This window comes from Peribacillus sp. FSL K6-1552 (assembly GCF_038005205.1).
Taxonomy (GTDB): Bacteria; Bacillota; Bacilli; order Bacillales; family DSM-1321; genus Peribacillus; species Peribacillus butanolivorans.
The window spans coordinates 3458730-3516400 of the sequence record NZ_JBBOST010000001.1 but is presented as its reverse complement, the minus strand read 5'-3'; the positions used below and the strand labels follow the sequence as shown (position 1 = coordinate 3516400).

The 57671-nt window shown below is 37.4% G+C and carries 52 protein-coding genes (2 of these 52 cut by a window edge); 37 read left to right on the top strand and 15 right to left on the bottom strand.

Annotated elements, in window-relative coordinates; genetic code table 11:
- From NST21_RS16795 to NST21_RS16755, 9 genes are all read left to right on the top strand, one after another.
- A protein-coding gene (locus tag NST21_RS16795; RefSeq protein WP_056520720.1) for a bifunctional homocysteine S-methyltransferase/methylenetetrahydrofolate reductase crosses the window boundary here: on the top strand, positions 1–905 show its final stretch. Its footprint begins 943 nt before the window's first position; the window shows 905 of its 1848 coding nt (coding positions 944–1848); its start codon lies beyond the left edge, outside the window; its stop codon occupies positions 903–905.
- Complete coding sequence (gene metH / locus NST21_RS16790; protein WP_340890341.1) at positions 898–4347, top strand: methionine synthase; 3450 nt, start codon at positions 898–900, stop codon at positions 4345–4347. The genes NST21_RS16795 and metH overlap by 8 nt, the downstream gene beginning before the upstream one ends.
- 102 nt (positions 4348–4449) lie before the next feature.
- Entirely contained in the window at positions 4450–5214 is a 765-nt protein-coding gene (locus tag NST21_RS16785) for a polysaccharide deacetylase family protein (protein WP_082527395.1), read from the top strand.
- A gap of 74 nt (positions 5215–5288) precedes the next feature.
- Positions 5289–6059, top strand: coding sequence for a dioxygenase family protein (locus NST21_RS16780; RefSeq protein WP_053346559.1), 771 nt, complete (start codon positions 5289–5291; stop codon positions 6057–6059).
- 362 nt (positions 6060–6421) lie between these two features.
- On the top strand, positions 6422–9274 hold the full coding sequence (gene sucA, locus NST21_RS16775; protein WP_340890337.1) for a 2-oxoglutarate dehydrogenase E1 component: 2853 nt from the start codon (positions 6422–6424) through the stop codon (positions 9272–9274).
- Position 9275: 1 nt separating this feature from the next.
- A complete protein-coding gene (gene odhB / locus NST21_RS16770) occupies positions 9276–10547 on the top strand; it encodes a 2-oxoglutarate dehydrogenase complex dihydrolipoyllysine-residue succinyltransferase (RefSeq protein WP_340890336.1) in 1272 nt (423 codons plus the stop codon).
- Positions 10548–10796: 249 nt separating this feature from the next.
- Positions 10797–11609, top strand: a complete 813-nt coding sequence (locus NST21_RS16765) for a DeoR/GlpR family DNA-binding transcription regulator (RefSeq protein ID WP_340890335.1) — start codon at positions 10797–10799, stop codon at positions 11607–11609.
- Positions 11609–12529, top strand: coding sequence for a 1-phosphofructokinase (gene pfkB / locus NST21_RS16760; RefSeq protein WP_056520708.1), 921 nt, complete (start codon positions 11609–11611; stop codon positions 12527–12529). The genes NST21_RS16765 and pfkB overlap by 1 nt, the downstream gene beginning before the upstream one ends.
- A 4-nt stretch (positions 12530–12533) precedes the next feature.
- A complete protein-coding gene (locus NST21_RS16755; RefSeq protein ID WP_201185345.1) occupies positions 12534–14432 on the top strand; it encodes a PTS fructose transporter subunit IIABC in 1899 nt (632 codons plus the stop codon).
- Positions 14433–14476: 44 nt separating this feature from the next.
- On the opposite strand, the gene NST21_RS16750 is transcribed toward NST21_RS16755, so the two are convergent.
- Positions 14477–14845: a VOC family protein gene (locus NST21_RS16750; protein WP_340890331.1), complete on the bottom strand. Its 369-nt coding sequence runs from the start codon at positions 14843–14845 to the stop codon at positions 14477–14479.
- A gap of 196 nt (positions 14846–15041) precedes the next feature.
- Between NST21_RS16750 and NST21_RS16745 the strand changes: the two genes are divergently transcribed.
- The 5 genes from NST21_RS16745 (at position 15042) to NST21_RS16725 (ending at position 18273) form a co-directional block, all read left to right on the top strand.
- Positions 15042–15440 (top strand): secondary thiamine-phosphate synthase enzyme YjbQ, encoded by a 399-nt coding sequence (locus NST21_RS16745; RefSeq protein WP_053346553.1) that lies wholly within the window; start codon positions 15042–15044, stop codon positions 15438–15440.
- Positions 15441–15482: 42 nt separating this feature from the next.
- Positions 15483–16058, top strand: a complete 576-nt coding sequence (locus tag NST21_RS16740; protein WP_340890329.1) for a GNAT family N-acetyltransferase — start codon at positions 15483–15485, stop codon at positions 16056–16058.
- Positions 16059–16191: 133 nt separating this feature from the next.
- Positions 16192–16791, top strand: coding sequence for a cell wall hydrolase (locus tag NST21_RS16735; RefSeq protein WP_340890328.1), 600 nt, complete (start codon positions 16192–16194; stop codon positions 16789–16791).
- A 237-nt stretch (positions 16792–17028) separates the two neighbouring features.
- The gene (gene trhA, locus NST21_RS16730) at positions 17029–17673 is read left to right on the top strand and encodes a PAQR family membrane homeostasis protein TrhA (protein ID WP_340890327.1); all 645 of its coding nucleotides are present in this window, start codon (positions 17029–17031) and stop codon (positions 17671–17673) included.
- Positions 17674–17787: 114 nt separating this feature from the next.
- Positions 17788–18273 (top strand): YusW family protein, encoded by a 486-nt coding sequence (locus NST21_RS16725; RefSeq protein ID WP_340890324.1) that lies wholly within the window; start codon positions 17788–17790, stop codon positions 18271–18273.
- Positions 18274–18703: 430 nt separating this feature from the next.
- Here NST21_RS16725 and NST21_RS16720 read toward each other — a convergent pair whose 3' ends face one another.
- A complete protein-coding gene (locus NST21_RS16720) occupies positions 18704–19273 on the bottom strand; it encodes a biotin transporter BioY (RefSeq protein WP_056520693.1) in 570 nt (189 codons plus the stop codon).
- A 360-nt stretch (positions 19274–19633) separates the two neighbouring features.
- Here NST21_RS16720 and NST21_RS16715 point away from each other — a divergent pair, with 360 nt between their 5' ends.
- A complete protein-coding gene (locus NST21_RS16715) occupies positions 19634–20152 on the top strand; it encodes an NfeD family protein (protein WP_053346546.1) in 519 nt (172 codons plus the stop codon).
- 21 nt (positions 20153–20173) lie between these two features.
- Positions 20174–21715, top strand: a complete 1542-nt coding sequence (locus tag NST21_RS16710; RefSeq protein ID WP_309557813.1) for a flotillin family protein — start codon at positions 20174–20176, stop codon at positions 21713–21715.
- Positions 21716–21889: 174 nt separating this feature from the next.
- On the opposite strand, the gene NST21_RS16705 is transcribed toward NST21_RS16710, so the two are convergent.
- On the bottom strand, positions 21890–22495 hold the full coding sequence (locus NST21_RS16705; protein WP_340890317.1) for a TetR/AcrR family transcriptional regulator: 606 nt from the start codon (positions 22493–22495) through the stop codon (positions 21890–21892).
- Between the two features lie 446 nt (positions 22496–22941).
- On the opposite strand from NST21_RS16705, the gene NST21_RS16700 reads away from it, so the two are divergent.
- The 3 genes from NST21_RS16700 to NST21_RS16690 all read left to right on the top strand — a co-directional run bounded on the left by NST21_RS16700 (position 22942) and on the right by NST21_RS16690 (position 26100).
- On the top strand, positions 22942–24516 hold the full coding sequence (locus tag NST21_RS16700) for an AMP-binding protein (protein ID WP_340890315.1): 1575 nt from the start codon (positions 22942–22944) through the stop codon (positions 24514–24516).
- Between the two features lie 109 nt (positions 24517–24625).
- Positions 24626–25933: an MFS transporter gene (locus tag NST21_RS16695; RefSeq protein WP_340890311.1), complete on the top strand. Its 1308-nt coding sequence runs from the start codon at positions 24626–24628 to the stop codon at positions 25931–25933.
- A gap of 29 nt (positions 25934–25962) precedes the next feature.
- Positions 25963–26100: a hypothetical protein gene (locus NST21_RS16690; protein ID WP_340890309.1), complete on the top strand. Its 138-nt coding sequence runs from the start codon at positions 25963–25965 to the stop codon at positions 26098–26100.
- A gap of 80 nt (positions 26101–26180) precedes the next feature.
- Here NST21_RS16690 and NST21_RS16685 read toward each other — a convergent pair whose 3' ends face one another.
- Positions 26181–26453: a hypothetical protein gene (locus tag NST21_RS16685; RefSeq protein ID WP_057219058.1), complete on the bottom strand. Its 273-nt coding sequence runs from the start codon at positions 26451–26453 to the stop codon at positions 26181–26183.
- 208 nt (positions 26454–26661) lie between these two features.
- Positions 26662–28281: an ABC-F family ATP-binding cassette domain-containing protein gene (locus NST21_RS16680; RefSeq protein WP_056520681.1), complete on the bottom strand. Its 1620-nt coding sequence runs from the start codon at positions 28279–28281 to the stop codon at positions 26662–26664.
- 1547 nt (positions 28282–29828) lie between these two features.
- Between NST21_RS16680 and NST21_RS16675 the strand changes: the two genes are divergently transcribed.
- On the top strand, positions 29829–32087 hold the full coding sequence (locus NST21_RS16675; protein ID WP_340890305.1) for a HelD family protein: 2259 nt from the start codon (positions 29829–29831) through the stop codon (positions 32085–32087).
- Positions 32088–32135: 48 nt separating this feature from the next.
- On the opposite strand, the gene NST21_RS16670 is transcribed toward NST21_RS16675, so the two are convergent.
- A complete protein-coding gene (locus NST21_RS16670; protein WP_057219055.1) occupies positions 32136–32657 on the bottom strand; it encodes a GNAT family N-acetyltransferase in 522 nt (173 codons plus the stop codon).
- Positions 32658–32798: 141 nt separating this feature from the next.
- Here NST21_RS16670 and NST21_RS16665 point away from each other — a divergent pair, with 141 nt between their 5' ends.
- Both NST21_RS16665 and NST21_RS16660 read left to right on the top strand, forming a co-directional pair.
- Positions 32799–32990 carry a hypothetical protein gene (locus NST21_RS16665; RefSeq protein ID WP_056520676.1) on the top strand — a complete coding sequence of 64 codons (192 nt, stop codon included), beginning with the start codon at positions 32799–32801 and terminating at the stop codon, positions 32988–32990.
- 77 nt (positions 32991–33067) lie between these two features.
- Positions 33068–33481 carry a hypothetical protein gene (locus tag NST21_RS16660; RefSeq protein WP_057219054.1) on the top strand — a complete coding sequence of 138 codons (414 nt, stop codon included), beginning with the start codon at positions 33068–33070 and terminating at the stop codon, positions 33479–33481.
- A 119-nt stretch (positions 33482–33600) separates the two neighbouring features.
- On the opposite strand, the gene NST21_RS16655 is transcribed toward NST21_RS16660, so the two are convergent.
- The gene (locus NST21_RS16655) at positions 33601–34794 is read right to left on the bottom strand and encodes an alanyl-tRNA editing protein (protein ID WP_340890300.1); all 1194 of its coding nucleotides are present in this window, start codon (positions 34792–34794) and stop codon (positions 33601–33603) included.
- Between the two features lie 402 nt (positions 34795–35196).
- Between NST21_RS16655 and NST21_RS16650 the strand changes: the two genes are divergently transcribed.
- Positions 35197–36069 carry a CvfB family protein gene (locus NST21_RS16650; protein ID WP_340890299.1) on the top strand — a complete coding sequence of 291 codons (873 nt, stop codon included), beginning with the start codon at positions 35197–35199 and terminating at the stop codon, positions 36067–36069.
- Positions 36070–36116: 47 nt separating this feature from the next.
- On the opposite strand, the gene NST21_RS16645 is transcribed toward NST21_RS16650, so the two are convergent.
- The 3 genes from NST21_RS16645 to NST21_RS16635 are packed head-to-tail and all read right to left on the bottom strand — an operon-like array spanning position 36117 to position 37199.
- The gene (locus tag NST21_RS16645; protein WP_053346486.1) at positions 36117–36686 is read right to left on the bottom strand and encodes a manganese catalase family protein; all 570 of its coding nucleotides are present in this window, start codon (positions 36684–36686) and stop codon (positions 36117–36119) included.
- 12 nt (positions 36687–36698) lie between these two features.
- Positions 36699–36965 carry a spore coat protein CotJB gene (locus NST21_RS16640; protein ID WP_053346485.1) on the bottom strand — a complete coding sequence of 89 codons (267 nt, stop codon included), beginning with the start codon at positions 36963–36965 and terminating at the stop codon, positions 36699–36701.
- Positions 36966–37199 (bottom strand): spore coat associated protein CotJA, encoded by a 234-nt coding sequence (locus tag NST21_RS16635; RefSeq protein WP_053346484.1) that lies wholly within the window; start codon positions 37197–37199, stop codon positions 36966–36968.
- 255 nt (positions 37200–37454) lie between these two features.
- On the opposite strand from NST21_RS16635, the gene NST21_RS16630 reads away from it, so the two are divergent.
- From NST21_RS16630 to NST21_RS16615, 4 genes are all read left to right on the top strand, one after another.
- The gene (locus NST21_RS16630) at positions 37455–38348 is read left to right on the top strand and encodes a 3D domain-containing protein (protein ID WP_057219049.1); all 894 of its coding nucleotides are present in this window, start codon (positions 37455–37457) and stop codon (positions 38346–38348) included.
- A 145-nt stretch (positions 38349–38493) separates the two neighbouring features.
- Positions 38494–40614 (top strand): DNA helicase RecQ, encoded by a 2121-nt coding sequence (gene recQ, locus NST21_RS16625; protein ID WP_340890293.1) that lies wholly within the window; start codon positions 38494–38496, stop codon positions 40612–40614.
- 134 nt (positions 40615–40748) lie between these two features.
- Complete coding sequence (locus NST21_RS16620; protein ID WP_053346482.1) at positions 40749–40955, top strand: cold-inducible protein YdjO-related protein; 207 nt, start codon at positions 40749–40751, stop codon at positions 40953–40955.
- Between the two features lie 888 nt (positions 40956–41843).
- Positions 41844–42038 carry a cold-shock protein gene (locus tag NST21_RS16615; protein ID WP_053346481.1) on the top strand — a complete coding sequence of 65 codons (195 nt, stop codon included), beginning with the start codon at positions 41844–41846 and terminating at the stop codon, positions 42036–42038.
- A 105-nt stretch (positions 42039–42143) separates the two neighbouring features.
- On the opposite strand, the gene NST21_RS16610 is transcribed toward NST21_RS16615, so the two are convergent.
- A complete protein-coding gene (locus tag NST21_RS16610) occupies positions 42144–43052 on the bottom strand; it encodes a YitT family protein (RefSeq protein WP_053346480.1) in 909 nt (302 codons plus the stop codon).
- A gap of 387 nt (positions 43053–43439) precedes the next feature.
- Between NST21_RS16610 and NST21_RS16605 the strand changes: the two genes are divergently transcribed.
- The 6 genes from NST21_RS16605 to NST21_RS16580 all read left to right on the top strand — a co-directional run bounded on the left by NST21_RS16605 (position 43440) and on the right by NST21_RS16580 (position 50826).
- Positions 43440–45623: a PAS domain S-box protein gene (locus NST21_RS16605; RefSeq protein ID WP_340890288.1), complete on the top strand. Its 2184-nt coding sequence runs from the start codon at positions 43440–43442 to the stop codon at positions 45621–45623.
- Positions 45624–45688: 65 nt separating this feature from the next.
- Complete coding sequence (locus NST21_RS16600; RefSeq protein ID WP_340890286.1) at positions 45689–46876, top strand: MFS transporter; 1188 nt, start codon at positions 45689–45691, stop codon at positions 46874–46876.
- A 515-nt stretch (positions 46877–47391) separates the two neighbouring features.
- Positions 47392–48180 carry a GDSL-type esterase/lipase family protein gene (locus tag NST21_RS16595; RefSeq protein WP_340890284.1) on the top strand — a complete coding sequence of 263 codons (789 nt, stop codon included), beginning with the start codon at positions 47392–47394 and terminating at the stop codon, positions 48178–48180.
- Complete coding sequence (locus NST21_RS16590; RefSeq protein ID WP_056520664.1) at positions 48180–49094, top strand: ABC transporter ATP-binding protein; 915 nt, start codon at positions 48180–48182, stop codon at positions 49092–49094. Before NST21_RS16595 ends, NST21_RS16590 begins: the two co-directional genes overlap by 1 nt.
- A complete protein-coding gene (locus NST21_RS16585; RefSeq protein WP_340890279.1) occupies positions 49087–50067 on the top strand; it encodes an ABC transporter permease in 981 nt (326 codons plus the stop codon). Before NST21_RS16590 ends, NST21_RS16585 begins: the two co-directional genes overlap by 8 nt.
- 327 nt (positions 50068–50394) lie before the next feature.
- Entirely contained in the window at positions 50395–50826 is a 432-nt protein-coding gene (locus NST21_RS16580; protein WP_056520661.1) for a CBS domain-containing protein, read from the top strand.
- A gap of 40 nt (positions 50827–50866) precedes the next feature.
- Here NST21_RS16580 and NST21_RS16575 read toward each other — a convergent pair whose 3' ends face one another.
- Together NST21_RS16575 and NST21_RS16570 are read right to left on the bottom strand one after the other, a co-directional pair.
- Positions 50867–52843 (bottom strand): S9 family peptidase, encoded by a 1977-nt coding sequence (locus tag NST21_RS16575; protein ID WP_340890275.1) that lies wholly within the window; start codon positions 52841–52843, stop codon positions 50867–50869.
- A gap of 191 nt (positions 52844–53034) precedes the next feature.
- Positions 53035–53364: a YckD family protein gene (locus tag NST21_RS16570; protein ID WP_053346473.1), complete on the bottom strand. Its 330-nt coding sequence runs from the start codon at positions 53362–53364 to the stop codon at positions 53035–53037.
- A 298-nt stretch (positions 53365–53662) separates the two neighbouring features.
- On the opposite strand from NST21_RS16570, the gene NST21_RS16565 reads away from it, so the two are divergent.
- Positions 53663–53809, top strand: a complete 147-nt coding sequence (locus tag NST21_RS16565) for a lmo0937 family membrane protein (RefSeq protein ID WP_116820598.1) — start codon at positions 53663–53665, stop codon at positions 53807–53809.
- 110 nt (positions 53810–53919) lie between these two features.
- Here NST21_RS16565 and NST21_RS16560 read toward each other — a convergent pair whose 3' ends face one another.
- Together NST21_RS16560 and NST21_RS16555 are read right to left on the bottom strand one after the other, a co-directional pair.
- Positions 53920–54840, bottom strand: coding sequence for an NAD(P)/FAD-dependent oxidoreductase (locus NST21_RS16560; protein ID WP_340890273.1), 921 nt, complete (start codon positions 54838–54840; stop codon positions 53920–53922).
- A gap of 145 nt (positions 54841–54985) precedes the next feature.
- Complete coding sequence (locus NST21_RS16555; protein ID WP_053346472.1) at positions 54986–55309, bottom strand: winged helix-turn-helix transcriptional regulator; 324 nt, start codon at positions 55307–55309, stop codon at positions 54986–54988.
- A 274-nt stretch (positions 55310–55583) separates the two neighbouring features.
- Between NST21_RS16555 and NST21_RS16550 the strand changes: the two genes are divergently transcribed.
- The 3 genes from NST21_RS16550 to NST21_RS16540 form a co-directional block, all read left to right on the top strand.
- Positions 55584–56663 carry a nitric oxide synthase oxygenase gene (locus NST21_RS16550; protein WP_340890270.1) on the top strand — a complete coding sequence of 360 codons (1080 nt, stop codon included), beginning with the start codon at positions 55584–55586 and terminating at the stop codon, positions 56661–56663.
- A 59-nt stretch (positions 56664–56722) separates the two neighbouring features.
- Positions 56723–56995 (top strand): hypothetical protein, encoded by a 273-nt coding sequence (locus NST21_RS16545; RefSeq protein ID WP_201185293.1) that lies wholly within the window; start codon positions 56723–56725, stop codon positions 56993–56995.
- 346 nt (positions 56996–57341) lie between these two features.
- On the top strand, positions 57342–57671 hold the 5' end (the start) of the coding sequence (locus tag NST21_RS16540; RefSeq protein WP_053346469.1) for a magnesium transporter CorA family protein. It continues 609 nt past the right edge of the window; 330 of the gene's 939 nt are visible here — the first part of the coding sequence; its start codon is at positions 57342–57344; the stop codon falls past the right edge of the window.

The window sequence follows — 57671 nt, the reverse complement described above, 5'->3', positions numbered from 1 at the left end:
CCAAAACTGAAAGAACGATTCTTGTTGAACTTGATCCGCCGAAAAAATTAGGAATTGAAGGTTTTATGGCTGGTGCGGAGGCATTAAAAAATGCGGGTGTTGATTCGATTACATTAGCTGATAATTCACTTGCTTCGCCGAGGATATCTAATGAGGCGCTGGCCAATTTGTTGAAAAACCAATTAGATGTAAATCCAATGGTGCATATTACGTGCCGTGATAGGAACTTAATTGGCCTTCAGTCACATTTAATGGGGCTTCAAACGGTGGGGTTGAACGAGATTCTGATTATCACTGGTGATCCTTCAAAAATAGGGGACTTCCCAGGTGCAACTTCAGTCTATGATTTATCGTCATTTGACTTAATTAGTATGGTAAAACAATTTAATGAAGGTCTTTCCTATTCCGGTCAAAGTCTTGGTCAACGGGCAAATTTTAAAATTGCGGCTGCCTTTAACCCAAATGTGAAATATTTGAATAAGGCCGTTCAGCGGATGGAAAAGAAGATTGCTTGCGGTGCTCAGTCCTTTTTGACCCAACCGATTTATTCAGTTGATCAGATTGAAGAGGTTTATGAGGCGACAAAACATTTAGATACTCCAATTTTCGTCGGAATCATGCCGTTAACGAGCACACGAAATGCGGAATTTATCCATAACGAAATACCGGGTATTAAATTACCTGATAATGTAAGGCGAGCTATGGCTTTAGCTGGGGATGACCCAATAAAGTCAAGAATGGAAGGTGTGAATATCGCCAGAGAACTGGTGGACGCCGCAAGAGAAAAATTCAAGGGGATTTATTTAATTACACCATTCCTTCGCTATGAAATGACTGCGGAACTTACAAAATATATTAGAGAAGTCGATAGTAAACATACATCAGAGGTGGCAGTACATGAATAAAAAAGCGATTCAAGAACAGTTACAGTCTAAGATTCTCCTTCTTGATGGAGCAATGGGAACCATGCTTCAAGCTGAGAATTTAACAGCAGAGGATTTTGGGGGAGAACAATTCGAGGGGTGTAATGAATATTTATCACTGACTCAACCTGAAATCATCCAAACCATCCATGAAAAATACTTAGCAGCAGGTGCCGATATTATTGAGACAAATACCTTCGGAGCCACGAGCATCGTTCTTGAGGAATACCAAATAAGTACGATTGCTTATAAGCTTAATAAAATTTCAGCTGAACTTGCCGTGAAAGCTTGTGAAAAATATTCAAATGATAAATGGCCAAGATATGTTGCTGGTTCAATGGGACCAACAACAAAAACACTTTCTGTTACAGGAGGAACCACATTTGATATTTTAACCGATTCTTATGAAGAACAGGCACTCGGTCTATTAGACGGTGGTGTGGACCTGTTGTTAGTAGAAACCTGTCAGGATATGCTTAATGTTAAGGCTGCCTTTTCTGGAATAAAAGCGGCCTTTGCTAAAACAGGGAAAGAAGTGCCTGTCATCATTTCAGGTACAATCGAACCGATGGGTACGACCCTAGCCGGTCAGTCCATTGAAGCGTTCTATTTATCAGTTGAACATATGAAGCCTGTGGCTGTTGGTTTGAACTGTGCGACAGGACCAGAGTTCATGATAGACCATATTCGGACACTTGCAGATATATCAAACAGCGCCATTAGCTGTTATCCGAATGCAGGCCTACCTGATGAAGAAGGTCATTATCATGAATCCCCGACTTCCCTTGCAGAGAAAATGAAGCAATTTGCAGAAAAAGGCTGGGTCAATATCATTGGGGGCTGCTGTGGAACAACACCAGAACATATTAAAGAGCTTTCTAAGGTTCTAGAAGGCGTACAGCCCCGTGAAATGAAGGAATCAGCACATGGCCATGCCGTATCAGGAATTGAGCCGCTTATTTATGATGATTCAATGCGTCCCTTGTTCGTCGGTGAGAGAACGAACGTCATCGGATCTCGTAAATTCAAGGAGTTAATTCGTGGGAAGCATTATGAGCCAGCTGCCGAAATTGCTCGTGCCCAGGTGAAGAAAGGCGCCCATGTCATTGATATTTGTCTTGCTGATCCTGATGGTGATGAGCTAGGTGATATGAAGGAATTCGTCGAAGAAGTTGTCAAAAAAGTGAAAGTACCATTAGTCATTGATACTACAGATGAAGCCGTTCTTGAACAGGCTTTAAAGCATTCTCAAGGAAAGTCAATTATTAATTCTATCAACCTTGAAGATGGTGAAGAGCGCTTTGAAAAAATTGTTCCACTCGTTCATCAATACGGTGCTGCCGTTGTGGTAGGAACAATTGACGAGATTGGAATGGCCGTTGATGCTGAACGGAAAATTGAAGTGGCTACCCGCTCTGTGGACTTGCTAGTAAATAAATATGGCCTAAACGAAAGCGACCTTATTTTTGATCCGCTTGTTTTCCCTGTAGGTACGGGAGATGAGCAATATATAGGCTCTGCTTTAGAAACGGTTAAAGGAATTAAGGCAATCAAAGAGAAATTTCCGGAATGCTTAACGATTCTTGGAATTTCAAATGTGTCGTTCGGCCTCCCATCACGCGGAAGGGAAATTCTAAATGCCGTTTTCTTATATCACTGTACAAAGGCGGGTCTTGACTACGCAATTGTGAATACGGAAAAACTTGAACGTTTTGCTTTGATACCGGAAGAGGAAGTGAAACTGGCCGAAGCACTCCTGTTTAATACCTCTACAGAAACATTAGCCATCTTCACTGAATTTTATCGTGGAAAAAAAGCGGAGAAGAAAGATAATGGTGTTATCCTTCCGTTAAATGAGCGTTTAGGTAACTATATTATTGAGGGAACGAAAGAAGGCTTAATTGAAGATTTAAATAAAGCAATCGAGCGTGGGGACGCTCCATTAGAAATCATCAATGGACCATTGATGGATGGGATGAGTGAAGTGGGTAGGTTATTTAATGATAATCAGCTCATTGTCGCGGAAGTACTTCAAAGTGCCGAGGCGATGAAGGCTGCTGTCTCACATCTTGAACCACTCATGGAAAATGCTGAAGATAGTGCTAAGAAAGGTAAGATCCTTTTAGCGACTGTCAAGGGTGACGTACATGATATTGGTAAAAACCTAGTGGATATCATTCTTTCCAATAATGGCTATGAAGTCATAGACCTTGGAATTAAAGTCGCACCACAACAAATTATTGAAGAGGTCCGAAAACATGAGCCTACTATCATAGGCCTGTCTGGATTACTTGTAAAATCAGCACAGCAAATGGTTTTAACTGCCCAGGATTTAAAACAGGCAGGGATTGATACTCCAATATTAGTGGGAGGAGCAGCATTATCCCGTAAATTCACTGATTTCAAAATTTCACCAGAATATGGCGGTCCTGTTTTATATTCCAAAGATGCTATGGATGGATTAGCTGTCACGAATATTTTACATGATTCCAACAAAAAGGTTGTCTACTTAGAGGAGTTAGTTGCAAAACGGGAAAAATCGAAAGCCAATGCGGCAATTGCAGCAACCATGGAAAAACCAGTTCGCAAGCAAACACCAGCAGCTCCTTTAAGCAATGTCCCGGTTCAAAAACCGCGTGACATCAAAAGACATGTTTTGAAAAATTATCCATTGGATGTCATCCAACCATATATTAATAGGCAAATGTTAATTGGTCATCATTTAGGATTAAAAGGTAAAGTTGCTGAGCTGATGAAGCAAGGGAATGAAAAAGCAATTCAACTGAATGATTTGGTTGATGAGCTGATTGAATTCTTAAAGTCAGAACCAGACTACGGGTTAAATGCTATTTATCAATTTTTCCCTGCTCAAAGTGATGGAGACCAGTTATTCATTTATAATCCGGATAATCATCAGGAAGTATTGGAAACTTTTGATTTTCCTAGACAAGATACAAGTCCACACCTTTGTTTGGCGGATTTTGCGAAGCCGGTTTCTTCCGGGGAAATGGATTATGTTGGTTTCTTCCTCGTTACAGCTGGTAGAGGTATCAGAAAATGGGCAGAACAACTAAAACTTGAAGGTGATTTCTTGAAAAACCATGCTCTTCAATCACTGGCTCTTGAAACTGCAGAAGGATTTGCAGAAAGAATCCACCAATTGATGCGAGATGACCTGGGTATAAGCGATCCTATAGAAATGTCAATGAAAGAGCGGTTTGCAGCCAAGTATACCGGTCAAAGGTTTTCATTTGGTTATCCAGCTTGTCCAAATCTGGAAGACCAAGAAAAGCTATTCCGTTTGTTACAACCGCAGGATATTGGAGTAGAATTGACTGAAGGATTTATGATGGAACCAGAGGCTTCTGTTTCAGCTATTGTATTTGCTCATCCTGAAGCGCGTTACTTTAATGTCGATAGATAAGCAATAATGATAAGACAGCGGTATTTTTTACCGCTGTCTTATTGCGCATGAAACCCCTGAATTAGTACACCTTAATGGTCAAAAGGAAGGGGATACAACTATATGAGGAGTCTATTCAGACTATATCTTTACATAATGGGTGCTTTCGTTATCTTGGTTATGACAGGTGAACCGCCAGTTCAAGCACACGCAACAATCCCGGAAGAAATAACACCGCTTGTAAAAAGTAAAGAAGATCAGAAAATTGCATATTTGACATTCGATGATGGACCGTCTACGAATACGATGGATATTTTAGATATATTAGATCGATATCATGTTAAAGCTACCTTTTTTGTAAAAGGCAATGAAGAACCTTACGCAAAACAATGCTATAAAGAAATGATTTCCCGGGGGCATGAAATTGCCCTCCATTCCTATACACATGATTATTCTATTGTTTATCGGTCAACGGAAAGTTTCTTTCAAGATCTGAATAGGCTTGAAACCATGCTTGAAAAAGAGTATGGGGTAAAGAGCCGTATTGTACGTATACCGGGTGGTTCAAATAATCATCTTAGACATCAGGTTAAAACTAAACCAATCATAAATGGAATCCTTCAACAATTATCAGAAAAAGGTTATATTTACTTTGATTGGAACATCGATTCAACAGATGGCATCAGTCCTTCGATAAGTGAGCAACAAATCATTACCTCTGTGAAAAGAGGATTGAAAGATCAAAAGCATGTTAATATCTTATTACATGATATCAATAGTATGAAAAATACAGTAAAAGCATTGCCGGATATTATAGAAAACCTAAAAAGAGAAGGGTATACCTTTGATACGATTGATGAGACAACTCCTAAAATACAATTTAAATGATGAACTCAGTGTTTATATATAGTAAATTAAGGTATAGGGATAAGAGATTACATGGGAAAGGATATATCGTTTCTATGATGCCATCATTGTTTTTATCACATGGAACACCTCTATTAGCATTGGAAAAGAACAGCTACACTTCTTTTTTAAAGGAATATATGAAAGTTATGAATAAACCAACTGCAATCGTTATCCTGTCAGCACATTGGGAAAGTAAGGAGCAGTTGATTTCAGCAGTCAGTAAACATGAAGTTATTTATGATTTTGCCGGTTTTCCTGAAGAAATATATCAGGTGACATATCCCGCTTCGGGATGTCTAGAGTTATCCGATAAAATATTAACCCTATTGTCAAAAATAGGTGTATTAGGGGAACTAGATGATAGGCGTCCGCTCGATCACGGGGCATGGGGACTTTTGCATATTATGTACCCTGAAGCCGATATCCCTATCGTATCATTGTCTATTAGTCCTGATCTTCCATTTGCGAAGCAATATGAGATCGGCAAAGTATTGGGGGATCTTAAGAAAAGTAATGTCCTTATTATTGGGAGCGGTGGAATTGTCCATAACTTTAACCATATTCAGGAAGATATGCATGTGGCAGAGGGATGGGCAATCAGTTTTGAGGAGTGGGTAGAAGAAAAGATCATGAATTGGGATATGGAGACTTTGGTTAACTATGAGCAAATGGCTCCTTATAGTAAAGATGCTGTACCTACAAAAGAGCATTTTATTCCATTAGTCATTGCCATGGGATCAGGAGATGACAACAAAAAGCCAAAGCTGTTACACCGGACTTTTCAATATGGGAATCTGAGTTTAACAGCTTGGCAGTTTGACTGATTTTAAAGGGTTTTTGGGATGGTAAAATATACCTGGTAATAATCAAAATGCAAAAATACAAAAATCTTTTTTTAGCGAAAAAGGACTTAAATGAGCAATAAAGTCTGTTAAAGGCGTAATATGACGAATTAAGCAGAAAAATAGTTTCGAAAAGGGTGAATAAAGTGTTTTAACCTTTGGATATTTCGACAAAAACATGTTAATATAACATCTGAAAACGTTTTATCCTTAAAAATTTTATTATTCAATAACCAAATTTATTTATTATATATCATATATTTGGGGAAAATTTAGAAGTGAGAATTTGGGGATGGATAAAACGAAATGAAAAAAATTATGAGAAAAATTTGGGGGTTTACAAAATGACCATCAAGGACGCTAAGGCATACGACCCATGGAAAACTTTTTCAGGTCCAAACCTTGGGTATGTCATGGAGCAATACGATCTATTTCAAGCCAATCCGGAAGAAGTAGATCCGGAACTGAGAAACTTTTTTGAAGTATCAGGTCCTCCTTCATTAGATGTATCGGCTGAAGTAACTATCGGAAATGCACCAACTGTACAAACTGGAGAAGTTCTTCCTATGAAGAAAATAATGTCTGCAGTAAAATTAGCGGAAAATATCCGTGCATATGGACATCTAGCTGCAAATATTTATCCTTTAAAAGAAGAAGCATTAGACACGGAACAAATTCACTTCGAAAAATATGGGTTGACTGCAGATGATTTAAGAAAAATCCCGGCTGACTTTATTTGTCCCGAATCACCTAATGATGTGAAGGACGGATACGAAGCCGTACAATACCTAAAACAACTTTATACAAAAACGATAGCCTTTGAATTTCACCATGTTAATGACCTGGACGAAAAGCAATGGCTTACTGATATGGTCGAATCCGGAAACATGTTCCCGGAAGTGGCTAAAGAGAATAAAGCATTATTACTTAAACGCTTGAATGAAGTTGAAGGGTTCGAAAAATTCCTTCATCGCACATATGTAGGGCAAAAACGTTTCTCTATTGAAGGACTAGATACTTTAGTACCGATTTTAGATGAAATGATTTCACAGACTGTTCAAAATGGAACTGGAAATGTAAATATTGCGATGGCTCACCGAGGACGTTTAAATGTACTTGCACATGTTCTAGGAAAACCATATGAGGTTATTTTTTCAGAATTCCAACATTCACCTAATAAAGATTTAGTTCCTTCCGAAGGTTCAACCGGCATTAATTACGGATGGACAGGTGATGTTAAATACCATTTAGGTCTGGATAAACAAATTACTAAAGCAAATATACAAAAAGCAAGAATTACTCTTGCCAATAACCCAAGTCACTTGGAAGTAGTTGGTCCAATCGTGGAAGGGTATTCTCGTGCGGCCCAAGAAGACCGTACAGAAAAAGGCTTCCCGGTTCAAGATATTTCAAAATCACTTGCAATCCTGATTCATGGTGATGCAGCATTCCCTGGTGAAGGAATTGTACCGGAAACGTTTAACTTAAGCCGTCTGCGCGGTTACCAAGTTGGCGGAGCTATTCATATCATCGCTAATAACATGATTGGTTTTACAACGGAAAGTGAAGATTCACGCTCAACTAAATATGCTAGTGATTTGGCTAAAGGCTTTGAAGTGCCTATCGTGCATGTGAATGCTGACGATCCAGAAGCATGTATGGCTGCAGTAAACCTTGCTAACCAATATCGCGAAAAATATAATAAAGATTTCTTGATCGATTTAATCGGTTACAGACGTTTCGGTCATAATGAAATGGATGAGCCATTGGTTACTCAACCTGAAATGTATGCATTGATTCATAAGCATCCAACAGTTAAAGAACTTTATGCTAAAAAACTCATTCAATCTGGCGAGTTCACAGAAGATGAAGTTAAAACAGTGGCAGAGCAAGTAGATACAAAACTGGCAGATGCTTATGCGAGAATTTCTGGAAATAAACCAGAAGCTACTAAAGAATGTAACCCGCCGGGCATTATTGAAAAAGGACTTCCTACTATTGAAACAGCTGTATCAAAAGGAGAACTTGTTTCAATTAATGAAGAACTTGTTAAATGGCCAGAAGGATTTACACCTAATAAAAAATTAGGGAAAATCTTATCACGTCGCTTAGATTCATTTGGAGATGACGGTAAAATTGACTGGGCGCATGCTGAAACACTTGCATTTGCATCCATTTTGAATGACGGTACTCCAATTCGTCTAACTGGACAAGATTCAGAGCGTGGAACATTCGCACAGCGTAACATTATGTTGCATGACAGTGTTAATGGAAAAACATATTCACCACTTCACACACTTGAAAATGCTAAAGCTTCTTTCGCTGTTCATAACAGCCCGCTTACTGAAACAGCAGTTCTAGCGTATGAATATGGTTATAATGTATTCGCACCTGAAACACTTGTACTTTGGGAAGGTCAATTCGGTGACTTTGCAAATACAGCACAAGTAATCTTTGACCAATTTATCGCGGCAGGCCGTGCAAAATGGGGTCAAAGATCAGGTCTTGTTATGTTGCTTCCACACGGATATGAAGGACAAGGACCAGAGCATTCAAGTGCCCGCTTGGAACGTTTCCTTCAATTAGCAGCTGAAAACAACTGGACAGTTGCTAACTTAAGTTCGGCAGCTCAATACTTCCATATCCTTAGAAGACAAGCTAAGATACTGGAACAAGAGCAAGTACGTCCACTTGTCATCATGACACCGAAGAGTATGCTTCGTAATCAGGTGATGGCTTCTACAGCTGAAGAATTCAGTGTAGGTAGTTTTGAATCATTCGTTGAAACAAAAGCATTGGGCAAAAAACCAAAAGCAGTAGAGCGCATTGTTTTTGCAACAGGTAAATTGGTTGTTGAACTTCGTGAAAAAGCAGCAGCTGAAAAAAATACGGATTGGTTGCAAATCATCAGTATCGAAGAGATTTATCCATTCCCGTTCACTGGCGTTCAAGAAGCATTGAAAAAATATACGAACCTAAAAGAAATCTTCTGGGCACAAGAAGAACCGAAAAACATGGGAGCTTGGACATTTGTTGAACCTCGCTTAAATGCAGCGGCACCAGGTAACCTTTCTGTAACATATATCGGCAGAAAACGCAGATCCAGTCCGGCTGAGGGAGATCCACTAGTCCATAAAAACGAACAACAACGGATTATGACTCAAGCAATAACACGCAATAATGAGGGGGAGAAATAAAATGGCTGAAGTAAAAGTACCTGAATTAGCAGAATCAATTTCTGAAGGATCTATTGCGCAATGGTTAAAACAACCCGGTGACCGTGTTGAAAAAGGTGAATATGTCCTTGAACTGGAAACTGATAAAGTAAACGTAGAAATCATTTCAGATTATACTGGTACGCTTACAGAACTTTTAGCAGAAGAAGGCGATACAGTCCAAGTTGGACAATCTATCGCTATCGTTGATGAAAATGGAACAGCAGCAGCAGCAGCGCCAAAGGCGGAAGCTCCTAAGACTGAAGAAGTGAAAGCAGAACCAGTTAAAGCGGAACAAGCGGCTCCTGCACAAGAAGCTCCTAAAGCAGAAACGAAAGAAGCATCTTCAACTCAGCAAGTTATTGCTTCACCAGCGGCAAGAAAATTGGCTCGTGAAAAAGGAATTGACTTAACTCAAGTGCCTGTTGTTGATCCACTAGGTCGTGTACGTGTACAAGACGTAGAAGCAGCAAGTAATGCCCCTGCACCTGTAGCAGCACCTAAGCAAGCAGCTCCTGCAGCTAAACAAGCAGCAGCTCCTGTTGAAGTGAACGATGACCGTATTGAAGTAGTGAAAATGACTCGCCGTCGTCAAACTATCGCTAAACGTTTAGTTCAAGTTCAATCTGAAGCTGCCATGCTTACAACTTTCAACGAAGTCGACCTTTCTGCTGTTATGGAATTACGTAGCCGTCATAAAGATTCTTTCGTTAAAGCTAATGATGTTAAACTTGGTTTTATGTCATTCTTTACTAAAGCTGTTATTGGAGCTTTGAAAAAGTATCCATTATTGAATGCTGAAATCAAAGGCGACCATATTCTTAAAAAGAACTTCTATGATATCGGTGTAGCAGTATCCACTGAGGAAGGACTAGTTGTTCCTGTAGTAAGAGACGCTGACCGTAAAAGCTTTGCTGAAATCGAACAAAACATTTCGGATTTAGCTGTTAAAGCGCGTAACAACAAATTAGGACTTTCAGATTTATCTGGTGGTACTTTTACTATCACAAACGGTGGAACTTTCGGTTCTCTTTTATCTACACCAATTTTGAATGCGCCACAAGTTGGTATCCTAGGGATGCATACAATTAAGACACGTCCGATCGCTGTTGGAGATCAAATCGAAAACAGACCAATGATGTATCTTGCATTATCATATGATCACCGTATCGTTGATGGAAAAGAAGCAGTTGGTTTCTTAGTAGCAATCAAGGATATGCTTGAAGATCCAGAACAACTTTTACTTCAAGGTTAATAAGTAAAATTATTAAAACCCTCTGTCATCATGACAGAGGGTTTTTTTGATACAGGAAAATAAATACATATTTTCATAGGGGAGAACCGTCTAATCAAGGTAATAGGAAATGAAATTCTTGAAAGGGTAAATGAAAAATCTATAAATGCTTAAATAGATAGTGATTTTGATTTTAATCTTAAAAAAATGAATGTTTTTGAATGAATTAGATGGTGAAAAGTGAATGAATTTGAATAAATTTAAACGTTTATGATTGATTATTCTATCTTTTTCAGATATGATGATGGTATTAAACTGGAGGTGGACGAATTGTTGACAACAGAAAGGCACCAGTTCATCATATCGCTTCTTAAGAAACAAGGAACGATTAAGTTGCAGGAGCTTGTAGATCTGTTACATGCATCAGAATCAACCATTCGAAGAGATTTAGTGCAGCTCGAAGAAATGAAGGCATTGAAGCGTGTGCATGGCGGAGCGGCATTGCTTCAAAGAAAAGGCCTTGAGCCTTCAACAATGGAAAAGCAAAATAAAGCAATAGTTGAAAAACAAAGTATAGCCAAGTTAGGCTCATCATTTGTTGAGAAGAATGATTGTATTTACCTTGATGCAGGTACGACCATCTCAGAAATGATTCCCTATTTAAAAGATAAAAATGTATCGGTCTTAACAAATGGCCTTATGCATATTCCAAAATTGATCGAGTTAGAAATCAAAACTGTTTTAGTAGGTGGAACGATTAAATTCTCCACTAATGCAGTTGTAGGCAGCACCGCTGTACAGTTTCTAAACGAATATCGATTCGATAAATGTTTCTTAGGTATGAATGGTATCCATCAAGAAATGGGTTTCACCACTCCAGACCCTGAGGAAGCTTTGTTGAAGAAAATAGCATTGCGACTCTCTAACGAAAGTTACGTGCTTGCTGACAGTTCTAAATTGAATGAAGCTACTTTCGCTAAGGTTGCGGATGTAAGCGATGCCATAATCCTAACTGATAGGAATAATGAAGATGCTATTGCTCAATTCAAAAAAAATCCCAAGATAAAGGTCGTGACTATTTAATGATTTATACAGTAACACTCAACCCATCCATTGATTATCTGGTTGAGGTGGAAAATTTTCAAATGGGCAAGGTGAATCGAACAAGCTATGAAGTTAAATTTCCTGGTGGGAAAGGAATTAATGTTTCCCGGGTGCTGAAAAGACTTGGAAATGATACAACAGCTTTTGGTTTCATTGGCGGACAAACTGGAGAGTTTGTAAAAAGGTATTTAAGACAAGAAGAGATTTTTACGGACTTTACAGAGATAGCAGGAGATACGAGAATCAACATTAAGTTGAAAACTGGAATGGAGACGGAAATTAATAGCCAAGGACCAGTTATTTCAAAGGCGAATTATCAACAGTTATTTAGTCAAATCGAACAGCTGAAAAACAACGATATTCTTGTTTTATCAGGGAGCATTCCATCAAGCGTTCCTTCTGATGTATACGAATCTATGGCTAAAACGTGTTCAGATAATGGCATTAAATTAGTAGTGGATACGAGCGGAAAAGAGTTGTTGAGCGTACTTCAACATCGACCCTTTCTTATTAAGCCTAATCATCATGAACTTGGTGAACTTTTCTCTACTAAAATTAAAAATGTTGAGGATGCAAGCAAATACGGATCTAAATTGGTTGAATCCGGTGCTCAGCACGTAATAGTTTCAATGGCAGGAAGCGGTGCTGTACTTTGCACGGATGGCGATTCATATACCGCTAATGTTCCAAAAGGAAAAGTTATAAACTCGGTGGGTGCCGGTGATTCCATGGTGGCTGGGTTTATTGGAACATATGAAAAAACAGAGGATATTTTCTCTTCTTTTTGTTTCAGTCTTGCATCAGGAAGTGCTACAGCCTTTTCATCCGATCTCTGTACATTGGATAAAATCGAAGAATTATTACCGCAAATTGAAATAAATAAGATAACTGGGGGCTAACTCTATGAAAATTACAGACTTGTTGAAATTAGATACAATTATTATCGATTTACAAAGTGATACAAAGCAAGCTGTTATTGATGAATTGTCTGGGAAGTTAGCCAAAGCCGACAAATTAAATGATGAAAATACTTTCAAAGCAGCCATTTTAAAACGTGAAGAACAAAGCACCACAGGGATTGGTGAGGGAATAGCTATTCCACACGCAAAAACAAGTGCTGTGAAAACACCGGCTATCTGTTTCGGTAAATCGGTATCAGGTATTGATTATGAGTCGCTTGACGGTCAGCCAGCACATCTATTTTTTATGATTGCAGCTAGCGAAGGGGCCAATACAGACCACTTAGAGACACTCTCCCGGCTTTCTTCATTACTAATGGATACAAACTTCAGGTCCCGTCTGATTTCTGCTACTTCCAAAGAGGAAGTGCTAGGCATAATCAATCAAAAAGAACAGGAAGCGGATGAAGAAGAAAGAGAAGAACAAGAAGAACAACGAACAAGTGCCACTGCTATAAGTACCAAAGGAAAAGTTCTTGCCGTTACAGCTTGTCCAACCGGGATTGCCCATACTTATATGGCGGCCGATGCATTAAAGGCGAAGGCGAAAGAAATGGGAATCGATTTCAAAGTAGAGACAAATGGTTCCACGGGAATCAAAAATGGGTTAACAGCTAGAGATATTGCAGATGCTGATGCGATTATTGTTGCTGCGGATAAGCAGGTCGAGATGGATCGTTTTAATGGAAAACATGTCATTATCGTCCCAGTTGCCCATGGTATTAGGAAGCCTGAAGAACTGCTAAATCGGGCCATAAATCAGGATACACCAGTTTATAAAGGAACCGGGAATGAAAGAAGTGAGGATGGTGATTCATCAAAAGGAGGGCTTGGGATTTACAAGCATTTAATGAACGGTGTAAGTAATATGCTTCCATTTGTTGTAGGAGGCGGAATCTTGGTTGCGCTTTCTTTCTTTTTCGGAATTGAAGCAGCAGATCCAACAAAGCCTGAATTTAATCCCATTGCCAAAGCATTAAGTGATATTGGCGGAGGGGCTAGCGGTGCCTTCTTCTTGCTTGTCCCGGTACTAGCCGGTTTCATTGCCTCAAGTATAGCTGATCGTCCAGGTTTTGCTCCTGGTATGGTTGGAGGGTTATTGGCAGCACAAGCTAATGCTGGTTTTCTAGGTGGTCTAATTGCTGGTTTTCTTGCCGGATATGTCGTTTTATTATTGAAAAAATTGTTTTCCAAGTTGCCACAGAACTTCGAAGGGATTAAGCCAGTTTTACTTTATCCTGTATTCGGCATGTTAATTACAGGCTTAATCATGATATTTGTAATAAATGAGCCAGTAACTGCAGTAAACATAGGCTTAACCAACTGGCTACAAGGTTTATCAGGTACGAATGCTATTTTGCTTGGATTGATTCTAGGAGGTATGATGGCTGTAGATATGGGTGGACCCCTGAATAAAGCCGCTTTCACTTTCGGACTTGCAGCTATTGAAGCACAAAGTTTCGGGCCTCATGCTGCCGTAATGGCAGGTGGAATGGTACCTCCTCTTGGAATTGCCTTTGCGACTACATTCTTTAAAAGTAAATTCAGTGAAATGGAAAGAAAATCTGGATTCACTAATTACTTTATGGGTGCATCATTCATTACAGAAGGAGCTATTCCTTTTGCGGCAGCTGACCCTTTTCGAGTTATCGTAAGCAGTGTAATCGGGGCTGCAACAGCTGGTGCACTGTCGATGGCTTTTAACGTCACTCTTCCGGCACCACATGGCGGTATATTTGTTATCCCGCTAGTCAATCATCCATTTCGCTATATGCTGGCAATATTAATAGGTTCTCTTATTACTGCGTTTATATTGGGAATCTGGAAAAAGAAACAGAAATAAATCACGAAAAAAGGCGGGTTCAATAATCATTGAACCCGCTTTTTTCATATCCACTCTAAAATTTCAATTCGATTACCAAAGGGGTCGGATACATAAATTCGATTTGCTCCTGGTAGCTTTTTATCTTCAATAAAAGGTATATGATTACTTATTAGATGTTGTTTAAGGTCTACTAGATTTTCAACTTCTAGAGCTGGGTGGGCTTTCCGTGCTGGTATAAAATGATCTTCGGTTCCAATATGTATTTGGATCGATCCAGATTTAAACCATACTCCTCCATTGGACTTTAATGTTTCAGGCTTATCAATTTCCTGAAACTTTAAAATATTAGTGAAAAACTTCCTTGCTATCTCTTCTGTATTTTTAGGAGATGCTAATTGGAAATGATCGATGGATTTAAAATTAAAGCTCATCTTAATACGCCTCCTCATTCCTTATATATCCAATTTTAATGCAATACTGCTAATAAGAACAGATTAATCTATTTATTAATGTTGATAAGTTATTCTTATTTTTACTATTTAATTCTACATAATTAAACGAGCAAAAGTATGTTTTCAAAAGTTTTTGGGTATGTGTATAAAAAGTTATTAAAGGAGTGGAAAGTTCATGCTGAAGAAAAATTCATTAAAAACTACTAAAAGGGATGATATGATTGATGTTACAACAGAAGTGCAGGCATTTATCACGGAAACTGGTATTCAAGAGGGCATAGCTCTTGTATATTGTTCACATACTACTGCTGGAATCACGATTAATGAAAATGCGGATCCAGACGTCAAAAAGGATATGCTAAGGAGGCTGGACGAGCAATATCCATGGAATCATACTCTAGATCTACATATGGAAGGGAATACTGCAGCCCATTTGAAATCAAGTACGGTCGGTTCGTCACAACAAGTGATTATTCATAAAGGAAGTTTGATTCTGGGTACATGGCAGGGTCTTTATTTTTGTGAATTCGATGGTCCTAGAGAGAGGCAGTACTTTATCAAATTGACTAGTTAAGGCTAGGAATAGTCAGGTAAGGGTAAAATAGGAGGAATCAGATTGGATGATGTTTGGATTAAAGGAAGAAATGTAGTATTGAGAAACGTAAAAAAAGATGATTTAAAACTTTTGTGGAGCTTAAAGTATGGGGAAGAGAATCCAGAGTGGAAAAAATGGGATGCACCATATTATCCTCACGAACTCATTGATTTTAATACGTATATCTATAAAGATGAGAAACATCGGAACTATGATGAGAAAATGGGAGTATACTCCGAGTTAATAATGGAAAAAGATCATCAAATAATCGGATCAATTGTATATTATTGGGAACATGAACCATCGCGTTGGCTTGAAATCGGTATTACTATTTTTGAGACCAATTATTGGAATGGCGGATATGGCACGGAAGCCATAAAGTTGTTTATCACCTATTTATTTGAAAACATTGAAATCGAACGGGTTGGATTGACGACCTGGTCAGGAAATGAGCGAATGATGGCTGTTGCATTAAAAGTAGGTATGCAGCTTGAAGGAAGAATGAGGAAATGCCGTTATTTTGATGGTTATTATTACGATTCCATAAGGATGGGAATTTTACGTGAAGAATGGAAATCCCTTCAAATAAATAATTAAGCGGACTTGAAAGAGTTAAATAAAAATTCAAAGTGTGTAATATTTTACCTGGATTCCCTTGGAAATAATTTAGCACTGTTTTCTCCAATTGGGTCTGTTATCCTAGGTAGATGCTTAACAAGGAGGTTACAGGATGAAATTATCAGCATTATTAACAGTGATAATAACTCTAAGCGTCATCGTACTTGGAATAGCATTCCCTTTTGGAACCATAAGTAAAGCTTCTAATGGCGCAAAAAAACATGTCATTAAGCAAGGTGAATCGATATGGGATATTGCGAAGCAATACGGAGTGCCAATTGGTACGTTAAAAGAAGTCAATCATAATGAAAATAATGTTGCCGAACCAGGTAAAACATTGATTATTCCTCATGTAATGAGTGAAAATGATAAAGATCTATTAGCTAGACTGGTGCATGCTGAAGCAAAAGGAGAGCCATACCGAGGAAAGGTCGAAGTTGCGGGAGTTGTTTTGAATCGCCTAGATAGCAAAGAATTTCCCGATACGATCCGTGAAGTGATTTATCAAAAAAATCAATTCTCCCCTGTTGGTGATGGTAGTATTAATAAAGCAGCGGGAGCTGATGCTAAGAGAGCTGTAAATGAAGCTATAGCGATCCATGGCTACACAAATGATGCATTGTATTTCTGGAACCCAAGTATATCGGACAGCGAATGGATGAAACAATTGGAGGTAATCAAAATTATTGGCGGCCACCATTTTGCCATTTAACTAAAATTTTCAAGGACCGGCTCACCATTAAATGGAGCCGGTCTTTTTTTATCTATACCGGCTACAGTTAGACGATAATTGGTGGTGGAACGACATGGTGGAAAATCTTTTTCTTGATAATTACATATATATATAAGTCAAAGATTAAATTACTTTTCTATATTGCTTTGAAGAACTAATGTATAATTGAGAAGAATTTCAAAACAATATTTTTTTCTAAGATTAAGGAGCTGTAACATGGCTAATACACATGTTTATACAAAAAAAGAAGAAGTGGTAAATGCAATTACTCATGGAGTAGGTGTCTTGTTAAGTATTGCCGCTCTTGTGTTTTTAATAATTTTCTCAGTTCAGAAAGGGTCGGCCTGGCATGTAGTGATTTCAGTCATTTATGGGGTTTCCATGCTACTCTTATATGTTTCTTCAACTTTAGTTCATAGCTTTCCAGCAGGGAAAACGAAGGACCTATTTGAAATCTTTGATCATTCAGCAATTTATCTCTTCATAGCAGGAACGTACACGCCTATCATGCTGCTTGTAATCCAAGGGACACTAGGATGGACACTGCTTGGAATTGTATGGGGAGTGGCAGTTATAGGCGTTGTATTCAAAGCTTTCTTTGTGAAGAAGTTTCTTTTCCTTTCTACTATTCTTTATATCGCGATGGGGTGGTTGATTGTTATTGCATGGGGTCCACTATCAGCAGCAATGCCTTCAGCAGGTATCCAGCTACTGGTTGCAGGGGGATTGCTTTATACGTTTGGGGCTGTCTTTTATGTTTGGCGCGGTTTCCCTTATCATCATGCTGTTTGGCATCTATTTGTGCTTGCAGGCTCTGTCGCGCACTTCTTTGCTGTATTGTTTTATATCATTCCCCTTTAATCCTAGAAGGACGTTATTCTTTAATCTGCTCTATCTTATGACACTTAGAAGAGGTTTTAATTGCATTCTTTTAGGAAATAAATAAGCTATACAGACTAAGGAAGGAAATGACTTATGAGAAAAACAATAAAAGTACTATCACTCCCATTTGCAGCCATGCTTGTTATGGCTGGGTGCGGGGAAGATAACGATGAAGTTAAGAATCCACCGGTTGAGGAAAATGAAAACCAAGCAGAAACCAATTCTGAAACAGGAACGGATAATATTAAAAAGCTGCCTTTTACTTTTAAGGATTTTCAATTAGAAGTTGACTATGCAGGTAATGACAACGAATATGAAGCAGAATATGATGCGATGGGAGTCCAAACAGAAGCCTCTATTGATGACCAACTAAATAAACACGAAGTCCACAGTGATGAAGCGATGGAAGAGTTAACGCCGATATTAGAAAAGTTGACATTCACCAAAGATTCTTCTGATGATGAGGTCATTCAAGATGTAACAAAGGCTTTTAATTTGAAAGATGATTATGAAGAATTCGACTTAGAAGTGACTTACGATGATGGTACGAAAAAAGAATATAAAGTGTATAATAAATAACTCAATATCAGCTACATAATCCTATATGAAATAGTATTTTTTTTGCCCAATATCGTAGCGAATTCATGTTTCTTCAATAGTTGTCAAAACGTTATTACTATAGTAAAATGATTACGGTTAGCAAAGGGGTTAACATACATTTGCTATTCATATTCGGACTTATGGGGATAGGACCGCAATAATTACTTGTAAAAAAAGATTCTTTTTCAGAAAGAGTCTTTTTTTTTCCTTCCGTTAACTTCAAAAAAACTTGACCAAGATGGATTATTTGCGACTTACTTGAAATAGTATTTATAGAGATATAACAGACAGGAACTTCAAGAATTCAGGGGTTTAAAAGATTGTGGAAATGATATTTTTCTTTTTTAAAAATATAAGAGAGGATACCACAATTGTGGTATCCTCTCTTATGATTACCTGGATAGAAATATTATGAGATTGTTGCATTTTTTTTAGGTAGCAGTTTAGCAGATGCTAACCTTGAACGAATCGTAATGCCAAGCCATGAGGCAAGGAAGGCTTTTAGGGTACCAACAATTACAAATGGAGCAAATCCACTAGCTATGGCTGCTGTCCATGTTAAGGAAGCCATATATTTTAGCCATACCGTCCCTATGATTAAGGTAATAATCATCCCGATGATATTTGCAAGGAAAGCTATTGCAACTGTAAATCGGGTCTTTTCTAAAATCAGACCGGTAATATAGACTGTTGGTATATAGGATAATAAATAACCGCCAGTCGGACCGAATATTTTTGCAAGTCCTCCAGACATTTCAGCAAATACCGGTACACCTGCAGCCCCAATAAACAAGTACAATAAAACTGAAGAGGTTCCATAACGTGAACCAAGTATAGTAGCCGCCAGTCCAATGGCCAGAGTCTGACCTGTAATCGGAACCAAAGGCAGTGGGATAGTAATTTGGGCGAATATTCCTATTAGTGCTGCAAATAAGGCTGTAACCATCATCATTCTTAATTTTTCATGACTTTCCTTCATAATGTTGCCTCCTATTGTAAACCCATCTGTTAATTAAGTTAACATATAAGAATTTTAATATGATAAGTAAACGCTGTCAATAATATTTTGAATTTTTCTTTTTATAAAGCTGTTTTTAAAAGATCAAGTATTAAAATGTACTGAGAAGGTGTGTCCGGATTTAAAAGAGAATGATAAAAAAATGAAACCTTTAAAGCTTTAATTCGTATAATTTGGTAGGGAAAGTATTTAAAGGGGGAATATAACAATACTTTTTTTGCATATATAGGTTAGAACAATACATAAACTAATCAGTTAGAAGTTTACTTCAAGCTGTTTAGGTATTGGGGCATAAAAAATCCAATTTAAAGGATGAAAGAGATGGAGTTATTTGGGGTTCCATTAGAAACAATTTATTTATATGGATTAATTATTTCCGGTGTACTAACTTTTTTATTTATTTTGTTTAATGATATATTTTCCGGATTAGAATTACCGGACCAATTTAATCCAACTCTCATTTTTAGTTTTTTAACTGTATTTTTTGCAAGTGGTTTTTTGTTTGAATCGGTTACAGGTCTTAATAGTGGAGTGATTGCGGCGATTTCCTTGCTTATATCATTGTCCACTGTCACCTTATTGAATGTATTTGTTTTGATTCCCATCTCATCAGCAGAGGAAAGTTTAGCATTTCATGATAATGACCTGAGAGGAAGGGTTGGAAGGGTGCTGACATCCATCCCAGTTGACGGGTTTGGCGAAGTCTTAATTGAGAGTATTAGTGGTAGCATTGCGAAGACCGCTGCCAGTTTTAAAAATGAAGGAATTGCATCAGATACTAAAGTCTTAATCATTGAAGTCAAAAATGGGGTTGTCTATGTGATGCCTCATCAAAATTAATAAACGGTTCGGAGGTAGTTTATGTTTAGTTTAATTTGGGTTGTTGTTGCTATTGTTGCTTTTTTACTTATTGCACTTATTGCTGTCTTTGTTACGAAATACCGTACGGCTGGTCCTGATGAAGCATTGATCGTAACTGGAAGCTACTTAGGTAGCAAAAATGTTCATATCGATGAATCAGGGAATAAAATTAAGATTGTCCGTGGTGGAGGGGCATTCGTTTTACCAGTGTTCCAGCAAGCAGAGCCATTGAGCTTACTGTCAAGCAAACTTGAAGTCTCTACTCCCGAAGTGTACACAGAGCAGGGTGTTCCGGTCATGGCTGATGGTGTATCAATTATAAAAATTGGTGGTTCAATCACTGATATTGCCACTGCGGCAGAGCAATTTCTTGGAAAATCCAAGGATGATCGTGAACAGGAAGCACGTGAGGTACTTGAGGGACATCTTCGTTCCATTCTTGGCTCGATGACAGTCGAGGAGATTTATAAAAATCGCGAAAAGTTTTCCCAGGAAGTACAGAGGGTGGCTTCACAAGATTTGGCGAAAATGGGACTCATCATCGTATCGTTCACAATTAAAGATGTCCGAGATAAAAATGGATATCTTGAATCCCTTGGTAAACCAAGAATTGCACAAGTAAAGAGAGATGCAGATATTGCAACAGCGGAGGCAGAGAAAGAAACGCGAATCAAGCGTGCAGAAGCTTCAAAGGAAGCCCAGCGTGCTGAAGTCGAACGGGCTACAGAAATAGCGGAAGCCGAAAAAATCAACAAGCTAAAGGTCGCCGAGTTCCGACGCGAGCAAGATATTGCCAAAGCCCGAGCTGACCAAGCTTATGACCTAGAAACTGCAAGGTCAAAACAGGAAGTTACGGAACAGGAAATGCAAATCAGAATCATCGAGCGGCAAAAGCAAATCGAGCTTGAAGAAAAAGAAATTCTCCGCCGTGAAAAGCAATATGATTCTGAGGTGAAGAAAAAGGCGGATGCTGACCGCTATGCGGTAGAGCAGGCAGCCTCTGCTAATAAGATGAAACAGATTACAGAAGCGGATGCCGATAAATATAAAATTGAAGCTATGGCGAAAGCAGAAGCAGAACGTGTCAGAATGGATGGACTTGCAAAAGCGGATGCACAAAGGGCCCAAGGTACGTCGGAAGCAGAAATTATCCGGTTAAAAGGGGTGGCAGAAGCGGAAGCTAAGCAGAAGATAGCTGAAGCCTTTGAACAGTTTGGGCAAGCGGCAGTGATGGATATGATTTTGAAAATGCTACCGGAATATGCTAAACAAGTAGCAGGTCCACTTAGTAATATCGACAAAATTACCGTAGTGGATACGGGTGGAAGTGGTGCGAATGGCGGTGCGAATAAAGTGACTGGGTATGCAACAAATTTAATGGCAACATTGCAGGAGTCATTAAAGGCTTCTTCAGGCATTGATGTCAAAGACTTACTTGAGAATTTCTCAGGTAAGCGTAATTTGTTCCCGACTACAATCAATCAAGAGAATGCTGAAACTAATATGAATATGGCGGCAGCGAAAGAAGAAGTAGCAAAGTGAAGTTGAAAAAGGTAAGAGCATAATTATGCTCTTACCTTTTTTTGTGGAGTGGTGTTAGGATGTCTATGCGCACTTTCTATATGTCTAAAAGGTTTTATAGGTTTCTGTGGTTTCATTTAGCTTTTAATAGGCTAGTAAAAATATGACATGTTAACAATAAGTGTGAAAATTCTATTACTTTGTCGATATGTTTTCAACTAAAATGGTACGAATAAATTTTTGAATTTCCTCTACAAGATCAAAATCCCCTCCAAATATAAGCCAATCATAAAGTGTTCCTCGCATACAACGTGTGATCAGCATAGTAATTTCTTCAGATGGAATCTCTTTTCTAAATTCTCCTGCATCTTGTCCTTCTTGAACAAATGAATGAACGATTCTGTATAGGGTTCTATCTGTGTCTGAAAGAGATTTAGGTTGATTTGGAATTAATGCACTAACGTAAACTGTTCTCATCAAATCCTTTCCTAAGTCATCTCTCAAAAAAACCATTTGAGATTTGGTTAAGAGAAGAATTTTCTCACCACAGCTAAGGTCTTTAGGTATTGATTTAGTGAAAGAGGCATAAAAATCATCAATCTCTTTAAACTTTTCAATGAAGATTTCATACTTAGATTTAAAATGCACGTAGAACGCACCTTTTGATGTATTGCTTACACTTACAATTTCATCAACTGAAACCTGATTGAATCCTTTTTTGCTAAAAAGATCCAGAGCAACTTCTAAAATTTTCTTTTTAGTTTGTTGGGATTTAATTTGTCTTGGGGTAGAACGTGCCATTTATATCTCTCCTTTTTAAAAGGTGGTTTAAAAATTGTCATTCGAAGAACTTCTCATAACTATAAACCTCATTTTATTTTGGCGATTATAATGAATAACAACTTTGTTAATTTATATCTATCAGCCGCTATTCATTAGGAATAGGGCCTCACTTGAGTCAGTTGGTAGTTTTTTAATAAGGTTAATTATACAGGATTTGAGGAGATGTTCTTTATTTATTTCTTAAATACCTTGATACAATAGAGCTTGGGAATACCAAATTATCATAATTATAATATTATTGTGAATATTCTGGAAATTAATTGACTGTGATGCGATGTATATTTATAATGAAATCGAAGACTGTAGTTTGTGAATGTAGTCTCTAATTTGTATTCTTTGGTGAGAAATGTAAGCGTTTTATTTGGGTATGTCAAACATGCTGGGATTTAAAGGGGGAAAATGGTATGGATATTATCGGAAATAGAACATTGAAAGAGTTATTAAACGAGCAAGCAGCTAGGCACCAAGATAAAACGTTTCTACTTTTTGAAGATATAGAACAGCAGAGATTTGAATTAACTTATGGTGAATTTGCTGATACAGTAAATCGTTTAAGTAACGTATTTATTGATTTAGGTGTAACGAAAGGTAAACATGTAACATTGCATCTCCCAAATTGTCTAGAGTTTATGACTTCGTGGTTTGCATTGGCTAATATCGGAGCTATTATGGTCCCAACCAACATTTTATCTACTAAAGATGAAATGGAATATCTACTGAATCATTCGGAGTCAATACTTCTCATTACGGAAGAGAAATATTTAGACAAATTTACAAACACACGTGAAAGTCTACCGTATTTACAGGAAATATTGCTAGTTCGTTGTGAAAGTGAGAAATATGTGGATAAAGACTTAAAGCACTTAATAGCAAAAGCTAAATCTGATTTACCGGATATTTATGTAGATTCCGAGGATGTGGCTGCATTACTTTATACATCAGGTACGACATCAAAACCAAAGGGGGTTCAGATTACACACGCGAACTATCTATTCACAGGGGAAGTTATGTCAAAATCAATTCGCTTAGCTCCGAATGATAGGCAATTAATCGTTCTTCCATTGTTTCATGGAAATGCACAGTATTATTCTACAATGTCTGCTCTAGTAGTAGGGGGCAGTATTGCAATAACCGAACGATTTAGTGCTTCGCGTTATTTCAAACAAGCCCAAAGCTTAGGTGCAACGGTAGGTTCCTTATTCGCTGCACCTATAAGAATGATTCTTGCACAGAAATTCGACCAAACTGATATTAATCATTCTTTAAGAGTTATCTGGTTTGCTCAGTCGGTTGCGGAAGAACAATTAAAGGATTTTGAAGGGAAGTATAATGTCTCTTTACTACAGATGTATGGGATGACTGAAACTGTGGGAGTACCACTAATGAATCCATTAGATGGGATTCGTAATAATAAAAGTATTGGAAAGCCTACCATTGGTTATGAAGTAAAAATAGTCGATGAAATAGGAAATGAAGTACAAAATGGACAATCAGGTCAAATCGTAGTTAAAGGGATTCCGGGTCGTTCATTAATGAAGGGGTATTATAAAAATTTAGAGGCAACGAAAGAAACATTAAGAGATGGTTGGTTGTACACAGGCGATAATGGCAGAATCGGGGATGATGGTTACTTTTATTTTGTTGATCGAATTAAAGATATGATTAAACGGGCAGGCGAAAATGTTGCGGCAAACGAGGTTGAAAGTGCCCTGGCAGATTATGAAGGGGTTTATGAGGCTGCTGTAATCAGCATTCCTGATGAGATGCGCGACGAAGCTATTAAGGCATATGTTATTTTACATAAAAATTCCAATATCACAGAAGATGAACTTATTCTTTACTGTCGCAAACGCTTAGCCAAATTTAAAGTCCCTGATACAATAGAATTTGTTGATGAATTTCCTAGAACTGCAGTGGGAAAAGTGCAGAAACACATCTTAAGACAAATGCATAATCAAAGATTCAAAACTCATTCCTAAAGATTTGTTAATGATAACGAAACTTAAATACCAACAGTTTTAATAAATTAATAGAATTGGGTCAATGTTATTTGAAAAAGACAGAGGTCGTCAAAAGGGGATGTTCTATATGAATAAGAATCGAGTTCTATTGGCAAGTCTTTCCGGTTCAGTTATTGAATGGTATGACTTTTACTTGTACGGTACCGCTACGGGCTTAGTATTTTCAACTCTCTTTTTTTCAGGTCAAGATCCATCAATTGCCCTTCTTCTTGCATTCGCCACCTTTGGGATAGGTTATGCTGCGAGACCAATAGGAAGTATTATTTTTGGACACTTTGGAGATAGAATAGGACGAAAAGCTACACTAATGTGGACTCTTATCGGTATGGGAGGTAGTTCATTTCTTATTGGTTTACTCCCTACGTATAATCAAGTTGGCCTGCTAGCGCCTATATTATTGGTTGTCCTAAGGCTTATTCAGGGAATCTCCTTAGGAGGAGAATGGGGAGGAGCAGTCCTCCTGGCGACCGAATCCGCACCTAAGGGTCGTCGCGGACTTTACGGTTCTGTTCCACAATTAGGGGTTCCATTAGGTTTGGTAGCGGGTTCTTTCAGTCTTACGCTTATAGCCTACTTGACTACCGATGCCCAGTTTTTAGCCTGGGGTTGGCGGATTCCTTTCCTTTTTAGTGCTGTTCTAATCGTTTTGGCTCTTTGGATCAGAGGGGGGATAGAGGAAACTTCGGCTTTCCAAAAACAGAAGGAAAGCGGAGAAATTGCGAAAGTACCTATTGTAGAAACATTCCGCAATCATCGTAAAAGCCTCTTTCATGTGATTGGACTCAAAATTGGAGATGGGTTCTTCAATGTATTTCTTATGTCTTTTGTACTTGTTTATACTACTACCTATTTGGGTTATTCAAACGAAATAGCCTTAACGGCTCTAACAATTGGCTGTGCTACGATGATTATTACGATTCCAGTGGTTGGATATATTTCTGACTTTATCGGTAGGAAAGTTATCTATATTAGTGGATTGGTACTTATGTTTCTTCTTGCAATTCCTTACTTTTTCATGATTGAACAAGGAGCGACTTGGTTGTACTATATGCAAGCTGTCATGCTCGGTATAATTTGGGCGGCAATTTTCGCTACTCAAGGAACATTGTTCTCTGAACTCTTTCCAGCTAAAGTTCGTTATACTGGGCTATCTTTCGGTTATCAAATGGCCGCAGCTATAGTAGGTTTTGGTCCTATGTTATGGACAACAATGGTAGATTCATTTGGCCCATCGCATTGGGTATTTGGAGGATTCATGATGGGAGGGCTTACACTTTCTTTGGTATTAAGCCTGTTTGTTCCCAACACTAAGAATGTATCACAATATGAAGAAAGTATAGAAAAGTTTAAAAAAGATAATTCACTTCAAATTTAATTATTAGCTGAATACTGGTAAGAGCTATAGTGTCAATTTCTTTAACAATCATTATTTTCGAACCAGGGGGCTTCAGCATTGGTTTTGGACGTCTTTATGTTTGCGGACTGTTAGGAGGTTTGCCTGCGGGCCTATTAATTGGTCCTGCTTTTGGCGGCTACGGATAAGCCTATCCTTACTCCCCCATCTCCTATCTTTTTTTAAAATGTTAATTATATGGCCGGGTCTATAACCCGGTTTTTTGATTTCAGCAAATATGTTCATCATATTCGGGTTTTAGGAAAGTTGACCAATTCTGTTTTTGATAGGAATAATGAAAACAATTAAAGAAAAACGAAAAATCGTCAAAAAAGAGTGAACATTTATCATCAAAGCTATAGGAATTTAAAAAATCAACAATAATAGCTTGTTGATCCACTAGGTCAAATATTCCGGTTACATAAAATTGATAACTGAATTTATCATATAAAAAAAGATAGCCTGTCTCCTCAAAAGCATTTTTTACTGAAATCTCATCCAATTTAACTCACTCCTTTCTTAACAATATACCTTTTACTTCTCAATATTATTCAGTGCTAAAAGGAAAAGATTACTATTGATAAATAATTATTGAAGATTGTTTTTTATCTTCTATACGTAGGATAAAAAAAAGAACTGTATGGTGGGGGAACTGAGGAAATGAAAACAGCACATCCATTATAAAAGGATGTGCTGCTTTCATTAATCTATTATTTGTACATTTCAGCAACTTGTTTTTGCAATTGAGTATCTTCAAGGTACTCATCGTAACTAATTTGCTTATCGATAGTACCTTTTGGTGTAAGTTCAATAATTCGGTTTGCTACCGTTTGAATAAATTGATGATCATGAGAAGAGAAAATCATAGACCCTTTAAAGCTGATTAATCCATTATTCAATGCCGTAATTGACTCTAAGTCAAGATGGTTAGTCGGTTCGTCAAGCATTAGAACGTTTGAACCGCTTAGCATCATTTTAGAAAGCATGCAGCGGACTTTTTCGCCCCCTGAAAGGACACTAGCCTTTTTCGTAACTTCATCACCAGAGAATAACATTCTGCCTAGGAAGCCGCGAAGGAAGCTTTCGCTCTGATCATTAGGAGAATATTGACGCAGCCAATCGACAAGAGTTAAATCAACACCATCGAAGAATTCAGCGTTATCTTTAGGGAAGTATGCCTGAGAAGTCGTAACACCCCATTTGAAAGATCCGCTATCCGGCTCTATTTCACCTGCTAAGATCTTGAACATGGTGGTTTTTGCAATTTCATCTTTACCGACAAAAGCAATCTTGTCACCTTTATTCATCGTGAAGCTGACGTTTTCCAATATTTTTATTCCATCAATTGTTTTTGTAATTCCATCTACACGAAGCAAGTCGTTTCCGATTTCACGCTCCGGTGTAAAGCCAACATATGGATAGCGGCGGGAAGAAGGTTGAATATCATCTAAGCTGATTTTATCCAATAATTTCTTACGGGAAGTTGCCTGACTCGATTTAGATGCATTGGCACTGAATCGAGCGATGAAATTTTGTAGTTCTTTGATTTTTTCTTCTTTTTTCTTATTGGCATCTTGTGTTAATTTAAGAGCAAGCTGGCTTGATTCATACCAGAAGTCATAGTTACCAATATAAACTTTGATTTTACCGAAATCTAGATCCGCGATATGCGTACAAACTTTGTTAAGGAAGTAACGATCATGGGAAACTACGATAACTGTGTTTTCAAAGTTGATTAAGAACTCTTCCAACCATTTAATCGCTTTTAAATCCAAATGGTTGGTAGGCTCATCTAGTAAAAGAACGTCTGGTTTTCCGAATAGTGCTTGAGCAAGTAATACTTTAACTTTGTCGCCACCGTTTAATTCAGCCATTTTCTTTGTGTGAAGGTCCTCAGTAATACCAAGGCCTTTCAAAAGGATCGAAGCTTCAGGTTCAGCTTCCCAACCGTTTAATTCTGCAAATTCACCCTCAAGTTCGGCTGCTTTCATTCCGTCTTCATCAGTGAAGTTTTCTTTCATATAGATTGCATCTTTTTCTTGCATGACTTCATATAATCTTTCATGCCCCATTATAACTACTTTAAGAACTTCCTCTTCTTCAAAAGCGAAGTGATCTTGTTTTAAAACGGCTAGGCGCTCGCCAGGCCCCATATGAACATCACCGGATTGTGCTTCAATTTCACCGGAAAGAATTTTTAAGAACGTGGATTTACCGGCACCATTTGCCCCAATTAGTCCGTAGCAGTTACCAGGCGTGAATTTTATATTAACATCTTCAAACAGTTTACGATCGCCATAGCGTAAACCAACATTATTTACAGTAATCATTTATTTACATTCCTCCAAAACTATGTTTGCATCAACGTTTTTAGCAACTTTTTATTTTTTTAAGACACTGAATAACATGAGCAGAAGTTTACACTTGTATATTTTTAAAACTTTGCCGTCCGTTAGATTGTATCTTATTTCAGAGGAAAATTAAAGTTAGATTAGTAAAAACAAACGCTTAAGGGTAAAAATTTAACGAGCATTTTTGTTTTAAGATATAATTTGAAAAATTTCATCCAATATTTTTGACATACATGTATATTTTTCGTCATTCACACAAAATTCAATCGACTTGAGAAACTCGTAGCCACTTTTTTATATTGTTATGTAGGAGTGGAAGAGATATTTGATGTCGGTATGAGGTTGGATGCTGTCCGAATTATGCATAATAAGTTAAATAAAATGAGGTTAATAATTAATCAATATGAAGATAATATTTTGCAAAAAGAGAAGTTAAGTGAAAACAGATACTTGTCCACACCTTCTATCAAAATATACATATACAGTATAAAGGAGGTTGTTAGGATGAAAAAAAATCCGTTTTGGTTTCCTGAAATACATTGTGAATTCGAACACAAATGTAAAAGTGAGCACAAATGTAAAAATGAGCACAAATGCAAATGTGAACACAAATGTAAAAATGAGCACAAATGCAAATGTGAACACAAATGCAAAAGTGAGCACAAATGTAAATCTAAATGGAAATGGGAATGGAAATTCTAGCACAAATGTAAAAAAATCGTTTCTACTTATCTTATAATTTACAAAAAAGCTATTAACCTAGTATGGGTGAGTTTGCAGATGAGAATTTAGTATGTAGGCATCCGAATAAACGGGTGCTTTTTTAATAGATTAAATAATAATCGATTCTTTGAGAAAAAAAGCACCTGTCAATCCAGATATTCTTTTCAATCTTGTTAAAGAACGACTTAACTGTGCATCGGAAAATTTCTTTATATCTGGACGGCGAAATTTTGTCGTTTCTACATCTCCTGCAAGTAATACAGTAGGTATGGTTGCTTCTAAATAGTATACAATGTAAGTTCGGCTTCTTGTTAATAATAAGGAATTTTGTGCAGTCGTGTAAGCAGTTTGAAGTGAAGCAAGAAAGGAAGGGTTTATCTGTTACAATGCAAGCTTGATTGGCTTAACATCTTTTTGATAAGCAAGATGTTCACTAATTTCTGATAAAGAGATATACAATGGACGGAAACAACAATAAACTTCCGACCTCCAAAATGGTAATGAATTTCCTGGGATGTAGTTTTTATATATTTATCTCTTGAATTTCTGAAAGGTATTCAATTAATTGCCTACTGAGAGCATTTTGATGCTCTTTCATAAGGCAACATATAAAAACAAAATTCAATCAGGAATATATCATTTATCCTTCAAATATTGGGTAATATTCTGGAATTTTTGTTTTGAAAAATAAATCTATGATAAGGGATTTGTCAACCCATTGGTTTTCTGATAGTATAAATGTCCATTTCATCGTTGTATCGGTATTTTTTCTCCCGTTTAATCAATCAAAAGTAGGAAGGAGAATGGTTCTTTTGGTAAGACATCCTGATTTTGAACAAGAACGTCAGCGGTTGGATTTCACTAAGCGGTATATAGATGTAGTCATCAAAACATCAGAAACCAGCAAAGATCAATTTCAACGGAATATGCAGGAGGCTTTTGGTGATGCGGATTGGTCTGAGTCGGGCTTATATTCTCAGTTATTGACGACTGCAAACTTTTTTGAAATGTCTAGATCTGAACTGGAAAGTTTGCGCATGGCAAGCAAAAAGCCTTATTTTGCAAGAGTTGACTTTGAACGAAATGATAGTGATCAGGGCGAAGTACTTTATTTCGGGAAAACTTCCCTTTATCAGAGGGAAAGCCAGGAACAGATTATCGTCGATTGGAGATCTCCAATAGCTAATCTTTATTACGAGGGTCGGATTGGTGAAATTGAATATGAAGCAGAAGGGGAAACATTTAGCGGGAACATCACTTTAAAGAGGCAGTTAATGATAGAAGATGGTGAGCTAGAAGAGGTCAGGGACATTGATTTAACAACAACGGATGAATTATTACAGGAATCTCTTTCCAAAAGTTCGAGCAATCGTTTGACCGATATCATTACCACGATACAGGAAGAACAAAATAGAATCATTCGTGCTGATTTAAATAAACCAATCATTGTTCAGGGGGCTGCGGGCAGTGGTAAAACAACAATAGCCTTACATAGGATTTCTTATTTTATATACCATTATAAAGACTTGTTTGACCCACGCCAGTTGATGATTCTTGCCCCGAGCCGGGTATTCATTGATTACATTTCTGAAGCATTGCCGGAATTAGGTGTTGAAAAAGTAAAACAATTCACATTCGCCGAGTATGTTCAGGTAGCAATCGGAAAGCAACTGAAGCTAGTAGCTGATAATAAATTGACACGTTTGTTGGAAAAGGATGATGAAGAAACAAAAGCAGCGATCTGGATATCTGGATTTAAGGGTTCTCCATTATTTAAATTAATTTTGGACGAATATGTGAAGGATATTTTCAGGAGTTTTCATCCGGAAGAAGATTTTTATTGTGACAAATATCGCCTTTATTCTGCAAAGAAGTTCATTAGGCTACTGGAAGAGGATTATTGGTATTTACCATTATACAGCAGACTCGACAAGCTAAAGGCCATTTTACAAAATGAAGTGAAGCTGAAAAAGAAAAAAATGCTTGAACGAGTAACGGATTTTTATGACGTCAAAATAGAAAAGGCCCTCTATAAGAATATTGATCCAGTAATACGCAAGGAATTTGTAACAAAATGTCTCGATAAAAAGGAGGAACGGATCGGACAGATTAAAAAAGCAATCCGTTCCTCTGTAAAAGGCTATTTTAAGCATTTCAAAAATAAAAACCTTCTTCAATACTATCAGGAATTGTACCAAGATCCCGAGCAACTGGCCTCGTACAGTAGCGGTAAACTTAGTCGTGAAGATGCATGTGCTTTATGTAATTATAATCAAAAGTTAATTCATGAAAAAAGTTATGAATTGGAGGACTTGGGTGCATTATTATATTTACAGGAGCTACTTTTTGGTGTGGATAAAGATAACAAAGCAAAAAATGTCGTCATAGATGAAGCTCAGGATTATAGCTTCATGCAATTGCAGGCGCTAAAAACGGCAGTAGATACTGATATGTTCACTCTTGTAGGTGATCTTGCTCAAGGTATCCACTCATACCGAGGACTTCAAACATGGGAAGAGGTCCATCGTCGTATTTTTCCGAGGGCGACATACACAGAACTACAAAAAAGCTACAGAACGACTGTTGAAATAATGAAACAGGCTAATCAAATTCTTAAATTGTTACAATATGATTTCCCTGAAGTTGAGCCTGTAGTCCGCCATGGGACAGAACCAGAATTCATTTCTATCGATAAGGATGATTGGGGAGAAGATTTGATTAAACATATCGAAGAATTAAAAGGAGAAGGTTTCAAAACGTTTGCAGTTATTGCCAAAACGATGAAAGATTGTAAGCTAGCAAACGAGAAATTGAGTAGATGTCATAATGGCTTCCATTTAGTAGATGAAGCAGGAATTATTCCGAAAGATAAAACGTTAATTGTACCCTCATATCAAGCAAAAGGTCTAGAATTCGATGTAGTCTTTGCGATATCTCTGGAGGAAATTTATAGTCGGAAGAATGAACTCGATATTAAACTACTTTACGTCACAATGACAAGACCATTACACCGGCTTTATTTTTTGGGAAGTGAAAAAGAGGATTTCCTTCTGAGGAAATGATAGGAGGGGGATTTTAATTTTAATCTACCTCCTATGGCCAGGATTTTCTTACAAATGTAAAAGAATTTCGTGAATGTCATCCCATCCATAACCGACTTCGATCAACTCAATTCCGGCCATTTTAACAGTTTTTTCAGCGATTACATGACCACCGAGAGCTTTGTAAAAACCGCATGAAGGATTATCTTTTAAAGCCCAGATAATTAAATTTTTATGTTCTTTATCTATGAGTTCATTAACAACTGTTTTAATCATTTTTCGACCAATTCCTTGTCTTTGATACTCTTTTAATAAATAGATGGCATATACTTCTCCTTGAATATGGGGATCATTAGTTTGTTCGGGTCCACCAGCTACAAAACCAATAATTTGTCCTTCACCATTTTCAGCTACATAAGTGGCATTATGCAGCATCTTTAAATTTCTTAGCCAATTTTTTTTTCTGGTTTCTAGATTCAAAGAAGCCAGATATTGATTCGGCAGGATTCCTTTATACGTCGATTGCCAACTGTTTATATGTACATAGGCTATTCCGGTTACATCTTTTTCTGTAGCCTTCCTTATTTTCATTAAAATCACCTTCTGATTTCGTTATTTTTTCTAGAATATCATGTAAAAAGTGAATAAGCATTTAATTTATGTTTATTTCTACTCTAAAAAGGATAAGAAATAAGAGAGTGATTCAACCAGATGAAGGGAAGGATGAGAAAGATGAAATTGAAAGTTAGTTTTTATTTTCCGGGCGGCAAAGAAATAGAGCATGAGGTAGACGGAGATGACTCAACTCAAATGATTTCAAATATTCAAAAACACCGCTATTATAATTTAGTTAAAGGCGATTGCCATTATGTCGTAGATACTGAAAAAGCAGCTTATTTTTCTGTAACTGAAATATTGGATTGATTATAAACCGTATTGGACTTTTGTTCCAATACGGTTTATTCTTTTTGTTGTAGAGATGACCTGAAAAGGAGTAAACAATGAAAATTAATTTTACGAAAAAACAATATGAAACATTGTTCAAAATGGTTCAATATGGATATTGGGTTGCTTCCGATATTGAAAATAATAAAGAGTTTAGTGACTTAGAACAATACCTGAATTCCTATGCAAAGGATTTTGGCATGGAAGGAATCCACTTTGTGAAGGAATATGAAATATATGATTTAAGTCATGAATTGGAAAATAAACTTCATGAAGTTATAGATGAATATGAAGAAGGGGTTTTCAGGGATAAGCTTGCCTATCACATGGCAAGAAAAGAGTTTGCAAAGGAATCGAACCTTCAAGAGTATACTCAAGAGGAAGCATTTAAACGAATTATGGAACTCGAAGAAAAATATCACCTTCATATTGAAGAACGTGGGTTAGAGCATCTAAAGATAGAAGAATAAGGGGTGAAAGGGAGAGCGGGCATTATTTGTCCTCTCTCCTTTCTTTTCGGTTCTATAACTTCGAAGTGAAAAGAATATGAATTCCACCACTATAGTGATTTTTATACCACATAAGCTTTTTATTCATCATGACCAAATTTTGAGCGGATTTGTTCAGCTGTGAATTCGTAAAAAGCCATTAAATCATTTTGTGAAGCAAACCCCGCTTGCGCAGACTTTTCATTACCCCCGCCTTTACCGTTATACGAGCTGAGTGTTTCTTTAAAATATTGTCCGCAATGAATGGAGGAGGACCCACTGTGCGCGAGCAGGATCTTTTGTTCCTTAAATGATGCAAATAACACGAGCACTTTTTCTTTTTGAACCATTGTAGCTGAAAGAAATTGGAGTTCTTTCAATGAGCTGTCTTCGAAAATATGAGATATGAACCCATCCCCATTATTTTCAAGCAGGGAATCAGCAAGAAACTTTGCATTTTCAAGTTTGAGTTTTTCATGTGTCGCTGCTAGTTGTTTGTAGTCATCTTCTAGTTTTTCCACCCTGTTGATTATTTCTTTTCGTCCGGTATTAAATTTAGTTGATAATGCTGAAAGAACATTAAGACTATCAGAAAAATCGTTCAATGCCCTTAATCCGCATTTGAAATATAGCCGTGTATGCTCTTTTTGTTTCTCCGTTTTGAGGATTTTAATTAGGCCAATCTCCCCGGTTTGTTCTACATGCGTTCCGCCACAAGGATTATACTCAATCCCTTTAATTTCAACAATACGGATATTCTCTGACACCTTTGGCATTTTGACGACAGGAAGTGCCTGTATTTGCTCTTTTGTCACAAAATATGTGAGAAGCTTGCGATTCTCATAGATATATTGATTAACCTGCTTCTCAGTAGCTATCGTATGTTCCTCGGTCCATTGGGGCGCGATTATATCAATAGTTATATTTTCCGTTCCAAGATGAAAACTGACAGTATTCGCATCAAACAGTTCCCGGCAGACAGCCGAGAGTAGATGCTGACCGCTATGCTGTTGCATATGATCGAAGCGGCGTTCCCAATTGAGTTCACAATGAACAAATTCAGAACCTGGCCTACATTCAAGCTTGTGAAGGATATTTCCATCCTCGCTTTTTGTAACGTCAAGGACAGTGATTCCTTCTATACTGCCTGTATCGGAAGGTTGACCACCTCCTTCTGGATAAAAAGCAGTTTCTTCAAGAATGATGTAATAAAAGCCATTTTCTTCGAAAATCTGCTGGATTTTTGTTTCCCATTGAGATGTCTTTGATGACGTGTAATACAATTTTCTAGTCATGAATAATTCCTTTCCCTTTCAGTTGGTCATTAAATTATAACATCGCAAGTCAGTTTTATGAAAAAGCAAGGTTTGTAAATTGGCAAAGGTTTTTATGGTTAGTAGGTGTGTTAGAGTTGGACGAATCCAAGACTATTACGACGTAAAAGGTATATCGGAACACTAATTAAACCATACAAACCCAGTCAATTTTCAAAATTCATTATGCAAACTTTGTAGTAATGGAAAACGAGTTCAAATTTTAGTTCCTCAAACATCCATGGAAGTTGACAAGGAGCAAAAAAATAAAAAAACGTAATAGGTATACAGAACAACAAAAAAATGATAAATTCAAATATGTTGGAAAAATAAATAATTGGGTACAATTGTAGGTAAAGGTAAGTTACAGGAGGATTTTTATACATGCAAAAAATTCAGGCCGGTTTGGCTGTAGAGTTAGAAGTAGAACGTAAGGCGGATTTCGGTTGGTTCTTGACTGATGGTTCGGAAGATGTCTTACTTCATCATAATGAAATGAATGAAGAAACTGAGCTTGAAATTGGTGATGAAGTAACGGTATTTATCTATCATGATAAACAAGCCAGGTTGACAGCAACAATGAAAATTCCTGAAATTCAGATCGATCAGTATGGCTGGGCAGAAGTAGTCAATGTGAAAAAGAAACTAGGGGTCTTTGTCAACATCGGCCTTTCCAAAGATATTCTGGTATCACTGGATGATCTGCCAAACATTGACCATTTATGGCCTGAAGTTGGTGATCGTCTATATGTTTCCCTGAAAACCGATCGTAATGAACGGTTGTTCGGTAAACTTGCAACAGAAGATTTAATTCAAGAGATTGCTGTTAAAGCTCCTTTAAAAGGAGTCCGTAACACGACCGTGAAAGGGAATGTCTATCGTTTGCTAATGGTTGGTTCTTTCTTTGTTTCACAAGAAGGGTATCGCTGCTTTATTCACGAAAGTGAACGCAAACAGGAGCCCCGCCTAGGAGAATTAGTTGAAGGGCGTGTCATTGATAGTAAAGAAGATGGTACCCTCAATGTTTCTTTAATTCCGTTTAAGCAAGATTTAATGGAAGAAGATGCTGATGTCATCTTCACTTATTTAATGAACCGTGGTGGTGCGATGCCTTATGGCGATAAGACTCCACCTGATGATATCCAGTTCCACTTCGGATTAAGTAAGGGAGCATTCAAACGTGCTCTGGGCAAACTGATGAAAGAAGAAAAGATTTATCAGGAAGATGGATGGACCTATTCTTCAGACCGTAAATGACAAAAAGGCAGCGGGAAATTTCCGTTGCCTTTTTTATATGGATTTTATTAAAAAAACTTTTTTTTCCCTTTGTCCTCTTTAAGAATTTCTACAGCTTCTCTGAACCTCATGGAATGTACAATCTCTCTTTCCCTTAAAAATCTTAGTGAATCATTAATATCCGGGTCATCCGAGATGTCAATCAACCATTGATAGGTTGCACGGGCTTTCTCTTCAGCGGCAATATCTTCATATAAATCAGCAATAGGATCACCTTTAGCTTGGATGTATGTGGCTGTCCATGGATCACCTGCTGCATTTTGATAGAAAAGGGCACCATCATGATTCGCATAATGTTCGCCAAGACCAGCTGCAACCATCTGCTGTGGTGTGGCGTCCTTTGTAAGCTTATAAACCATTGTGGCAATCATTTCTAAGTGAGCGAATTCTTCTGTTCCGATATCCGTAAGTAATCCGATGACTTTATCAGGTATTGTATAGCGTTGATTTAAGTATCGGAGTGCGGCAGCCAACTCACCATCAGCACCCCCATATTGTTCTATTAAATATTTTGCCAGTCTGGGGTTACAGTTGCTAACCCTTACTGGGTATTGTAGCTTTTTTTCATAAACCCACATAGATATCTCTCCTTATACTTGCCATGGCCAAGGGCCTTGGCCCCATTCCCATTTATTTTCCCCTCCAGGACTATTTCCGAATCCAAGTAATGGCCCATATTTAGGTTCGAATACTGCTTTCAATTGTTTGGAGTACAGTTGGAATTGATTGAATTGCTGCAGTGCCTGCTGGTCAGTGGGATGTGTATCTAAATAATGGGTTAGTTCGACAAGTACGAAATCTGCAGCCTGTATTTGCTCAAGCAACTGATAATATTCATCATCCAGTTTCTTATTCATTTACGTCTCCCTTTCGCGATAAGGATTATCATAAAAATCGTAAAAGAATTTCCAAAGGGTACCGTATTTGAGTGCCTCTTCTGGTGTGAACTGTTCTAGATTTGGTGGTTGGAAATTTATATACAATTGGGGAGGTGTACTGAAATACTTTCTTCCAATCGGTGGGCAGGGATCGAATTTGCTATGGAACGGTTTATAAGACTTGATTAGGGTGAAAGTCTTTGCTCGTGTCAAGTTGAAACCTCCTTTTTAAAAGGTACATCCTTAAATAATTATGCTTGGATAAAAAAAATATGACCCAAAAAGGGGGGGGATCAGTTAAATACAAGCCTTTATTCATTGTAATATTCAGACTATTTGTTATCGGCTCGTTATCTTACTGTGATGTTTGTCATCTATTCTTTATCTGTTTGTTCTTTGTATAGAAAATAACTATGGTAATATTGAAAACGTTAGCTTATTAAAAAGCTCACAAGGAGGTAACAACATATGAAAAAATCAATCTTATCGTTAGCGGCAGCGGCTGCAATATCCGGTGCATTCACTATTCCGGTACAAGCAGAAGATGTCAATGTGAAAGATGGAGACACATTATGGGGGATATCTCAAACATATAAAGTATCAATAGAAGATATTAAGGATTGGAACCATTTGTCTTCAGATACGATTTATTCAGGAGAAACATTACATATTTCTCAAGAAAAGCATTATAAGGTCAAGTCCGGGGACACGTTATGGGAAATTGCAGGCAAATATCATGTATCAGTAAATGACCTTAAATCTTGGAACGGTTTAAATTCAGATACAATCCATCCAAAGCAGGAACTAGTTATTAAACCTGCGACGTACAAAGATGAGGCAGCGAGCGTTAAGCCTGAACAGCTAGCAGCGCCAACTGAGCAAGCGAAACCAGCAGTATCAGCTGAGCAAGCGAAACCAGCAGTACCAGCTGAGCAAGCGAAACCAGCAGCACCAGCTGAGCAAGCGAAACCAGCAGCACCAGCTGAGCAAGCAAAGCCAGCAGCACCAGCTGAAAAAGCAGAAAAGGAAAAAACAGTATCTAACAGTGAATCTACGAATCAATCAGGCATAGAAAAAGAGATTACTGTAAGAGCAACTGCATATACTGCTGATTGTCAAGGTTGTAGCGGTACTACAGCTACTGGAATCGACTTAAAAGCAAATCCGAATGCAAAAGTTATATCAGTAGACCCATCAGTTATCCCACTGGGTTCAAAAGTTTATGTGGAGGGTTATGGCTACGCAACAGCGGCTGATACAGGCAGTGCCATAAAGGGAAATAAAGTAGACATCTTTATTCCAAATGAGCAGGATGCTATTAATTGGGGCGTTAAAAACGTTAAATTACAAATCTTAAACTAATTTAGTCATGTAAAACATGTTTATATATAGAAAAAGTAGGCACAGAGTTTTCATGTGTCTACTTTTTTTGTCCTTTTGGTTCACGGAAAAAGCAGGTACAATGAAAGTAATAAATCCTTACAAGTTAAATAGGAGGAGTAGTACATTGATAGAAAAAGCACGTGATTATTTACAAAAGTATTTTGGATATGAGTCATTCCGAACCGGTCAGGAACAGATAATTGAACAAGTTTTAGGAGGAATAAATACAGCTGGAATCATGCCGACTGGCGGAGGCAAATCAATATGCTATCAGATTCCAGCTCTTCTATTGCCTGGTGTAACCCTCGTCATATCCCCACTTATTTCCTTGATGAAGGACCAAGTAGATGCCCTCGAACAAAATGGTATAGATGCCACATTACTTAACAGCTCTATTTCAGGGATAGAAGCTTCCAATAGAATGAACGATATTAAGCAGGGAAGGTACAAGCTTGTTTATGTGGCACCTGAACGATTGGAAAACACTGCTTTTCAAAGGGAACTGGCTAATGTTGATATTTCATTGGTGGCCATTGATGAAGCTCACTGTATCTCGCAATGGGGTCATGATTTCAGACCAAGCTATTTAAAAATCAAAAACTTGTTGAAAGAAATGCCCTCAGCTCCGACCGTTCTAGCATTAACGGCGACAGCCACACCACATGTGACGAAGGACATTTGTCAGTCACTTGGAATATCTGAACAACATACAATATCAACAGGATTTGCAAGAGATAATTTGTTTTTTTCCGTCGTCAAGGAAGAGAACCGCGGACGGTTTTTAATGCGCTATATTGAAAAAAACAAAAATGAGTCGGGTATCATATATGCAGCAACAAGGAAAGAAGTCGATTCATTGTACGCCAAGCTTAATAAAGCTGGCTTCAAAACAGGCAGATATCACGCTGGTATGAATGAACAAGACCGTTCGGAACAGCAGGAGCAATTTATTCGTGATGATGTTCCTTTGATAGTAGCGACATCAGCTTTTGGAATGGGTATCGATAAGTCGAATGTTCGTTACGTCATTCATTATCAAACCCCTAAGAATATGGAGAGCTATTATCAAGAAGCAGGTCGTGCAGGTCGAGATGGTTTGGATAGCGAATGTATTCTTTTATACTCCCCTCAAGATATACAGATACAACGCTTTCTAATCGATCAATCGAACCCTTCGCAAGAGTGGCAGGCACAAGAACTGAAGAAATTGAATAGAATGAAGGATTATTGCTTTACTGAAGGTTGTTTACAAGCCTATATTCTTCAATACTTTGGAGAAGAGAATCCTGAAGATTGCGGCCACTGTGAAAACTGTACAGATAAACGTGACTCAGTTGAAGTAACGACTCAGGCACAGATGGTTCTTTCGTGTATGTTACGAATGGGTGAAAGATTTGGCAAAACGATGATTAGTCAGGTACTCACCGGTTCACGGAATAAGAAAATTGAAGAGTTTGGCTTTCAAAAGATTTCAACTTATGGAATTATCAAAAATCAATCGGCAAAGGATGTTGCAGACTTCATTGATTTCCTGACTGCTAAACAGTATATCGAAATGACAGGCGGGCAATATCCAGTTCTTAAAGTAACCAATGCTGGACGAGAAGTGCTTTTAGGACAGAAAAAAGTCCTACGAAAAGAAATAAAACAAGTAAGTAGCATTAGTATCGATCATGGATTGTTCGAAGAATTGAGACATTTAAGAAAAGAAATCGCAAGCAAGGAAAATGTACCGCCTTTCATTATTTTTTCCGATGCATCCTTGAAAGATATGGCAGCAAAACTGCCGAGAACAGAACAGGAATTCCTTGAAGTTAAGGGTGTAGGCGCTCAGAAATTCGACCGCTTTGGAGCAGTGTTCTTAGAAGTGATTTCTCATTATTTACAAGCACATCCTGAAATAGAAGTGAATACAATGGTTAAAAAAGAAACAACAAAGCGAACCACGGTACCATCTCATCTAGAAAGCTACCGTTTCTATCAGGAAGGCAAATCCCTTAAAGAAATTGCGACATTAAGAGGACTGTCTTCGATCTCCATTGAAAATCATCTATTAAAGTGTGCAGAAGAACGTTTGGAGATCAAGTGGGAAGAGTTTTTCTTAGATGAGGAGTATGACCTTGTACTGGAAACAGCCAAACAATTGGATTCTGAGAAACTAAAACCATTGAAAGAAGCCCTTCCTGACCATTTTTCATACTTTATGATAAAAGCAATCATGGTAAAAGCAGGATTAGAAAACTAATAGAATAAGGTTTTTGGATAATTTTTTCATTGGATAAATAAGAATTTGATTTGATGCGTATACTAGGAATGAAAAAAGGTAAAAAACTCAGTGCCTTTAATCAGAATCTTTATATAAAAAAGAGGAGGTTGCTCATGTATTTTGGTAAAAAGAATTCAGAGGAACCAGAAATCATTATGGAAGATACAATTGTATATGCATGCGGATCAGCAGATTGTAATGGATGGATGAGGAAAGATTTTGCCTCTGAAAACTATGATTGTCCAATGTGCGGCAGTCAATTAGTTGAAGAAGTAAGGGAACTGCCAAAAATAGAAAATGAATATAATGCGTTTAAATAAAAGAGGTGAATTATTGCCTCTTTTATTTTTTATTTTATAGAATGAGTATCACCCCGATGTTCTGTTTTAGTCGCATCCTTTACATATAAAATCATATGTGGTATGATAAAGATTCAGTGTTGTTAAGAATAAACACTGGAGGGTAATTTAAAGTAACATTTTTATTAATAAAATATTTTTCATCATCTTTATGATGGAGTAGAATCAAGTTAAACACATCTAGAAAAAGAAATACGTCTAATCACCAAGTATTTTCCTCGATCCATTTTTGTTCTTCATTAACTTACTTCTATGTACCATTTATCTTTTGGAATTTAAGTTTCCCAATTGGAATTACGGACGGTTTTAATTAATAAACATGTACTTACAAGCTTTTATCTGATTCTCGCAGGCACGGTCTAGGAACCGTATGGATGGGAGAGAGGCAGGGCTTTCATTGTTTTAGGTTTTGGCACTAAAATTACTCTCATGCTTGATTCGCATTCAATTCATTCGAATGAGCAGGAAGAATCATGTGAAATTGATTCTTCAATAACGCAGTCTTGATTGCCTTAGGGAAATCAGAGACTGTGTTTCATGATTATCTGGTCTATGGATACGAGGATATAAAGAATAATGGCTTTCATTTCTTCATAAGAAGCTTTACTCAATTATAATATGCATATATATGATATAATGGTTTCTGGGATACTAAAAATTCATGGTTGTGATCTCAAGTTCTTTCCACTCAATGAGTTTGAGTGTATAGAATAACAACAAATCTTAGATAAGCGAATGAGTGTATACTCACAATTATTTAGATTAATCGCCATCTATTCTTCTTTTATCTTTATGGCTTGGGATCTGTTATGCAGGACGGAGTCAATTCAATTCTAAGGAGTGAGATACATGTATAGAAGAAATAATACGGAAGAAATCATTCCTGAAGAAACAAAGGTGTGGGAATGTACATCAGAAGATTGTAAAGGCTGGATCCGCGATAACTTTACAAGTAATGATGAGCACGTTTGTCCACTATGTGGCAGCGAAATGAAACCCGGCACTAGAATGCTTCAAGCAATCAACAATCCAAGAAACTATTAAGTCTTTATAAAAAAAGCTGAAGGGGATTCCCCTTCAGCTTTTTTTATCTTTTTGCTTATTTAAGTAGATGTAGCAAAAAGCCAGAAAAATTAAAGATAAGGAAGATTAGTGAATATCCTTTTTCTTGAACCGGCCCCCACGAACTTCAGCAATATCTCCGACTGCAAGGAAGGCAGATGGATCAAAGCTTTTGACTATATCTTTAAGTTTTGCTTCCTCAAGGCGATTTATTACACAAAAGATAACCTTTTTATCGTCTCCTGAATAAGCACCTTCGCCAGCTAAAAAGGTCACACCTCGACCAAGCCGACTCATAATTGCATCACCGATATCTCCAAACTCATCGCTGATAATCCAAACAAATTTAGATTCATCCAAACCAGCGATAACAATATCCATCGTTTTATAAGCTACGAAATACGCTATAATCGAATACATGGCACGGTCCCATGAAAAAACAAAGCCAGCACTGCCAAGGATGAATAAATTAAAGAACATGACAATCTCTCCAACAGAAAAAGGAAGCTTCTTGCTAGCTAGAATAGCTAGAATTTCTGTTCCATCTAGAGAACCGCCATATCGAATAACCATTCCAACACCAATTCCAAGAATCATTCCGCCAAAAGCGGACGCAAGGAGGATATCTTGAGTGAAAGCTGGTACGTGGTGAAGCAATGTAGTGGTTATGGAAAGGACTAAAATCCCATATAGAGTAGATAATGCGAAGGTTTTTCCAATTTGTTTATAACCGATAAAAAAGAAAGGGAGATTCAAAACAAAAAGAAAGATACCGAGCTTCCAGCCCGTGATATAAGATAGCATAATAGATATACCTGTTATACCACCGTCTATTACATTATTTGGTACTAAAAAAATCTCGAGGCCGACAGCCATTAAAACAGCACCGATTGTAATTAAAAGACCTCTTTGTAATATTTGCCTTAGTGTTAATTTTTTATGCTGGGTCTTCTTTTGCATAATTTCTGTTGTATTTGTATTTGCCAAGTCTGACATAATCATGCCCCCACTCCTTCTCTCTATATATGTACTATTTAATTATAAACCTATAGGTATAATTAAATAAAGAAATTAACATTCTTAATTAATATACTTTTTAAATAATAACCAGTGTAATTGTACATTTAAGTGTTTCATGCAATAAAAAGTCGTATATGAATGCTTGTCAATTCACAAGCCCTTTCTATTTTACTCTATACAGAAGAATAGTATTTCTCATTTTACTGCATTTATTAAAAAAACTTCTCGTTTTCTTTAGAAAAATGATGAGCAGGAAGATAGTATATGTAAATAGATAGGTATTAGGAAATAAAAGTCTTTGAGGTACAACATATTTCCATTACAATATAGGAGAATAGAATGACAGAGGTGATAATGTAAACAATGGAACAATCAATAGTATCATCTAATCCTATCCTTTTTATGATTGCCGTACTGTTGGTATTTATGGCGTGTTATACAGCGTTAGATTTACTGACAACATTAATTACAATAGTAAAATACAAACGTCTTTTGTATATAGGGAGCATTTGCTCTATGGGAGTGGCTATCTGGACGCTTAATTTTGTGGTCATTTTTACTTTTGAGAATACGGGAATGGCATCGTACAATTTTGCTTCGATAATGCTTTCATTAGCAATAGGGGTTGCTCTCGCAGGGGTAGGATTATTAGCTATTTCTTACAAACAACAGTTACTACAAATGATTTTTTGCAGTTTTATGTTTACGATGGCGATTTTGTCGAATTATATAATGGGCATGTTTGCTTTAAACAACTCTGTGCAATTTAACCCTTTGTTACTTGTTATTACGCTACTCATTATTTTTAGCTTATTTTTAATCGCGCTGTTAGTCTTATTTTATATAAATAAAGTAAGTCAATCTTCCCTTAAGCCAGTCAGTACACTGATTATGAGTGCGGCAATCATCGAAGGGTATTTTCTTTTTTTGAGAGTGTTTCCGGTTACTGGAGAAAAGGAGAAAAATGAATTTGTTCAACTTAGCCCGTTTATTTTATATCTAGTCAGTTTTGTTTCGTTATTTATCCTTGCCAGTTTAATTGGTTCTAGCACGATTGTTGGAAGGCGTTTGGCAAAGAGTGATAGCACAGTGAGTGATATCCGTTATGCTTTGGATCAATCTTCTATTGTAGCTATAACTGATGCAGAAGGAATCATTACATATGTTAACGAAAAATTTATAGAAATCTCACAATATGAAGAACATGAACTGATTGGAAAAAGTCATTCTATCATTAATTCGGGTTATCATCCTCAAGAGTTTTTCGCTGACCTTTGGTGCACAATCCAACAAGGAAAAACGTGGAATGGGGAAATTTGTAATCGGGCAAAAGATGGCGAGATTTATTGGGTGGATACTACAATCGTACCATTTATGAAAAAGGGAAAACCATATCAATATATATCAATTCGTTCGGATATTTCTCGTCGAAAAAGAGCGGAAAGCGACCTAAGGGTCTCAATTAAGGAATTAGAGGATATGTATTATGCTATTAACCAATCATCCATAGTGGCAATTACCGATGAGAAAGGGATCATTGTCGATGTAAACGATAAATTTTCAGAAGTATCCGGGTACAAGAGAAGTGAGTTAATTGGTCATACTCACCAATTGGTTAATTCCGGATATCACTCAAAGGAATTCTTCGATGATATGTGGAAGACCATTCAAAATCGTAAAGTATGGAATGGTGAAATTAGAAACAGAGCGAAAGATGGCAGTTATTATTGGGTCGATACAACAATCGTTCCATTTTACACTGTGGAAGGTAAACCATTTCAGTTTTTGGCGCTTCGGTATGATATAACGGAGCGTAAACAAACAGAAGAGATGCTTCATCGACAGGATAAACTAGCTGCAGTCGGCCAGCTTGCTGCTGGTGTCGCTCATGAAATTCGGAATCCACTTACCTCGATGAGAGGGTATACTGAATACTTACAATTAGATGAAAAAGATGAAAATAGACTTGAGTATTTGGGAATTATTATGGATGAAATTAACCGTGTAAATGAGATAGTTGAAGAATTCTTAGAACTATCCAAACCGCAGTCCCTGATTTTGGAAACGAAGAATATAGTACCAATTATTCAAAATGTTTTATCTCTAACAGAGTTTGATGCACGGAAGAAGAATGTTATTCTCTTCTTTGATTGTTATCACGAGGAAATCTTAATTCGATGTGATGAGAATCGTTTAAAACAAGTCTTATTGAACTTTGTTATAAATGGGATAGAAGCAATGCCTGACGGGGGAGAAATAAAAGTCGTTACAGAACTTAAAGAAGAGAAAGTACATATCTCCATAATCGACACGGGAGTTGGTATGCCACCCGATCAGCTCAGGAGGATTGGAGAACCATTTTTCACGACGAAAAAATCCGGTAATGGGTTAGGACTTATGATTAGCTTTAAAATCATTGAAAGCCACCTAGGGCGAGTATTTGTAGAAAGCGAAGTTAACAAAGGTACAGTTTTTAATATTGTCCTTCCTATGGAAATAGTAAAGGATTTTTCCAATGATGGAATCGAAAAAGTGGGGCTTGTATAATATCTGGTATTTGATGCATGTATATGATAATTTTGAAGAAGATGACCGCATGGGGGATACTGGATTTGGAAAAACAAAAACAAGCTAATATCTTAAGTTTGAAGATTTTTTATCTTTTTTCGTTTTTTGCTGTGGGAAGTTTAACACCGCTCTTAAGTGTTTATTTAGCAAATGAGGCGAGGTTAAATGGAATTGAAATAGGTACTATTATGTCTGTCGGGCCGATAGTAATGATCGTTTTTCAGCCAATTTGGGGTATTGTCTGTGATTGGAGCGGAAAACCTGCTAAAATTCTTGCAATGACATCGTTGCTCGCCGGTTTATTTGGCTTAGGATACTTGCTCTTCGAACCCTATTTACTTTTAGTATCTGTCGCAGTTGTATTGGCAATCTTTCAAAGTGCCATTATACCGGTTTCAGATAGTATTACCCTTCAATATACAACAAGAATCAAATCGAATTATGGAAAAATACGTTTATTCGGTTCGCTTGGTTTTGGTGTGGCTGTTTTTGTAATGGGAAAGTTATCGGAATCATTTATTGGTCCTTCTGTTATATTTTACGCCTTTTTTATCGGCCTATTAATTGCGGCTCTTCTAGCTTTACGCTTGCCTGAAGAGCCTCCTCAAGTAAAGACAAAACTTTTCAGTGGGATGAAAGAACTGGTAACAATGAAACGTTTCCTAATCTTTCTTGCTGTAACATTTCTAATCTTCGGCCCTAACCTTGCCAATAATGTCTATTATGGCCTATTTGTTGAGGCAAGGGGCGGGACATATACAGGAATTGGTATTGCGTTCCTGCTAGCTGTATTGTCGGAAATACCATTTATGAGAATGGCCGGCAGCTGGATAAATAAATTAGGCCTGCTGCCAATCACATTATTGGCTGGAATTGCTTCGTTGGTTCGATGGTTGTTTTATTTTACGGAACCAAGTTTGGCAATAGTATATGTGACTTCCATGATCCAAGGTTTTTCTCTGGGCTTATTCATTCCTGCAGCTTTACAATATATTAGAGAAGTCGTCCCACCTCATATAACAGTTACTGCAGTAACGCTTTATTCTGCAATAGGTAATGGGTTAGGTAACTGGTTCAGTACCTTTAGCGGCGGAATAATCTTGGATAAATCAGGGATTTATATGGTGTACTTATTTTACAGTTTGCTCACACTTATGGGGATGCTTCTAACAGTGTGGCTCATGAGGCTTGAGAAAGTATCTGGAAGAATGAAAACTAGTTTTTGGAAATAATTTTGTTCAGCATGAAGTTGTATTTTATATTATGTTTTGTTTATTAAATAGACCTATTCGTTATAGCGAATAGGTCTATTTTCAGTGGGAATATTTTATTGCAAAAAAGTTTAGTATTTTACTGAAAATCCCATAGAGATTATTAATGTATAATTGTGTATTTGATTCAGCGTCTGCTGTAGCTAAGAAAAATAAAAAAAGTATTAAAAAGATAAAGAAATTAGTTCTTATTGTTAATTTTATTTTTAAAGAAAAAGTAAATCTGGGGACAAAAGAAGTTAGGTGTTACGTTGGCCACTGCTCATTTTCCACCCCTTGCTGCAGTTCCTATAGTGCTAACTTCAATGCCTGGCACAATATTTTGGGACACTTGCTTACAACGTATTTGTCAAAAAGAGCAGAATTACGGTGTGGTGATTTCCTCTGTTTTTGTAATGAGACCCATTCAGTTTTTTTATTTTTGGAAATAATGTGTTTTAATGGAAGGAAGAGAATGTATGGAAGGATGAGTGTTATTGAGCAAAACCAAAGTGCTCGCTGTTACCGTTGTATCAGTAGTTATCGGACTGTTTTTTTTATTTTGTCTTGGATGGGCGATAATTGATTATTATGGAAAAAAGGCTTCTGATATAGGTTTAAATGAAACAAACCACATTGAAAAGAAGCTACCCGAAGACTTTACAGTAGTTGCATTAGGGGATTCGTTGACGCGCGGAACTGGTGATGAAACAGGGAAGGGCTATGTCGGCCTTGTCGTGGAAGATTTGGAAAGTAAATATAATAGCAAACCGCTTATTCATAATCTTGGGATTAATGGACAAGTGTCTCAAGAATTGGTGCAGCAGGTGAAACAAACGGAAGTGAAACGCCAATTACATACAGCTGATGTTATTTTAATTACTATTGGCGGGAACGATTTATTTCAACAAGGCCAAACCCTGTTTGATTATGACCTTACTGCGACTACTGAGTTACAAGAGAATTATCTGGAAAACTTGAATACCATTTTTAAAGAAATCAATAATGTCAATGATAAGGCAGCCATTTTATTGATTGGCTTATATAATCCATTCATAGAGTTGGATGAAGACTTTGATACAAACCGAATTGTCCGGGACTGGAATAATGAAACCGCTGAAGTGGTGGCTCTTTATAAAAATGCTATTTTTGTTCCTACATTTGATTTGTTTCAAATGTCGGTCAATGACTATTTGTATTCGGACAAATTTCATCCAAATAAGGCAGGATATCGTTTAATTGCTGATAGGGTTGCTCCTTTAATACAATGGGAGGATGAGAAATAATGAGTAATGTGACATTGTCTGTTAAGGGCCTGAAAAAAAGGATTGGTAAACGGGAAATTATTAAGGGAATAGATTTTGAGTTAAATGAAGGAGAGGTTTTTGGTTTTCTTGGACCGAATGGAGCTGGAAAAACGACGACGATTCGCATGTTGGTCGGTTTGATAAAGCCAACTTCAGGATCCATTCAAATATGTGGGTATGATGTGCGCCAGGACTTCACGAAAGCGATGCAACATCTGGGCTGTATAGTTGAAAATCCAGAGCTATATCCTTTTTTGAACGGATGGGATAACTTGCTTCATTTTGCACGAATGCTACCTGATGTTGATGAGTCAAGGATCAATGAAGTAGTGGAACTCGTCGGTCTACAATCGAGAATTTACGATAAAGTGAAAACCTACTCCTTAGGTATGAGGCAGCGTCTAGGGATAGCTCAGGCAATGCTGAACCGTCCAAAGGTATTGGTCTTGGATGAACCAACTAACGGCCTTGATCCTGCTGGAATTCGAGAAATGCGCGAATTCATTAGAAAGCTTGCGGAAGAAGAAGGGATGAGTGTTCTGGTTTCTTCCCACTTATTAAGTGAAATCCAGCTCCTATGTGACAGGGTGGCCATCATTAAAAGTGGAGAGATTATTCAAACCGATACGGTGGAAAGTTTATTAACCACTCAAGAGCGGTTAATTTGGCGGGTGTGGCCTTTAGAAAAGGGAAAAGAAATTCTTAGCAGTTTTACGGAAATTACCGTAGATCAGGACAATATCATTACAGCTTTTGATGAACATGAAACGCCTAAGTGGAATGCTGCACTTAACGAAGCTGGTGTAAAGGTGTATGAAATGAATCGTAAGCTTCCGGGATTGGAAGAGTTATTTTTACAAATAACCGGTGGCGGAGGTGCTGGTATTGAATAACCTGATCCAAAATGAAATGATGAAGCTTCTGGCAAAGAAACGGTTAGTCATCATTGGTATCATTGTGGGTGTTTTAGTGCTGATGTTTACATATGCGCAATACAAACAAGTGAAAGAGCAACAGGAGAAGTTAGGTACGGATGATTGGCGTGCAGCTCTTCAGCAGCAAATCATTGATACCCAAAATCGGTTAGGATCAAACAGGATGCTAGATGAGTGGCGTGAACAGCTCCAGGTAAGTTTAAAACAGCAGCAATATTACCTAGATCATGACATTAACCCTTCAGAACCAGGGGCCACGACATTTACGCGTATGTTTTTAGAAAATGCTATTGATTTATTCATCCCACTGCTGGTCATGATTGTAGCAAGCGATATGGTTTCTTTCGAAAACAGTCAGGGCACGATTAAACTTCTGCTTACAAGACCAGTGAATCGCTGGAAAATACTAATGAGCAAATATGTGACATTATTATTGTCCGTTTCTATTATCGTGGCTATGACAGCGTTATTGTCATATTTTTTATCGGGACTTGTTTTTGGGTATCATGGATGGGAAGCCCCTGTAATAACCGGTTTTGGATTGAATGGCAGCGATGTGGATGTCAGTCAGGTTAGAATAGTTGAGCAATGGAGATTTCTATTAATGGATATGGGGCTTGTCTGGCTGGTAGCAGTAGTTGTAGGGACTCTTTCTTTCATGTTATCGGTTTTAGTTCGAAGTACACCTGCGGGTATGGGCATAATGCTTGCGGCACTCATATCAGGGGCTATTTTGAACAATATGGTGTCGTCATGGGAATCGGCGAAGTACTTCTTTATGGTAAATTTAAAATTAACCACTTATATTAGCGGAACAGCACCACCTATTGAGGGAATGACCTTATTATCCTCCGTCATTACTCTTTTAGTCTGGTGGGCGCTTGCTTTGATTGTTTCTTTTACAGTATTTACTCGAAGGGATGTTTATTAAGGAAGGACAGCTTTGTAAAAATCAAGGCTGTCTTTTATTTTTTTTTAAAGGGTATCCTTTTAAGTATATAAAATGGATGATTTTCATTTGAATGAAAAATTCCTTCCAATGACTTCAGTTTCTAGTGAGAAGTTAAAATTGTTAAAGATGATATATATTGTCTCCCGATACAAATTGTTAATATTATTTTTGTAGGCTCCCCCAAAGATGAAAATAGCTAGACCGGATTATGGTAAGTATGTGAATTGAATGCTATTGGGTTTTTGAATAATATCTTTTAAATAGTCAACAATAATCAAGCAACTATTGCTAAATGGAGGGGTTTCTATGACTACACTAAGAGAAATTATGACAACAGACGTGGACTGTTGCACTGTGGAAGATAATATATATGAAGCAGCAGTCAAAATGAAGGATGATGATGTTGGAGTCATTCCTGTATTGGAGAATAACCATTTAATTGGTGTCATTACAGACAGGGATATCGTTATCCGCTGTGTTGCCGAGAAAAAGCCGAATTCAACGAGAATAACCGATGTTATTTCCACGGATCTTGTAACAGGCACCCCTGATATGTCCGTAGAAGAAGCAGAGGATTTAATGGGGAATGAACAAATCAGAAGGCTCCCTATAATTGAAAATGACAAGCTGGTCGGAGTTGTGGCATTAGGTGATCTTGCTGTACACCATCAGACAAATTCAATTGCGGGAAATGCTTTAAGTTCAATTTCCGAGGACAGAGATCAAATTCAACACTAAAAACAAAACTCTGTTAGCTTTTGCTAACAGAGTTTTGTTTTTAAAAATATTTATTGAACCATCCTTTGATTTCTTCAACATGTTGAAGACGCATCTTTGGAGAACCGCTTCGCGATACTTCATGGGTTTCTCCTGGAAAGGAAACGAGTTGAGCTTCTTTCTTTTGTCGTTTTAAAGCAACAAAAAATTGTTCACTCTGTTCAATTGGGCATCGATAATCCTTTTCGCCATGCAGTAAAAGTAAAGGGGTATTCACATTAGAGACATACTTTAAGGGCGAGTGTTGCCACAATTTATCCGCCGAGTTAAAAATATCACCCTCAATTTCCCACTCCGTAAAATAATAGCCAATGTCGCTTACGCCATAAAAGCTTAGCCAATTACTGATACAGCGCTGAGTCACAGCTGCCTTGAAACGGTTCGTATGACCGACAATCCAGTTTGTCATGAACCCTCCGTAACTGCCGCCGGATACTCCTAATTTTTCATGGTCTATAAAATCATAGGTCGCTAGAGTATAGTCTACAGCGGCCATTAAGTCCTTATAGTCCATTCCTCCATAATCTCCTCGACATGCATTAACAAAGTCCTGACCGTATCCCACACTCCCACGTGGGTTGGTGAATAAGACAGTATAACCTTCATTAGCCAAGGTCTGGAATTCGTGAACGTAACTATTAGAATACATCATATGTGGTCCGCCATGGATTTCTAAAATGAGTGGATATTTTTGGTTGTCTTTAAATTCGGTCGGTCTCATAATCCAGCCGTGGATGGTAAGCCCATCAACAGATGGAAAAGAAATAGGTTCAGGTTGTGATAAATATTTATGCTGTAAAAATTCATCATTCACAAAACTGATTTGTGCTTTTTCTCCATTCGTAAGGTTATAAACAAAAAGGTCACCGGGATGAACAGGTGTACTGATGGCGACAATGGCACGGTGACTTTCAGGATCTATGGTTAGACCGTATATATGCTGTGGGTCAAGGATTGATGGATACATGGCTCCTTCAATCGATCCATAATAAACTCCGGTATTTCCGTAATCGCTTATTAAAAAATAAAAGCCTTGGCTATCGTTTGTCCATAAAATTCCTGGGTCTACTGCCCCGATTTGGAAATCGCCGATTGCAGAATCTCCTATTTGAACGTCCCATCCTTCCGTCAGGCACTGTATGGTTTGATCAAACATTGAGTATAGCCAAATTTTTGAAAAGGTAGCCCCGGCAAACTCTTTGTTATGACCAATGAAGGAGAGATACTGACCATTTGGAGACCACTTCGGATCTTTAAAAAAACCAGAACTGCCCGTTATTTTCTTTGAAGATTTTGTTTCAAGATCCATGATAAAAATATCGCTGAAAAGATCGTCATCGCTTTTTTCGGCTTCTCCGCATATGTAAGCAATCTGCTTCCCGTCAGGAGACCAGGCATTTGGGCGATAATCGATGTTATTTTCTGTTAGCAAGATGGTTTCGTCTTTTTCTATATCTACTATAACAAGCTGTTGATATAGCTGATCAAAATAGCCTCTGCCATCCCATTTATACTTAAGTTGGTCATAGCGCTGAACTTCTTTGGACAGGTCCTTTTCTTCTTCCACAGTAAAAAGGGCTTCACCCTCCTTTAACCCGGTTGAAAGTAACAGCTTTGTAGAGCACGGGGACCAAATCGGATTTGTTGCTCCGTTGATAAAATGGGTTATTTGTTGAGATTCCCCGCCAACGGTAGAGATTAAATGGACTTGTTTTTTTCCTGACCGGTCTGATATAAAGGCTATATTCTTTCCATCTGGTGACCAGCATGGTGATGTATCTCGGTTTTCTCCAAATGTCCATTGCTGTGTTTCATTTGTAATCAAGCTGAACATATACAAGTTGGAAACGTATTTTTCTGTTTTTTCATCAATTCTTGTTTGAACATAAACCGCCATGCTACCATCAGGTGATAACTTTGGATCGGTCACTGATTTCAAGTGGAATAAGTCTTTTGCTGCTATTCCTATTTTGTTCATGCTTTTCACCCTTTCATGTTTCTCATAGTTATGTATTTCGCTAAAGAGAAATATAAACCCTTTAGTAAATATTTTACTCTTAAGTATTATTTATTGAGAAACGAAGGATTTGAAAAAATCCGACCTTTTTATATAGGACGGATTGATCAAGATATATGGATAAATAAATTGTTAATAGGGTGTTTCCTTGATTAATTAGACTTGTGTTGTGTATGTGGACGGTGCGGCGGAATTTGGAAATTGTGTTCTTCCATCATTTTATAATGCTTTTCAAAGTGTGAAAACATTTTATCGGCTTCTTCCTTAGAAAGTGCCCCGTACTCTACGTATTTTTCAATTAATTTCTTTTTGTCCGCTAGAATCTGCTGTTGGATTTTTGCGAGTTCTGCCTTTTGGGCATCGGTGAATTGTACGCTTTCTGGTTTATCAGATTTTTGAGTATCCATTGCTGAAGCCGGGTGATTCAAACTTAACAAGAATAGGGAACAAACGGCAAAACAAATGACTAAAAACTTTTTCATGAATAAACGTCTCCTTTGTTATTTGTCTTATTAGAGCTGTGGAACCTATTTAAAAAACTTGCTATTGTGCCTTCTAATAGGTTTCTCAGCTGCAGGAAGAATTACTTTATACCTTTTTATCTTTTACAGCATTAACAGATATATGTAATATTTTTCTGTTCATTCGCTAGATGGTTTGTAAGAGGCAGAAATGGGTAATGTAAATTTAAGGTTGAAACTTTTGCAGGAACTCATCATCACGGAAGTGAAATTTATGGAGTCAGATGATGAGTATGACTGAAAAGAAAGGAAGATTATAATGTTTTGGACGATAATTGGGGCATTAATATTAATATGGGTACTTGGTTTAGTGTTTAAAGTGGCCGCGGGCTTTATTCATATATTGCTTATCATAGCGGTCATTCTTATACTTGTGAAAGTTTTTCAAGGGAGAAGACGAGTGTAGATTTACTTGCGATTCGATGGTCATACGCAATAGCATTTATGAGTGTTCAAATACAAAGAGCGCCCTCGCATATAGGGCGCATTTTTGAGTTTTCTATAAGTTATCTTGCTTTAATCCATGTAAGGAGGTGGCTCACCCATCAGTCTTTTGTGTATCCATATTGCTGCCTGAGTCCCGTCTCCCATGGAAATGGTGACTTGTTCGGAATGGGCAACAAGGTCCCCACCGGCCCAGACACCGTTAATATTAGTTTCTTTTGTACGTGGATGGATAATGACGTGATTGCTATCATTTACCTTCACACCTAATTGCAAGGCAAGATTATTATTCAGTTTGTTACCTTTAAAAGCGGTGAATGCCTTTTCAGCTTCAATTATTTTCCCATTTACTAATTGAATCGCTGTCAACTGTTGTTTAGCATCAATAATTGCTTCTTGTACTTCTTCTTCGTATACAGGGATCTTATTTTCCTCCAGCTTTTTTCTATACTTATCATCAATTTTTGATTTTAAGTGATTTACGTAAACGATATCTTTTGACCAATATAATAGAGTAAGGGCCATACCTGCACCCACATTTCCCCCGCCGAGAACCACCGTTTGCTTATTCATTATTTCATAACCATCACAGTCGGGGCAAATATAGGTGGATGTTCCAAGAGTGGGATAGAGGTTATTAATCGGAGGGATGTTATCGGTAATGCCTGTTCCGAGAAAAATTGTTTTTGCTTGGTATTCCAGGCTATTCGCTGTACGAATGAAAAACTTGTCCTGTCTTTTTTCCAGCAATGTCACAGAATCATTAAAGAATTCGACACCGAATTTTTCTGCGTGCTGTCTGCCAAGACTTCTTAATTGGCTGCCGCTCACTCCGTCTGGCCATCCAAGTATATTATGGTAAGCCTTAGCTATTGTAGAACGGCCGTGTGCAGAATCAATTACGATAATATCATGTTTATATCTACCGAGCTGAATGGCTGCCTGGATACCGGCGATTCCCCCGCCAATAATAATGCAGTCTGCTTGCTTCATAAATTCACCGCCCATAATTTTAGGAATATACCTAGTTTTATTCTTTCTGTAAAAAATATACCACCAGACATAGATCGGTAAACTATTGGAAGACATAAAAAGAGGATGATCGCCATTTGCGACCTTCCTCTTTTTCTTGCATATGCTATTGATTCTGTATTGGTTCGAGCCATTCTTGTGCCCAGTGTTGAATTTCAGTCATTACGGGCGCAAGAGCTTTGCCTTTTTCTGTTAAAGAATATTCAATCCTGACAGGTGTCTCTGGATAAACGTCTCTTTTTACAATACCTTCAAATTCCAAGTCCTTTAAACGTTCAGAAAGAATCCTGCCACTGATTGGGAAGGCAGATTCAATATTACAAAACCGTTGAGGGCCAGTAAGCAATTGATTGACAATCAATCCAGTCCAACGTTTACTCAAGATTTGCATGCCTTTTTCAAATCGCGGACAAAGTGTCGTATTATTCATCATATCACCCCATTATTATATATTATAATGCATTTACCTCTTCTGTAACAACTTTACCGAATATTATTTAGTTACTAGAGACGTTTTAGTATAAAAAATATATTAGCTTACTTAAGGTATAATATAAGGTGTTAGAAAATATTTTCGCCTCGAAAATGCCACATTTTAAAAGAAATGATCATTCAAATAGAAGTTCCTTTAGAGATAAAATGAGAAATATGGTACTTTATTAGTGAACTAAAAGTTTGTGTAAATGGAAGGATTCGTGGGATAGATGAGTGATTTACTGCAAGAGGCCGTATCCTTTATCAGGAAATGCTATTCAGAATTAGTAAAAACAGAAGAAGAAACGAATAGTAGAATTGAACATATTAAAAAGGAAATTATAGATACAGGTAGATATGAACATACATTAGAAGAATTAGAACATGGTGCTAAATTAGCATGGCGTAATAGCAATCGTTGCATTGGTCGCTTTTTTTGGGAGTCGTTGAGAGTGATTGATAAAAGGATGCTTCAAAGCGAAGAAGATATTTTATCCGCTCTTTTTGAACATATTGGTTACGCTACGAATAATGGAAACATCAGACCTGTGATTACGATTTTCAAACAAAAAGATGATGAAAAAAAGGTGGATATTTGGAATCACCAGCTTATCCGCTACGCAGGGTATGAAACAGAACATGGTGTTATTGGAGATCCAAGTTCAGTAGAATTTACGAAGCAATGCCAAGCATTAGGGTGGGAAGGGAAATTTGGATCTTTCGATGTTTTACCACTTGTAGTCCAGTTGGACGGAAAAGAACCGAAACTTTATGAAATTCCTAAAGAGCTAGTTAAAGAAGTTCCAATTAGCCATCCTGAATTTTCCTGGTTCACAGATCTTGAGATTAAATGGTATGCAGTTCCAATCATTTCAGGCATGAGACTTGAAATCGGCGGTATTACATATACTGCTGCACCATTTAATGGCTGGTATATGGGGACGGAGATTGGTGCGAGAAACCTTGCAGATGAGGATCGCTACAATATGCTTCCCAAAATAGGCGAGAAGATGGGTTTGAATATTAAACGAGAATCTAATCTATGGAAAGATCGAGCATTGATTGAATTAAATGAAGCGGTCCTTTATTCCTTTAAAAAATATGGCGTTAGCATTGTGGATCACCATACAGCCGCTAAACAGTTCAAGAAATTTGAGGAAAGAGAATCCTCTTGTAACCGAAAAGTAACGGGGGATTGGACATGGTTAATTCCCCCAGTCTCACCAGCTACGACACACGTTTTTCATAAACCGTATAACAATGAAATAATGAAGCCGAATTTCTTTTATCAAAAGCCTCCATATAATTAGAGGTTTACGTTAACTTACATTGGGTATATTTATATTAATCCAACGTAAGGAGGAAGGTAATGATGGCATTAGGAAGAAACGTAGTATTGCTAGGAGTCGGAGTTGCCGGAGTCTCGTTTTTATCAACAAAAACGAACAGAGGAAAAGTGAAGGATATATGGTCCAATGCAAAAGATAAGACTATGAGCTTATGGCAAAAAAAACATTCAGATTTGGATCCTTTAATTGAAAAGGCAGGTCACCCGGATCCATATGATCATGAAGATAATAAAATGGTTGACGAAGGCGCTATGTACAGTGTGAACTACTATAATAATGCGAAGCATGGATAATTAAGTGAAGAATCGCTTGGGGATGTCCCCAAGCGATTTTTTTATGATATTATTCTTTGGCATATTTATAAAATTTCTTGCTTCTCAAAATAAACAATCGGAAAATTCCGAATTTATATTAGGTAGTTTCAAGGTGGGAAATTCGTTATTGTGCTTTATTAGAATAAGGATTAAGATAAAAGAATCGAAAGGAAGTGGATACAAGTGAGCAGCAGTTCTTATGATCCTGAACCCAGAAAGCAAGAGGAAGCCAATATGATGCTAGACGTCGAGACTGTTATTCTTCCTGAGTATCTGCTCGAAGAAGGTAAATAGTGCTTTCTCTATAGAAGAGGAGGTCAACTAAATGATTGAAATCTACAAGACGAATGAAAACCGTATTCTGAATAAAACCGGGGAAATGACAAAAGGTTCTTGGGTGAACATTGTTGCACCGACAGAAGCCGAAATTGAATATATATGTACGACTTTGCAATTACCGATTAATTTCATGAAAGATCCGCTAGATGATGAGGAACGGCCACGAATAGAAAAAGAAGATGATAATGTGTTAATTATCGTCGATTTTCCTTATTTGACTCAGGACGAAGCGAACCTGCCCATTTTTGAAACGATTCCCATTGGAATGATCTTTACCAAAGACTGTTTTATTACGATATCTTTAAAAGAGACTCCT

Coding starts and splice junctions, on each gene's coding strand:
- metH (WP_340890341.1), top strand. CDS start 898: ATGAATAAAAAAGCGATTCAAGAACAGTTACAGTCTAAGATTCTCCTT.
- NST21_RS16785 (WP_082527395.1), top strand. CDS start 4,450: ATGAGGAGTCTATTCAGACTATATCTTTACATAATGGGTGCTTTCGTT.
- NST21_RS16780 (WP_053346559.1), top strand. CDS start 5,289: ATGATGCCATCATTGTTTTTATCACATGGAACACCTCTATTAGCATTG.
- sucA (WP_340890337.1), top strand. CDS start 6,422: ATGACCATCAAGGACGCTAAGGCATACGACCCATGGAAAACTTTTTCA.
- odhB (WP_340890336.1), top strand. CDS start 9,276: ATGGCTGAAGTAAAAGTACCTGAATTAGCAGAATCAATTTCTGAAGGA.
- NST21_RS16765 (WP_340890335.1), top strand. CDS start 10,797: ATGATTGATTATTCTATCTTTTTCAGATATGATGATGGTATTAAACTG.
- pfkB (WP_056520708.1), top strand. CDS start 11,609: ATGATTTATACAGTAACACTCAACCCATCCATTGATTATCTGGTTGAG.
- NST21_RS16755 (WP_201185345.1), top strand. CDS start 12,534: ATGAAAATTACAGACTTGTTGAAATTAGATACAATTATTATCGATTTA.
- NST21_RS16750 (WP_340890331.1), bottom strand. CDS start 14,845: ATGAGCTTTAATTTTAAATCCATCGATCATTTCCAATTAGCATCTCCT.
- NST21_RS16745 (WP_053346553.1), top strand. CDS start 15,042: ATGCTGAAGAAAAATTCATTAAAAACTACTAAAAGGGATGATATGATT.
- NST21_RS16735 (WP_340890328.1), top strand. CDS start 16,192: ATGAAATTATCAGCATTATTAACAGTGATAATAACTCTAAGCGTCATC.
- trhA (WP_340890327.1), top strand. CDS start 17,029: ATGGCTAATACACATGTTTATACAAAAAAAGAAGAAGTGGTAAATGCA.
- NST21_RS16725 (WP_340890324.1), top strand. CDS start 17,788: ATGAGAAAAACAATAAAAGTACTATCACTCCCATTTGCAGCCATGCTT.
- NST21_RS16720 (WP_056520693.1), bottom strand. CDS start 19,273: ATGAAGGAAAGTCATGAAAAATTAAGAATGATGATGGTTACAGCCTTA.
- NST21_RS16715 (WP_053346546.1), top strand. CDS start 19,634: ATGGAGTTATTTGGGGTTCCATTAGAAACAATTTATTTATATGGATTA.
- NST21_RS16710 (WP_309557813.1), top strand. CDS start 20,174: ATGTTTAGTTTAATTTGGGTTGTTGTTGCTATTGTTGCTTTTTTACTT.
- NST21_RS16705 (WP_340890317.1), bottom strand. CDS start 22,495: ATGGCACGTTCTACCCCAAGACAAATTAAATCCCAACAAACTAAAAAG.
- NST21_RS16700 (WP_340890315.1), top strand. CDS start 22,942: ATGGATATTATCGGAAATAGAACATTGAAAGAGTTATTAAACGAGCAA.
- NST21_RS16695 (WP_340890311.1), top strand. CDS start 24,626: ATGAATAAGAATCGAGTTCTATTGGCAAGTCTTTCCGGTTCAGTTATT.
- NST21_RS16680 (WP_056520681.1), bottom strand. CDS start 28,281: ATGATTACTGTAAATAATGTTGGTTTACGCTATGGCGATCGTAAACTG.
- NST21_RS16675 (WP_340890305.1), top strand. CDS start 29,829: ATGGTTCTTTTGGTAAGACATCCTGATTTTGAACAAGAACGTCAGCGG.
- NST21_RS16670 (WP_057219055.1), bottom strand. CDS start 32,657: ATGAAAATAAGGAAGGCTACAGAAAAAGATGTAACCGGAATAGCCTAT.
- NST21_RS16665 (WP_056520676.1), top strand. CDS start 32,799: ATGAAATTGAAAGTTAGTTTTTATTTTCCGGGCGGCAAAGAAATAGAG.
- NST21_RS16660 (WP_057219054.1), top strand. CDS start 33,068: ATGAAAATTAATTTTACGAAAAAACAATATGAAACATTGTTCAAAATG.
- NST21_RS16655 (WP_340890300.1), bottom strand. CDS start 34,794: ATGACTAGAAAATTGTATTACACGTCATCAAAGACATCTCAATGGGAA.
- NST21_RS16650 (WP_340890299.1), top strand. CDS start 35,197: ATGCAAAAAATTCAGGCCGGTTTGGCTGTAGAGTTAGAAGTAGAACGT.
- NST21_RS16645 (WP_053346486.1), bottom strand. CDS start 36,686: ATGTGGGTTTATGAAAAAAAGCTACAATACCCAGTAAGGGTTAGCAAC.
- NST21_RS16640 (WP_053346485.1), bottom strand. CDS start 36,965: ATGAATAAGAAACTGGATGATGAATATTATCAGTTGCTTGAGCAAATA.
- NST21_RS16630 (WP_057219049.1), top strand. CDS start 37,455: ATGAAAAAATCAATCTTATCGTTAGCGGCAGCGGCTGCAATATCCGGT.
- NST21_RS16620 (WP_053346482.1), top strand. CDS start 40,749: ATGTATTTTGGTAAAAAGAATTCAGAGGAACCAGAAATCATTATGGAA.
- NST21_RS16615 (WP_053346481.1), top strand. CDS start 41,844: ATGTATAGAAGAAATAATACGGAAGAAATCATTCCTGAAGAAACAAAG.
- NST21_RS16610 (WP_053346480.1), bottom strand. CDS start 43,052: ATGTCAGACTTGGCAAATACAAATACAACAGAAATTATGCAAAAGAAG.
- NST21_RS16605 (WP_340890288.1), top strand. CDS start 43,440: ATGGAACAATCAATAGTATCATCTAATCCTATCCTTTTTATGATTGCC.
- NST21_RS16590 (WP_056520664.1), top strand. CDS start 48,180: ATGAGTAATGTGACATTGTCTGTTAAGGGCCTGAAAAAAAGGATTGGT.
- NST21_RS16580 (WP_056520661.1), top strand. CDS start 50,395: ATGACTACACTAAGAGAAATTATGACAACAGACGTGGACTGTTGCACT.
- NST21_RS16575 (WP_340890275.1), bottom strand. CDS start 52,843: ATGAACAAAATAGGAATAGCAGCAAAAGACTTATTCCACTTGAAATCA.
- NST21_RS16570 (WP_053346473.1), bottom strand. CDS start 53,364: ATGAAAAAGTTTTTAGTCATTTGTTTTGCCGTTTGTTCCCTATTCTTG.
- NST21_RS16565 (WP_116820598.1), top strand. CDS start 53,663: ATGTTTTGGACGATAATTGGGGCATTAATATTAATATGGGTACTTGGT.
- NST21_RS16560 (WP_340890273.1), bottom strand. CDS start 54,840: ATGAAGCAAGCAGACTGCATTATTATTGGCGGGGGAATCGCCGGTATC.
- NST21_RS16555 (WP_053346472.1), bottom strand. CDS start 55,309: ATGAATAATACGACACTTTGTCCGCGATTTGAAAAAGGCATGCAAATC.
- NST21_RS16550 (WP_340890270.1), top strand. CDS start 55,584: ATGAGTGATTTACTGCAAGAGGCCGTATCCTTTATCAGGAAATGCTAT.
- NST21_RS16545 (WP_201185293.1), top strand. CDS start 56,723: ATGATGGCATTAGGAAGAAACGTAGTATTGCTAGGAGTCGGAGTTGCC.